This is a genomic window from Paramagnetospirillum kuznetsovii (assembly GCF_003284725.1).
GTDB classification, from domain to species: domain Bacteria; phylum Pseudomonadota; class Alphaproteobacteria; order Rhodospirillales; family Magnetospirillaceae; genus Phaeospirillum; species Phaeospirillum kuznetsovii.
Window position 1 is genome coordinate 55,746 of sequence record NZ_PGTO01000010.1, and the last position, 56,589, is coordinate 112,334.

Below are 56,589 nucleotides of genomic sequence, written 5' to 3' on the forward strand. Positions count from 1 at the left end.
CCCGGCCAGGAGCACATGGTTCTTCAGTACTACCAAAAGAATCAGGAAGCCTTGGAAAATCTGCGCGCTCCCCTTTATGAAGAGAAGGTGATCGATTTCATCATTGAGATGGCCAAGGTCACCGACACGGAAATCTCGGTCGAGGATCTGCGCAAGGATCCGGACGAGGCGCCCGCCGCCGATGCCGCTCCGGCCAAGCCGAAGAAAAAGGCCGCCGCCAAGAAGAAGACCGCCGAATAGGCTGAATTTCGAGGATCCGTCCGCCCCGGTCGAACCGATTTGAATAAGGAAGTACCATGCGAGAGAGAGATCCCATCGACCTCTACATGAATACCTTGGTTCCCATGGTGGTCGAACAGACCAACCGGGGCGAGCGGTCCTACGACATTTATTCGCGACTGTTGAAGGAACGGATCGTCTTTCTGACCGGCCAAGTGTTCGACGAGGTCGCCAGCCTGATCTGCGCTCAGTTCTTGTTCCTGGAATCCGAGAACCCGTCCAAGGACATCGCGTTCTACATCAACTCGCCCGGTGGCGTGGTGACCTCGGGTCTGGCCATCTACGACACCATGCAATACATCCGTCCCAAGGTTTCGACGGTGTGCATCGGGCAGGCGGCGTCCATGGGCTCGCTGCTCATGACCGCGGGCGAGAAGGGCAAGCGCTTCTCGCTGCCCAATTCCCGGATCATGGTGCACCAGCCCTCGGGCGGCGCCCAGGGTCAGGCCACGGATATCGAGATCCAGGCGCGCGAGATTCTGGCGTTGCGGGCCCGACTCAACAATATCTATGTGGAGCACACCGGCCAGCCGCTCGAGGTGATCGAGAAGGTGATGGAGCGCGACAAGTTCATGACCGCCGACGAAGCCAAGGAATTCGGCCTGATCGACGAAGTGGTGAACAAGCGTCCGATTCCCGAAGACGACGAATCCAAGTCCTGATTGGACTGTTCGCGGGCGGCCGGGCACCCTATATATGGGGTGCCCGGCCGTTTGCGTATGGGGCTAGGTCAGTTTTGTCATTGTCTGGCGCTTGCGGCTGTGGCTAACATGGCTTTGCGGATGCGGCCGCTTAGATTCAATGGAGTTTCGATGACAAAGTCCACCAGCGGCGATTCCAAGAACACTCTGTACTGCTCCTTCTGCGGAAAGAGCCAGCATGAGGTGCGGAAGCTTATCGCCGGGCCGACGGTATTCATCTGTGATGAATGCGTCGAGCTGTGCATGGACATCATCCGCGAGGAGCATAAGACCCACTTGGTCCGCTCCCACGACGGGGTGCCGACGCCGAAGGATATCTGCGCCGTCCTGGACGATTACGTGATCGGCCAAGGCCACGCCAAGAAGGTTCTGTCGGTGGCGGTGCATAACCACTACAAGCGCCTGCAGCATGGCGGCAAGAGCAACGAGGTCGAACTCGCCAAGTCCAATATCCTGCTGATCGGCCCCACCGGCTGCGGCAAGACCCTGCTGGCCCAGACCCTGGCGCGCATCCTCGACGTGCCGTTCACCATGGCCGACGCCACCACGCTGACCGAAGCGGGCTATGTGGGCGAGGACGTGGAGAACATCATCCTCAAGCTGTTGCAGTCCGCCGAATATAACGTGGAACGCGCCCAGCGCGGCATCGTCTATATCGACGAAGTGGACAAGATCAGCCGCAAGTCCGACAACCCCTCCATCACCCGCGACGTGTCGGGCGAGGGTGTGCAGCAGGCGCTTTTGAAGATCATGGAAGGCACGGTGGCCTCGGTTCCGCCCCAGGGCGGCCGCAAGCATCCCCAGCAGGAATTCCTGCAAGTGGACACCACCAATATCCTGTTCATCTGCGGCGGCGCCTTTTCCGGGTTGGAAAAGATCATCGGGTCGCGCGGGCGCGGAACCTCCATCGGCTTCGGCGCCGATGTGCGCGGTCCCGACGAGCGCCGAACCGGCGAGATCCTGCGCGAGGTCGAGCCCGAGGATCTGCTGAAATTCGGCCTGATCCCGGAATTCGTCGGCCGCCTGCCGGTCCTGGCAACGTTGGAGGATCTGGACGTCGATGCCTTGATCGACATTCTGTCCAAGCCGAAGAACGCCCTGGTCAAGCAGTACCAGCGCCTGTTCGAAATGGAAGACACCCGCCTCGCCTTTACCGATGACGCGCTGAAATCCATCGCCGAGAAGGCCATCGCGCGGAAGACCGGCGCCCGCGGCCTGCGCTCCATCATGGAAAGCATCCTGCTCGACACCATGTTCGATCTGCCCGGCCTCGAAGCGGTCGACGAGGTGGTGATCAACAAGGAAGTGGTCGAAGGGCGCGCGCAGCCGCTCTACATCTACTCCGAGCGTCGCGAGGATACCGGCGCCAGTGCATAGCGGATCGGGCGGCCCAAAACGCGGGTCGCCCAGTCCGGACTTGACGGCGGCAGAAAGCCCCCCAGCTATTGGTATATGATTTATTGGCGATTCGAGGCGTTCTCGGACCGCAGGCGTAAGCGAGGCAGCATGGTCGAAAACCCGCGTGGCGATATTTTTCCGGTCCTTCCGCTTCGTGACATCGTCGTCTTTCCCCATATGATCGTTCCGCTCTTCGTCGGTCGCGACAAATCGGTCCGCGCCCTGGAAGACGTGATGCGCGAGGACAAGCAGATCCTGCTGGTGGCCCAGAAGAACGCGGCCCAGGACGATCCCACCACCGACGACATCTATACGGTGGGTACGGTGTCCACCGTGCTGCAGCTTCTCAAGCTGCCCGACGGCACCGTCAAGGTGCTGGTGGAAGGCGGCAAGCGCGCCAAGATCACCGGCTTCACCGATAACGACAGCTTCTTCCAGGCCTATGCCGAGGTGGTGGACGAACGCGAGGGCGACCCCCAGGAGCTGGAGGCGCTGTCCCGCTCGGTGGTCAGCCAGTTCGAGCAGTACATCAAGCTGAACAAGAAGATTCCGCCCGAGGTTCTGGTCTCCATCAACCAGATCGAGGATTCCGCCAAGCTGGCCGATACCGTGGCCTCCCATCTGGCGCTGAAGATTTCGGAAAAGCAGGAACTGCTGGAAGTCGAAGTCATCTCCGAGCGGCTGGAGCGCGTCTATTCCTACATGGAGGGCGAGATCGGCGTTCTTCAGGTGGAAAAGAAGATCCGCAACCGCGTCAAGCGGCAGATGGAGAAGACCCAGCGCGAGTATTATCTGAACGAGCAGCTGAAGGCGATCCAGAAGGAACTGGGCGAGACCGAGGACGGCAAGGACGAAGGCGCCGAAATCGAGGAACGCATCGCCAAGACCAAGCTGACCGCCGAGGCGCGTGAAAAGGCCCTGGCCGAGCTCAAGAAGCTGAAATCCATGAGCCCCATGTCGGCCGAAGCCACCGTGGTGCGCAACTATCTCGACTGGATCTTGTCCATTCCGTGGAAGAAGCGCACCAAGGTCAAGAAGGATGTGGGCCTCGCCCAGAAGGTGCTCAATTCCGACCATTACGGCCTGGAGAAGGTCAAGGAGCGCATCCTTGAATATCTGGCCGTACAGATTCGCACCGAGAAGGTGCGCGGCCCCATCCTGTGCCTCGTCGGTCCCCCTGGCGTCGGCAAGACGAGCTTGGGCAAGTCCATCGCCAAGGCTACCGGGCGCAATTTCGTGCGCATGAGCCTGGGCGGCGTCCGTGACGAAGCCGAGGTGCGCGGTCACCGTCGCACCTATATCGGCTCCATGCCGGGCAAGATCGTCCAGGGCATGAAGAAGGCCAAATCGTCCAATCCGCTGTTCCTGCTCGACGAGATCGACAAGCTGGGCGCCGACTGGCGCGGCGATCCCGCCTCGGCCCTGCTGGAAGTGCTGGACCCCGAACAGAACTCGACCTTCAACGACCATTACCTGGAAGTGGATTACGACCTCTCCGACGTGATGTTCGTCACCACCGCCAATACCATGCGCATGCCCCAGCCCCTGCTGGACCGCATGGAGATCATCCGCCTGTCGGGCTATACCGAGGACGAGAAGGTGGAAATCTCCAAGCGCCACCTGCTGCCCAAGGTCATCAAGGCCGCCGGACTCCGGGCGGGCGAATGGTCCATCAGCGACGAGGCCATGCGCCACATCGTGCGCTACTACACCCGCGAGGCGGGCGTGCGCAGCATGGAACGTGAACTGGCCAATCTGGCGCGCAAGGCGGTCAAGGAAATCGTCTCGACCCGCAAGACCAAGGTCAGCGTCACGCCGCGCAATCTGGAAAAATACGCGGGCGTCCACCGCTATCGCTTCGGCGAGGTGGAGGAGACCGATCTGGTCGGCGTCGTCACCGGTTTGGCCTGGACGGAAGTGGGCGGCGAATTGCTGACCATCGAAGCGGTCAGCATGCCGGGCAAGGGCACTTTCGCCCATACCGGCAAGCTGGGCGACGTCATGCAGGAATCCGTGCAGGCGGCCCGCTCCTATGTGCGCTCGCGCTCGGTCAGTCTCGGCATCAAGCCGACGGTGTTCGAGAAGCGCGACATTCACGTTCACGTCCCCGAGGGCGCCACGCCCAAGGATGGCCCCTCGGCCGGTGTCGCCATGTGCACCACCATCGTTTCGGTGCTGACCGGCATTCCGGTCCGCCGCGACGTGGCCATGACCGGCGAGATCACCTTGCGCGGTCGGGTCTTGCCCATCGGAGGACTGAAGGAAAAGCTGCTGGCCGCCTTGCGCGGCGGCATCAAGACGGTGCTGATCCCCAAGGAAAACGAAAAGGATCTGGCCGAAATTCCCGACAATGTGAAAAAGGGAATGACCATCGTCCCCGTCTCCACCGCCGATGAGGTTCTGCAACACGCCCTGGTTCGCATGCCCGTCGCCATCGAGTGGGAAGAGGTTGAAGACAAGGTCGAACCCAAGGTCGCGAAGGACGCCGAGTCCGTCAGCGGGGTCGTCACCCACTGACGCCATGGTTTGTCTTGATGACTGTCGCGGCCGCTCCCCTGGGGGCGGCCGCGATTGTTTGTGCGATGCGGTCGTGTAATGGGTCGGCAGGCGAGCAAATCCGCCAAATTTTTGTGCTATTGACGCTTTCTAATTTCCTGAATTAGACTGCTAGCATCCAATCTGATAGGCGGCGGGACCGGCTATCATTCATGGGAAAACGAAGGGGGCCATCAGTGAACAAGAACGATCTCGTGACGGCAGTGGCGAGCGCCACTGGTCAGTCTAAGTCCGACGCGGCCAAGGCCGTCGACGGCGTCTTCCAGGCGATTACCGCGGCGCTGAAGAGCGGCGACGAAGTCCGCCTCGTCGGCTTCGGCACCTTTGCCGTCGCCGCCCGCGCGGCCTCCGAGGGGCGTAATCCCCGCACCGGCGACAAGATCAAGATTCCGGCTTCCAAGCAGCCGAAGTTCAAGGCCGGCAAGGGCCTTAAGGATTCCGTTCAGTAAACTGACGTCATCCTGAGATGATGAAATGTCGGCGCCGCAAGGCTGCCGACATTTTTGTTTTGTGAAAGCGGGCGGGACGCCCGCGCTCCCGGATGGAATGGAGCGCGGGCGTCCCGCCCGCTTTCCTATCCCGCCCACCTTCCTATCCGGCGATGGCCGCCTCGATCTTATCGATGGCCGCCTGGGCCGCCGAGGCGTCGGGACCGCCTGCCTGGGCCATGTCGGGACGGCCGCCGCCGCCCTTGCCGCCCAGGGCTTCCGAGCCGATGCGGACCAGATCGACGGCGCTATGCCTGGCGGTCAGGTCGTCGGTGACGCAGACCACGATGGAGGCCTTGCCATCGGCGATAGCGACCAGGGCGATGATACCGGACCCGATCTGCTTCTTGATCTCGTCGGCCATGCCCTTCAAGTCCTTGGCGGGAACGCCGTCCAGCACCTTGCCCGCGAAGGTGAGACCCGCCACCGTCTTGGTGGTGGCGCCCTGGCCGCCGCCGGTGGCGAGCTGCTTGCGGGTTTCGGCCAAGTCGCGCTCCAGTTTGCGGCGATCCTCGATCATGGCACTGATGCGGGCGGGGAGGTCGGCGGGGGCGGCCTTCAGCACCTCGGCGGCGCGGGCCAGCAGGTCTTCCTGTCCCTGGGCCCAGGCCAGGAAGGCCGGGCCGGTCACCGCCTCGATACGGCGCACGCCCGCCGCCACGGCGCTTTCGCCGACGATCTTGAAACCGCCGATATCGCCGGTGCGCCGGGCATGGGTGCCGCCGCACAGTTCGGTGGAGAATGCGCCCATGGAGACGACGCGCACTTCCTCGCCGTATTTCTCGCCGAACAGGGCCATGGCGCCAGCCTTGATGGCGTCGTCGGGAGTCATGACCTTGGTGGCCACCTCGGCATTGTGCCAGATCTGGGAATTGACGGCGGCCTCGACCTTGCGGGTCTCCTCGGCGCTCAGCGCCTTGTTGTGGGCGAAGTCGAAGCGCAGGCGCTCGGGTCCGACCTGGCTGCCCTTCTGGGTGACGTGATCGCCCAGCGCGTCGCGTAGCGCCGAATGCAGCAGATGGGTGGCCGAGTGGTGGCCCCTTGTGGCATCGCGCCGGGCGATGTCGATGGCGAAATGGGCATCCTCGCCCACCGCCACCGGGGCGCCTTCCACCGTTCCGAAATGGACGATCAGATCGCCCAGCTTCTTTTGGGTGTCGGTGACGGTGATGACCGCCTTGCCGCCCGCCACCGTGATGATGCCGGTATCGCCCATCTGGCCGCCCGACTCGCCGTAGAAGGGCGTCTGATTGGAGATCACCGCCACGGAATGGCCGGGATGGACGGCTTCGACGCTTTTTCCGTCTTCCACCAGGGCGACGATCTTGCCTTCCGCCTGCTCGGCGTCATAGCCGAGGAATTCCGACGCGCCCAGTTTGTCGCGCAGCTCGAACCACAGGGTCTCGGTGGCGGCGTCGCCCGAGCCGGACCATGCCTTGCGGGCCTCGGCGCGCTGGCGCTCCATGGCACTGGCGAAGCCGTCGGTATCGACGCCCAGCCCCTTGGCCTTGAGCGCGTCCTGGGTCAGGTCCAGCGGGAAGCCGTAGGTGTCGTAGAGCTTGAAGGCGACCTCGCCCGCCAGCTTGGCGCCGCTGCCCATTTTGGCGGTCTCTTCCTCCAGCAGCTTCAGGCCCTTGTCCAGGGTGGCCTTGAAGCGGGTCTCCTCCAGCTTCAGGGTCTCGGTGATCAGGGCGTTGGCGCGGACCAGTTCGGGATAGGCCTCGCCCATCTGGCGCACCAGGGCGGGGAACAGCTTGTAGAGCATGGGATCGGTGCAGCCCATCAGATGGGCGTGGCGCATGGCGCGGCGCATGATGCGGCGCAGAACATAGCCGCGCCCCTCGTTGGACGGCAGCACGCCGTCGGCGATCAGGAAGGAGGCCGAGCGCAGATGGTCGGCCACCACCCGATGCGACACCTTGTGGGGGCCGTCGGGGTCGGTGTTGGAGGCGTCGGCCGAGGCCTCGATCAGCGCGCGCAGCAGGTCGACGTCGTAATTGTCGTGCTTGCCCTGCAGCAGGGCGGCAAGGCGCTCCAACCCCATGCCGGTGTCGATGGAGGGCTTGGGCAGCGGCACGCGGGTGTCCTTGTCCACCTGCTCGAACTGCATGAACACCAGATTCCAGATCTCGATGAAGCGGTCGCCGTCCTGGTCGGGGCTGCCGGGCGGCCCGCCGGGGATCTTGTCGCCGTGATCGTAGAAGATTTCCGAGCACGGGCCGCAGGGGCCGGTATCGCCCATGGCCCAGAAGTTATCCGAGGTGGGAATGCGGATGATGCGGGATTCGGGCAGTCCGGCGATTTTCTTCCAGGCGTCGGCGGCCTGATCGTCGTCGTGATAGACGGTGACCAGCAGGCGGTTCTTGTCGATGCCGAAATCCTTGGTGATCAAGTTCCAGGCCAGCTCGATGGCCAGATCCTTGAAGTAGTCGCCGAACGAGAAATTGCCCAGCATCTCGAAGAAGGTGTGATGCCGCGCCGTATAGCCCACATTGTCGAGATCGTTGTGCTTGCCGCCTGCACGGACGCATTTCTGCGAGGTGGTGGCGCGGACGTAATCGCGCTTCTCGACCCCGGTGAAGACGTTCTTGAACTGCACCATGCCTGCATTGGTGAACATCAAGGTGGGGTCGTTGCGCGGCACCAGCGGACTGGATGCAACCACGGCATGGCCGTTCCTGGCGAAGAAGTCGAGGAACGTGGTGCGGATGTCATTGGCTGTCTGCATGGTGTCCATCGCTGGCAAGAGGCTTGAGACTTAAGGCAAGGCGGTCTTTTTAACCCGTGGGGCTAAGGCCTGTCCAGCGGCGGGGCGGCGTGCTATCGTCGCTTGCATGCATCGGATCATCCTCCTTCCAATCGTCATTCTCGCCTGGATCGCCTCGGCCCAAGCAGCGCCGTTGCGCTGTCCCGAGGATGTAGAGGGCGGCGCCTGCGTCTGGGGCAAGGTGGAAGGCTTCGACGGTGGTGCCGTCCAGATCCGGGGGCTGCACATCGCCCTGGCCGGCGTGGTGGTGCCGACCCGCAAGGATCTGTGCGCCAGCCGTGCCGCCAAGGAGGAGTTCGACTGCGCCCGCCCGGCCCGCAAGCGCATGGCGGAGCTGGTCGCCAAGGGCGTCGCCTGCGAGATCCTCGATGTGGCGTCGGGCCAGCTGTGGGGGCGCTGCCGCACGCCCGACGGCGATATCGGACGTCTGCTGGTCCAATCCGGCGTCGCCCGCGCCGCCAAGGACGGTCCCTATGCCGATTCGCAAAAGCAGGCGGTGCAGGGCAAGAAGGGGCTGTGGGCGGCCGACATGGTGCTGCCCAAGGATTGGGAAACCGCCCGGCGCAAGGCCGAGGACGAGGATTAATTCGCCTTCTTGACCTTCTTGGCCTCGCCGCAGGCCCGGACATTGTCGGGCGACGGTACCTGTTCGACGGCGTAATCCGACATCTGGTGCCGGGTCAGGGTCAGCACCTTGTCGAACATGGGGGCGCGCATCTCGCAATATCCAGGGGTTTCGTGCACCGCCACGGATTCGTGGTTGGTCACCACCGTATTATGGCGATCCAGCGCCGAGTCGCTCTTGAAATAGGCCTTGAGGGTGCGGGCGTTGTCGGCCAGCAAGGCGGCGTGGCGGCGGATATAGTCCTGCCATTTGCCCGGCAGCGAGGGATCGTCGCCCCGGCAATTCAGGGCGGCGACCTGAAGCTGGTAATGGAACTGGCGCAATTGCGCCGCCTGGAACTGTTCCGGGTTGGCGCATTCGGCCGCTGCTTGCGAACTCCACAGCAGAACGGCGCAGACGGCGGTTCGGACCAGATGCACGGACGATCTCCTCACGGGAATGGGGCGTGAGTGTCGGTCAAGCGGGCGCAAACTTCAACGCATGATCGGCCGCAGATGGCCAAGGAATTCGCTGGCCACCCGCACCCAGGAAAAACGGGCGGCATGACGGCGGCATTCGCCGGGGTCGAGGTGGAGCGCCTGCAGGGCCGCCGCCTTGAGATCATGGGACAGTATGCCGACCGGGGCGTCGCCGATCACGTCCAGCGGCCCGGTCACCGGGAAGGCCGCCACCGGCACGCCCGAGGCCAGGGCTTCCAGCATGACGAGGCCGAAGGTGTCGGTCAGGCTGGGGAAGACGAAGACATCGGCCGCCGAGAAGGCGGCAGACAATTGGGCATCGCCGTCGACGATGCGGAAATGGACGTCGGGGAAGCATTTCATCAGACCTGCCCGCGCCGGGCCGTCGCCCACCACCACCTTGGTGCCGGGCAGGTCCAGGCCCAGGAAGGCGGGCAGGTTCTTTTCCACCGCCACTCGGCCCACATACATGAAGATGGGGCGCGGCAGATCGAAGAAGTCCTTGCCCTGGGGGCGGAATGTCTCGGAATCGACGCCGTGAGACCATTCCACCGCGCCGCCGAAGCCGCGCTGGCGCAATTCCCGAAAGACCGAGGGAGAGGGGCACAGGGTCGCGGCCGCCTTGCCGTGAAAGCGGCGCATGACGGCATAGGGCCAGGACAGCGGCACCTTGGTGCGGGCCTGGACGTATTCGGGAAACTTGGTGTGATAGGCGGTGGTGAAGGGCAATTTGTGGCGCAGGCACCACGCCCGTCCGGCCCAGCCCAGCGGCCCCTCGGTGGCGAGGTGGACGGCGTCGGGGCGGAATTCATCCAGCATGGCGGCCAGCTTGGACTTGGGGAACAGGGCCAGGGGGATTTCAGGATAACTGGGGCAGGGGATGGAAGCGAAGGCCGAAGGTTCCATCACCTTGACCGTATGGCCCATGGAATCCAGTCCCGAAATCAGGCTGGAGAGGACTCGAACCACCCCGTTGCGCTGCGGCGTCCAGGCGTCGGTGACCATGGCGATTCGCATCCGTCTCTCCCCTTGTGTTCAGGGAATGGGTAGGACGGTGCGCAATCGCGCTCAAGTGACAGGATGATGAATTATTCCCCGGTCAGCAGCGACACGCCCAGCAAGGCCCGGCGCCGCAGCCACAGGCTGGGGCGATAGCGGGGATCGCCGGTGATCTCCTGCATGGCGTGAAGGATGGACAGGATCTTTTCCGCTCCGACGCGGTCGCCCCAGGCCAGCGGCCCGAACGGATAGCCGAGGCCCAGCGTCACCGCCCGGTCGATGTCGTCGGGGGTGGCGATGCGCTGCTGGGCGATGTCGCAGCCGATATTGACGATGGTGGCGATCACCCGCTGGGCGATGAAACCGGGGCTGTCGCTGATGACGGTGACCGGCTTGCCGTCGGCGCCGAACAGGCCGTGGGCACGCTCGCGCCATTTGGCCTCGGTCAGCGGATTGGTCATGACGGTGCGGTGGCTGTCCAGGCCGAACAGCGGGTCCACCGCCACGGTGCGGCGGGGGTCGAGGCCGAGACGCACGACGGCCGAGGTGCAGTCCTCGCCCAGGGGCGCGACGACGCAGAGGGCGCCTTTGCTGGGACGTTCGCCCGATTCCACCGAATTGCCCAGCTTGGCGGCCAGGGTGGCGACGGCGGCCCAGCCGTCGCCGGGGGCGACCCAGACGGAATCCGGCTTGACCGTTGGGGCGGCGGGGACGGGGGTGACCACCGGCTTGTCGCCGTCATAGACATAGAAGCCGCGTTTGGTCTTGCGGCCCAGCAGACCGGCGGACAGACGCTGGCGGGTGATGGGCGAGGGGCGGAAGCGGGGTTCCTGGTAATACTGGTCGTAGATGCTTTCCATCACCGGATGCGAGACATCCAGAGCGGTCAAGTCCAGCAGTTCGAACGGCCCCATGCGGAATCCGGCGGCGTCGCGCAGCACCCGGTCCACGGCCGCGAAGTCGGCGACACCTTCGCCCACCAGCTTCAAGGCCTCGGTGCCATAGCCGCGACCAGCATGATTGACGATAAAGCCGGGGGTGTCCTTGGCCTTGACCGGGCTATGGCCCATGCGCCGCGCCAGGATTGTCAGCGCCTCGCCCACCCAGGAGTCCGTCAGGACACCGTCGATGACCTCGACCACCTTCATCAGGGGAACGGGATTGAAGAAATGGAAGCCGCCGACCCGGCCGGGCAGGCGGCAGGCCGCCGCGATGGAGGTGACCGATAGCGACGAGGTGTTGGACGCGATCAGGCAGTCGTCGGCGACGATGGCCTCCAACTGCCGCATCAGCGCCTGCTTGGCGTCCAGGGTCTCGATGATGGCTTCCACCACCACATGCGCCCCGGCCAGATCGGCCATGCTGGCGGCCACCTTCAGATTGGCGGTGGCGCTGGCCAGGGCCTCGGGCGCGAGCTTGCCCTTCTCGGCCAGTTTCCCCAGCATCTTGACCACATGGTCGCGGGCCTCGGCCGCCGCGCCGTCGCGGCTATCCACCAGGATGACGGTGCAGCCCGAGGCCGCAGCGATCTGGGCGATGCCGCGCCCCATGGCGCCGGTTCCCACCATGCCGAAGACGAGGTCGGAGCGATTGGCGTCGAGCGTCATGATCTATAGTCCCTCATAGGCGGGTTTGCGTTTTTCCAGGAAGGCCTTCATGCCCTCCTTCTGATCGCGGGACGCGAACAGCATCTGGAAGGCCTTGCGTTCCAGCATCAGGGCGGTTTCCAGCGGAGCGTCCATGCCCGCCAGCATCACTTCCTTGATCTGGGCGATGGCCAGCGGCGGCATGCGCGCGATGGTCTTGGCCATGTCCAGGGCGGCGCTCAGGACGTCGGAATCGGGCACCACCGTGCTGGCCAATCCCATCTGCCCGGCCTCGATGCCGGTGATGGGCTGGGCGGTCATGGCCAGCCACATGGCCTTGTACTTGCCGACGGCGCGCACCAGACGCTGGGTGCCGCCCGCCCCCGGCATGATACCCACCTTCACCTCGGGCTGCGAGAAGCTGGCGTTTTCGCCCGCCACGATGATGTCGGCATGCATGGCCAGCTCGCAGCCGCCGCCCCAGGCATAGCCGTTGACGGCGGCGATGACCGGTTTGGGGCACTGGGCGATGGTGCGCCACAGCAGATGGTTGTTGCGCAGCATCAGCTCGATGGCGCCGATCTCGGCCATGTCCTTGATGTCGGCCCCGGCGGCGAAGGCCTCCGCGTTGCCGGTCAGCACGATGGCGCGGACGGATTTGTCGGTGCCCAACACCCCCATATGCTCGGCCAACTGGCGGCGAACCTCGGCGTTCAGCGCGTTCTTGGCCTCGGGCCGGTTGATGCGCAGCAGCGCCACGCCGTCCAGGGGGTGTTCCAGCAGAACTTCACTCATGGCCGCCTCGTAATTTCGCTGTGCGAAAATGCATTTCACAGAACCGCATTTTTAGCCCATTATTCGAGGCCTGTCATCCGGGGAACGGGAGCGGTCGGTGCCTTCCTTACATTCGTCATCCCCGCGAAAGCGGGGATCCATGCTTGGGGCGAGGGGCGGCGGCGCCATGGATTCCCGCCTGCGCGGGAATGACGACGGTATTGGCGCGCAGCCATGAGCCAAACCCACGACCGCCAATTCGTCATCGCCCTGGCGCGGGGGCTCGACATCCTGCGCTGCTTCCGCGCCTCTGATCCCATGCTGGGCAATCAGGAGATCGCGGCGCGCACCGGCCTGCCCAAGCCGACGGTGTCGCGCCTGACCCATACCCTGACCCGGCTGGGCTATCTGGTCCATGTGGAGCGTTACGCCAAGTACCGTCTGGGCACGGCGGTGATGTCGCTGGGCTATACCGCCCTGGCGGGCATGGATATCCGCGAGGTGGCGCGGCCGCTGATGCAGGAGCTGGCGGATTATTCCGACGTGGCGGTGGCGTTGGGCAGCCATGATCACACCAGCATGATCTATGTGGAGATCTGCCGGGGCAAGGGGGCGCTGACCGTCCGCCTCGGCACCGGCTCGCGCATTCCGGTGGCGGCCACCGCCATGGGGCGCGCCTATCTGGCGGCGGTGGGCGAGAGCGAGCGCGACGTCATCCTGGACGAGGTCCGCCGCCGCTATCCCGGCGAATGGCCAGCCTTGAAGGCGGGGGTGGAGCAGGCGGTGCGCGACATGGCGGAGCGCGGCTTCACCACCTCGCTGTCGGAATGGCAGACCGATGTGCACGCCGTCGGCGCGGTGGTACGCCAGCCGGGAACCGGCCCCATCATGGGTTTGAACTGCGGCGGTGCCGCCTTCCTGTTGCCGCCGGAACGGCTGGAACAGGATCTGGGGCCGCGTCTGGCCAAGCTGGCCTGCGATATCGAGATGGCTTTGGGACGGCGCCACCCTTGACCGTGTCCGGCCTCACCGCTAGGGTTGCGTCGAATTTGTTGACCCCTTTGCATACGGCGGATTCCCATGGGCATGAACGGCGCGCGGAAGCCCAGCTTCCAAAGCCTGATCCTTACTCTCCAGGCCTTCTGGGCCGAGCAGGGCTGCGTCATCCTGCAGCCTTACGACATGGAGGTGGGGGCCGGAACCTTCCATCCCGCCACCACGCTGCGCGCCCTGGGGCCGGATCACTGGAAATGCGCCTATGTGCAGCCGTCTCGCCGCCCCAAGGACGGCCGCTACGGCGAGAATCCCAACCGCTTGCAGCATTACTACCAGTATCAGGTGCTGCTGAAGCCCAGCCCGCAGAATTCCCAGGAGCTTTACCTGGAAAGCCTGAAGCGCCTGGGCATCGACCCGCTGGCCCATGACATCCGCTTCGTCGAGGACGACTGGGAAAGCCCGACGCTGGGCGCCTGGGGCCTGGGCTGGGAAGTGTGGTGCGACGGCATGGAAGTCACCCAGTTCACCTATTTCCAGCAGGTCGGCGGCATCGAATGCGACCCGGTGGCGGTGGAGCTGACCTATGGTCTGGAACGCCTCGCCATGTATATCCAGGGCGTCGAGAACGTCTACGACCTGGACTTCAACGGCGACGGCGTCAAATACGGCGACGTCTTCCTTCAGGCGGAGAAGGAATACTCCGCCCATAATTTCGAGCACGCCAATACCGACATGCTGCTGCAGCACTTCCTCGACGCCGAGAAGGAATGCCAGAACCTGCTGGAAAAGGGCGTGGCGCTGCCCGCCTATGACCAGTGCATCAAGGCCAGCCACCGCTTCAATCTGCTGGACGCGCGCGGCGTCATCTCGGTGACCGAGCGCCAAGCCTATATCGGCCGCGTCCGCGCCCTGGCGAAAGCCTGCTGCGAAGGCTGGCTGGCATCGCGTAGCGGCCCTGCGGCGCAGGCCGCAACTCCTTCCGACAAGAAGGGAGCATAACCATGGCTGAACTGCTCCTGGAAATCCTGTCCGAGGAAATTCCCGCCCGCATGCAGGCCCGCGCCGCCGAGGATCTGCACCGCATGGTCTGCGACGGCCTGGGCAAGAACGGCATCACCTTCGACGCCGCCCGCTCCTATGTGACGCCGCGCCGTCTGGTGCTGGTGATCGAGGGACTGCCGCTGGCCGGTCCCGACGTGTCGGAAGAAAAGCGCGGCCCCCGCGTCGGCTCGCCCGCCCAGGCCATGGAGGGCTTCCTCAAATCCACCGGCATGAGTGTCGATCAACTGGAAAGCCGCGACACCGGCAAGGGCGTGTTCTATTTCGCGGTGATCAACCGCAAGGGCCGCCCCACCGCCGAGGTTCTGAAAGAGGTCGTCGAGGAGGCCATGGCCGGTTTCCCCTGGCCGAAGAGCATGCGCTGGGGCGCCAATCCCCAACGCTGGGTGCGTCCCATCCAATCCATCATCTGCCTGCTGGACGGCGCGGTGGTGCCGGTCTCCTTCGGTCCCGTCACGGCGGGCAACCTGACCTCCGGCCATCGCTTCCTGGCGCCCGAGACCTTCCGGGTCAAGGACTTCGCCGAATACCTTGCCAAGCTGCGTCACGCCAAGGTCATGCTCGATCCCATCGAGCGCCGCCACGCCATCCTGTCCGGTGCGGAAGCCCTTGCGCTGGCCGAGGGGCTGACGCTCAAATCCGACGACGGTCTGCTGGCCGAGGTCACCGGTCTGGTGGAATGGCCGGTTCCCCTGGTGGGCTCCATCGACGACAGCTTCATGGACGTGCCCGCCGAGGTGCTGATCACCTCCATGCGCTCGCACCAGAAGTATTTCTCGCTGCTCAAGGCTGACGGTTCCCTGGCGCCCCGCTTCATCGTGATCTCCAACATGGAGACCACGGACGGCGGCAAGGCGGTGGTGGCGGGCAATCAGCGCGTCCTGCGCGCCCGGCTGTCCGACGCCAAGTTCTTCTGGGACACCGACCGGAAACACAGCTTGCAAAGCCGGTTGGGCAAGCTGGACGAACGGCTGTTCTACGCCAAGCTGGGCACGCTCGCCGACAAGGTGATCCGTATCCAGAATCTGGTGGGGGCGATGCCGTTCCTGTCGCTGGAAAGCAAGACCAACGCCCTGGTGGCCGCCACCCTGTGCAAGGCCGATCTGTCGGCGGAGATGGTGGGCGAGTTCCCCGAGTTGCAAGGCATCATGGGCCGCTATTACGCGCTCAACGACGGCCTGCCCGCCGAGGTGGCCGACGCCATCGCCCAGCATTACTCGCCGCTGGGGCCGAACGATTCCTGCCCCACCGCCCTGGTTTCGGTGGCGGTGGCCCTGGCCGACAAGATCGACAGCTTGGTGGGCTTCTTCGGCATCGACGAGAAGCCGACCGGCTCCAAGGATCCCTTCGCGCTGCGCCGCGCCGCGCTGGGCGTCATCCGCCTGATCGTCGAGAACGGCTTGCGTGTCTCGCTGCTCGCCCTCTTCGCCGAGGGGCATAAGAGCTTTGAGTCGCCGTTGTCGGCGGATGCCGCCTCGGTCGGCGCCGACCTGCTGGCCTTCTTCGCCGATCGTCTCACCGTCGCCCTGAAGGAAAAGGGCGTCCGTCACGACCTGATCAACGCCGTTTTCTCCCTGGGTGGCGAGGACGATCTGGTCCGCCTGCTGGCCCGGGTCGATGCCCTGGACGCCTTCCTCAAATCCGACGACGGCGCCAATCTGCTGGTGGCCTATCGCCGCGCCGCCAATATCGTGCGCATCGAGGAGAAGAAGGACGGAACCACCTTCACGGGCCACGCGGACGTCCAACTGCTGCGCCAGGATGAAGAGAAGGCGCTTGAGCATGCCTTGACCGATGTCGGGCAGTCGGTGAAGAACGCCCTCGCCACCGAGGATTTCGCGTCCGCCATGGCTGCCCTGGCCAAGCTGCGCCGTCCGCTGGACGCTTTCTTCGACAAGGTGACCGTCAATGCCGACGAGGCCTCCTTGCGCGTGAACCGCCTGAGGCTGCTGGCTCACATCGGTTCGACCATGGGGCAACTGGCGGACTTCTCCAGGGTGGAGGGGTGAGCATTCGGATTCTTCGTCATTCCCGCGAAAGCGGGAATCCATGCGTCCGGCGGCACGATTCTTAGCGTTGAGTATCGGCCGGGAGCAAACATGGACCCCCGCCTTCGCGGGGGTGACGAGAGAGAAAAAGGCCGGGGAGCGACACTCGGCCAGACTAGGCATCGGGCCTGGGAAAGAGCATTATTCTTATACTCCGGTGAACTCCTTTTTTGGGTGCGAGGACGACCATGGAAAAGTGGGTCTATAGCTTCGGTGGTGGCAAGGCTGAGGGCCGGGCCGATATGAAGAATCTGTTGGGCGGCAAGGGTGCCAATCTGGCGGAGATGAGTGCCTTGGGCATTCCGGTGCCGCCCGGCTTCACCATCTCCACCGAGGTCTGCACCTACTACTACGCCAATGGCGAATCCTATCCCCCGACGCTCAAGGACGAGGTGATGACGGCGCTGGGGCAGGTGGAGGAGATCATCGGCCTGAAATTCGGCGACGTCGCCAATCCGCTGCTGGTCTCGGTGCGTTCGGGCGCCCGGGCCTCCATGCCCGGCATGATGGACACCATCCTCAATCTGGGTCTCAACGACAAGTCGGTGGAAGGCCTCGCCAAGCGGTCGGGCGACGCCCGCTTCGCCTATGACAGCTATCGCCGCTTCATTCAGATGTATTCCAACGTCGTCCTCGGCGTCGATCACCACAATTTCGAGGAAGTGCTCGAAGAGGTGAAGGAGGACAAGGGCTATCGCCTGGATACCGACCTGTCCGCCGACGACTGGAAGAAGGTGGTCGCCAAGTACAAGGACAAGGTCAAGGAACAGATCGGCAAGCCCTTCCCCCAGGACGTCCACGACCAGTTGTGGGGCGCCGTCGGCGCGGTGTTCGGCTCCTGGATGAACCAGCGCGCCATCACCTATCGCCGCCTGCACGAGATCCCGGAAGCCTGGGGCACCGCCGTCAACATCCAGTCCATGGTGTTCGGCAATATGGGCGAGGACTGCTCCACCGGCGTCTGCTTCACCCGCAATCCGTCCAATGGCGATAACGAGTTCTACGGCGAATTCCTGGTCAATGCCCAGGGCGAGGATGTGGTGGCGGGCATCCGCACGCCGCAGCAACTGACCATTTCCGGCAAGCAGGCGCAAAGCTCGGACCTGCCCGCCATGGAAGAGTGCATGCCCGAGGTGTTCAAGCAGTTGAACGCGGTGCGCCACAAGCTGGAGGCCCATTACAAGGACATGCAGGACATGGAGTTCACGGTTCAGCAGAACCGCCTGTGGATGCTCCAGACCCGCACCGGCAAGCGCACCACCAAGGCGGCATTGAAGATCGCCGTCGACATGGCGCGCGAAGGCGTCATCACCCGCAAGGACGCCATCAAGCGCATCGATCCCGCCTCGCTGGACCAGTTGCTGCATCCGACCCTCGATCCCAAGGCGCCGCGCAAGCTGCTGGCCCGTGGCTTGCCCGCCTCGCCGGGCGCCGCCTCGGGCAAGATCGTGTTCTCCGCCGACGAGGCCGAGGACTGGGTCGTCAATAAGAAGGAAAAGGTGATCCTGGTCCGGGTCGAGACCAGCCCCGAGGATATCGGCGGCATGCATGTCTCGGAAGGCATCCTGACCACCCGTGGCGGCATGACCAGCCACGCCGCCGTGGTGGCGCGCGGCATGGGCACGCCCTGCGTCGCCGGTTGCGGCGAGATCCGCGTCGATTACGCCGCCAAGACCATGAAGGTGATGGGGCAGATCGTGAAGGAAGGCGACGTCATCACCCTGGACGGTTCCACCGGCGAGGTCTTCCTCGGCGCGGTGCCCACCATCCAGCCGGAGATGACCGGCGATTTCGGCACCCTGATGGAATGGGTGGACACCATCCGCACGTTGAAGGTCCGCGCCAATGCCGAGACTCCGCTGGACGCCGCCACGGCGCGCAAGTTCGGGGCGGAAGGTATCGGCCTGTGCCGCACCGAGCACATGTTCTTCGACCCCAAGCGCATCATCGCCATGCGCGAGATGATCCTGGCCGAGAACGAGACGGGACGCCGCGCCGCCCTGGCCAAGCTGCTGCCCTACCAGCGCCAGGACTTCATCGACCTGTTCGAGATCATGCAGGGCATGCCGGTGACCATCCGCCTTTTGGACCCGCCGCTGCACGAATTCCTGCCCCAGACCGAGGAGGACATCGCCGAGGTCGCCAAGGCGGCCGGGGTCGAGCCTTCGGTGGTCACGGCCCGCAGCGCCGCCCTGCACGAGACCAATCCCATGCTGGGCCATCGCGGTTGCCGTCTCGGCATCACCTATCCCGAGATCTATGAGATGCAGGCCCGCGCCATCTTCGAGGCGGCGGTGACCGTCTCGCACGAGACCGGGCGCTCGGTGGTGCCCGAGATCATGATCCCGCTGGTCGGCGCCAGGAAGGAACTGGACCTGATGAAGGCCGCCGTCGACAAGGAAGCGGCCGAGGTCTTCGCCGAGAAGGGCCATTCGGTGCCCTATATGGTCGGCACCATGATCGAATTGCCGCGCGCCGCGTTGCTGGCGGGCGAGATCGCCGAGACGGCCGCCTTCTTCTCGTTCGGCACCAACGACCTGACCCAGACCACCTTCGGCATGAGCCGCGACGATTCCGGCCCCTTCATCGAGGTCTATCGCCAGAAGGGCATCTACGAGCATGATCCCTTCGCCAGCCTGGATCAGGCGGGCGTCGGCGAGTTGATCAAGATCGCCGCCGAGCGCGGCCGCGCCGCCCGGGCCGGTCTCAAACTGGGCATCTGCGGCGAGCATGGCGGCGATCCCGCCTCCATCGGATTTTGCCAGACCGCCGGACTGGACTATGTCTCGTGCTCGCCCTACCGGGTGCCCATCGCCCGGCTGGCCGCCGCCCAGGCGGCGCTCGGGTCGGGCGGTTCGTCGGGAACGGCGTGACGCAACGGTGAAAAGGAGGCTTTGGCCTCCTTTTCTTTTCCCGCCCCCCTTGAGCGACGCGGAAGAAAGTGGCATCTGTTATGGGGCGATACGGACGAAAGTTTGTGTCGTCGTTTTTCAGGGGACCGTACTCATGACCAGCCCGTTCGATGACAGCTTTATCGCCTGGATGTCGGAAAAGACCTTCCTGGTGGTCGAGGACATGGCCTCGTCGCGCATGCTGGAATCCAGTCTGCTGCGGGGGTTGGGTGCCAAGAAGGTCGTCGCGGCGGTGGATGGGGCTGACGCCCTGGCCAAGCTCGACGGCGGTGCCGCGCGGCCCGATATCATTATCTGCGACTGGGTGATGCCCGGCATCGATGGCATGGGCGTGCTCGACGCCGCCAAGAAGCGCCTGCCGGGGGTGAAGGTGATCATGGTGACCGCCAAGACCGACCTTGAGGATGTCAAGACCGCCCATAGCCACGGCGCCGACGGCTACGTGGCAAAGCCGTTCACCCGCGACACCCTGGTCTCGGCGCTGAAGAAAATTCAAGGCGGCTGATTTTATTTTTCGGCTCGGGGAATAAACCGTGCCGCGTTGCTGTTGTCTCCATATGGCCGCTTATCGCCATGCATGGAGGAACCAATGAACATTCGCTCTTTCGCCATTGCCGCCGCCGCCCTTTTGGCCGCATCCGCCGCCGTCGCCGCGCCCGCCATGACCGGGCAGTCCGCCAAGGGGCCGGTGCTCACCGATGCCAAGGGCATGACCCTTTACACCTTCGACAAGGACGCGGGCGGCATGTCCAATTGCGTCGATGCCTGCGCCCAGAATTGGCCGCCGCTGATGGCCGCCTCGGGGGCCATGGCGGAAGGCGACTACAGCGTGATCAAGCGGGCCGATGGCTCCATGCAATGGGCCTATAAGGGCAAGCCGCTCTATCTGTGGAGCAAGGATTCCAAGCCCGGCGATACCACCGGCGACGGCTTCAAGGACATCTGGCATGTCGCCAAGCCGTAATCTTCGCCCATGAGTACGGTGGAGAGCCAGATAGAGGAGCTGATTCCGGCGTTGCGGCGCTATGCCCGGGCCTTGACCGGGAATATCAGCGTCGCCGACGACCTGGTTCAGGATTGCCTGGAGCGCTCGCTGTCGCGTCTCGCCCTGTGGCGGCGCGGCAGCGACCTGCGGGCTTGGCTCTTCACCATCATGCGCAATATCCGGGTCAATGACCTGACCCGACAGCGGACGCGGCCCGACATGACCGCCTCCGACGAGGATTTGGACCGACAATCCGCCGCGCCGACCCAGGGTGATCGCATGGTGGTGCGCGACCTCGCCTCGGCCTTGGAGCAACTGGTGCCGGAACAGCGCGAGGTGGTGCTTCTGGTCGGGCTGGAAGGTATGAGTTATGCCGAGGTCGCCGAGGTCACGGGTGTTCCGCTGGGAACGGTGATGTCGCGGCTGAAACGGGGTCGTGACCGGTTGAGTCACCTGATGAACGGCTCGGAGCCCGCCATCAGGCGTGTGAAATGACGAGGACGAGATGAACGGGCGCGTGAGCGAGGACGATCTGCATGCCTATCTGGACGGCCAATTGGAGCCGGAGCGGGTCGCCGCCGTGGAGGCTTGGTTGGCCTCCGACCCCATCGATGCCGAGCGGGTTCGTCAATGGGCCGAGCAGAAAGACGGCCTGCATCGGCTGTTCGACCGGGTGCTCGACGAGCCGGTTCCACCCCGTCTGACCATCGCCGCCATCACCGCCCGCCGGAGATGGGCAGGGCGGTCTTTGCCGCGGCTGGCGGCCGCCTTGGCGCTGGTGATGCTGGGCGCTGTCGGCGGTTGGTGGCTGCGCGACGAGCAGGGGCTTGCGGGGACCGGCGGCGCGGTGGCCATGGTGGGCGACGCCTTGTCGGCGCATGTGGTCTTCGCCTCGGAAGTCCGCCATCCGGTCGAAGTTGCGGTGTCCGAGCGGGCCCATCTGGTGGGTTGGCTGTCCAAGCGTCTGGGCGCCGAATTGAAGGTTCCCGACCTTTCTCCCTCCGGCTACGCGCTGATTGGTGGGCGTCTGCTGCCCGCCAGCACGGGACCGGCGGCGCAGTTCATGTATGAGAGCAAGACCGGCCTGCGGCTGACCCTTTATCTGCGGCGCGGCGACGGCGGTGCCACCGCCTTCCGCTTCGCCAACCAGAACGGCGTCGAGGCCTTTTACTGGATGGACGGGCCTTTTGGGTATGCCATCGTGGCCGACTTGCCGCGAGATCAGCTGATGCCGCTCGCGAAGGCGGTCTATCTCCAACTGGAAAAGTGACGCAGAGTTGGCGGTATCGCCGCCAACTTGTCTTTATCCGTAACAAGAATGCGCTGGCCCCAAGGCGGCGGAGGCCCCAACATTGCCTTGCAACGGGGGCGGGGCGATGACAGGATTTGTTGTCCCAGTCTTCGAAGAAACGGATCAACCGTTCGAACCGATTGATTGGGCGGGGGATGGGCCTTGAGGGGCGCATCGGAAGGCAGGGGGGTGCAATTCATCCGAATTGACCAATATTGGTTCGTAAGCGTTCAGCGCGTTCTGCTCGAAGAATGGCCGCCAGCAGCGATGCTGGCCGCCGCCAGGGAGGTTTTCGATGTCCGTGACTGCCGATAGCCCGTATTTGCACGATCTTGATCGCAACGACGCCAATTTCGTTCCGCTGACTCCGTCCAGCCTTATCAAGCGCGCCGCCCGGATTTTCCCTGACTATCCTTCCGTCATTCACGGCGACGTGAAATTCACTTGGGGCCAGACCTATACGCGCTGCCGCCGTCTTGCCTCGGCGCTGACCAAGCGCGGCATCGGCCTCAATGATTCGGTCTCGGTGATCGCTTCGAACATTCCGGCCATGTATGAATGCCATTTCGGCGTGCCCATGATCGGCGCCGTGCTCAACACCATCAATATCCGCCTGGACGCCGCCGCCGTGGCCTTCATCCTGGATCACGCCGAAGCCAAGTTCCTGCTGGTGTCGGGCGACTTCCTCGAACTGGCCAGGCAGTCGCTTGCCCTGTCCAAGGTCCAGCCGCCCATGATCGTCATCGACGAGGAAGGCTGCGATCCCAATTCCGCATACGAACGCTTCCTGGCCGAGGGCGATCCCGAATTCGAATGGAAGCCGCCGGCCGACGAGTGGCAGGCCATCTCGCTGTCTTATACCTCGGGCACCACCGGCAATCCCAAGGGCGTGGTGACGCATCATCGCGGCGCCTATCTCAACGCCCTGTGCAACGCCCTGCAATGGGACATGGGGCCGCATCCGCGCTATCTGTGGACGCTGCCCATGTTCCACTGCAACGGCTGGTGCTTCCCCTGGACGCTGGCCGCCGTGGCGGGCGTCAGCATCTGCTTGCGCCGGGTTTCCGCGAAAGGCATCTACGACGCCATCGCCGATCACGGGGCCAACCATCTGTGCGCCGCGCCGACGGTGCTGACCTTCATCATCAACGCCAAGAAGGACGAAGTGCGCGACAAGCCGCATCTGGTCAAGGTGATGACCGCCGGTGCCGCGCCGCCCGCCGCCATCATCGCCGCCATGACGGAAAAGGGCTTCGCCATCGAGCACGTCTACGGCCTGACCGAGGTTTACGGCCCAGCCGCCAGCTGCGTCTGGAAGGACGAGTGGAACGACCTGCCGCTGACCGAGCGGGCGCGCCTGAAGGCCCGCCAGGGCGTGCCCTATCCGGTGGAAGAGGATGTCCAGGTGCTGGATCCCAACACCATGGAAGCGGTGCCGTGGGACGGCGAGACCATGGGCGAGATCATGTTCCGCGGCAATGTGGTGATGAAGGGCTACTTCAAGAACCCCGCCGCCACCAAGGAAGCCTTCGCGGGTGGCTGGTTCCACAGCGGCGATCTCGGCGTCATGCATCCCGACGGCTATATCCAGCTCAAGGACCGCTCCAAGGACATCATCATTTCCGGCGGCGAGAACATCTCGTCGGTGGAGGTGGAAGAGGTGCTCTACCGCCATCCCGCCGTTCTGGAAGCCGCCGTGGTGTCGCGGCCCGACGAGAAATGGGGCGAGACGCCCTGCGCCTTCGTCACGGTACGCGACGGCGTCACGGTGACCGAACAGGACATCATCGCGTTCTGCCACGAGCATCTGGCCAAGTTCAAATGCCCACGGACGGTGGTGTTCACCTCCCTGCCCAAGACCTCGACCGGCAAGATCCAGAAGTTCCAGCTTCGGAAGGCCGCCGAGGAAATGAATCAGCGCAAGGGTTAGCAAAGCCAGGGGGCAAGCGCGTATGAGCGGCGACAACATCATCGAGACCAAGGGACTGACGAAGGAGTTCAAGGGCTTCATCGCCGTCTCCGACGTGGATTTGAAGGTCAAGCGGCATACCATTCACGCCCTGATCGGCCCCAATGGGGCGGGCAAGACCACCTGCTTCAACCTGTTGACCAAGTTCCTGACTCCCAGTGCCGGTCAGATCCTGTTCAACGGCAAGGACATCACCCAGGCCAAGCCCGCCGCCATTGCCCGCCAGGGCATGGTGCGCTCGTTCCAGATCTCGGCGGTGTTCGGCCATCTGACGGTATTGGAAAATGTCCGGGTCGCCTTGCAGCGGGTGGAGGGAACCTCCTTTCACTTCTGGCGCTCGGACGAATGCCTCAACAGCCTGAATGCCAAGGCGGAAGAACTGATCGAGGCGGTCGGCGTCGCCGAATATCGCGACACCCCGGCGGGCGAGCTGTCCTATGGCCGCAAGCGGGCGCTGGAAATCGCCACCACCCTGGCGCTGGACCCGGAGATGCTGCTGCTGGACGAGCCCATGGCGGGCATGGGCACCGAGGACATCAAGCGCACCGCCGAGCTGATCAAGCGGGTGTCGGCCAACCGCACCATCTTGATGGTGGAGCACAATCTCTCGGTGGTGGCCGATCTGTCGGACACCATCACGGTGCTGAAACTGGGCCGCGTCCTGGCCGAAGGCAGTTACGCCGAGATTTCCAAAAATCCCGAGGTCGTCGAAGCCTATATGGGGTCCGGACATGCCTGAGCCTGAAATCCTGCTGTCGGTCAAGGATCTGCACGCCCATTACGGCGAGTCCCATGTGCTGCACGGCATGAACTTCGACGTTCCCAAGGGGCAGGTGGTGACCCTGCTGGGCCGCAACGGCGTCGGCAAGACCACCACCATGCGCTCCATCATGGGCATCGTCGGCAAGCGGGCGGGCTCCATCCGCTACAATGGCGCCGAGACCATCGGGCTGGCCTCCAACAAGATCGCCCGGCTCGGCGTCGCCTATTGCCCGGAGGAACGCGGCATCTTCTCGTCGCTGTCGGTGCGCGAAAACATGGTGCTGCCGCCGGTCATCAAGCCGGGCGGCATGCCGCTGGAAGAGGTCTATCAATTGTTTCCCCGCCTGCTGGAACGCGCCAACAGCCAGGGAACCAAACTGTCGGGCGGCGAGCAGCAGATGCTGGCCATCGCCCGCATCCTGCGGACCGGCGCCGAAATGCTGCTGCTGGACGAGCCCACCGAGGGCCTGGCCCCGGTCATCGTCCAGCATATCGGCGACATCATCAGGGAATTGAGGAAGAGGGGCTTCACCATCTTGCTGGTGGAGCAGAATTTCCATTTCGCGGCCACCGTCGCCGACCGTCACTACGTGGTCGAACACGGGCAGGTGATCGACATGATCCCCAACGAAGAATTGGCCTCGAACATGGACAAGTTGAAATCCTATCTCGGCGTATGAAACACACTTGGGAGGACTAGGCAGATGATTATGAAACGGTTGCTGCTCAGTGCCGCGGCGCTGGCGCTTTCCACCGGACTGGCCCATGCCCAGTTCACCGACGGCAAGGTCAAGATCGGCGTGCTGACCGATCTGTCGGGCACCTATTCCGATCTGGCGGGCCAGGGCGCCATCGTCGCCGCCCAAATGGCCATCGAGGATTTCGGCGGCAAGATCAACGGCCAGCCCATCGAGCTGATCTCCGCCGATCACCAGAACAAGGCCGACATCGCGTCCGGCATCGCCCGCAAGTGGTATGAGAACGAAGGCGTCGACGCCATCGCCGAACTGGTGACCACCGCGGCCGCCGTGGCGGTGCGCGAGGTCGCCCGAGAGAAGGGCAAGATCGACCTCAATTCCGGCGCGGCCTCCACGCCGCTGACCAACGACAAATGCTCGCCCACCGGCTTCCACTGGACCTATGACACCTACGCCATGGCCGTCGGCACCGGCGACGCGGTGGTGAAAAGCGGTGGCAAGACCTGGTTCTTCCTGACCGCCGACTACGCCTTCGGCCACAACCTTCAGGCCCAGACCGAGCGGGTGGTGCTGGCCAATGGCGGCACCGTCAAGGGCTCGGTGAAGCATCCCTTCCCGAACGCCGACTTCTCGTCCTTCCTGCTGCAGGCCCAGGCCTCGGGGGCTCAGATCATCGGTCTGGCCAATGCGGGCGCCGACACCATCAACGCCATCAAGCAGGCCAAGGAATTCGGCATCGTCGCAGGCGGCCAGAAGCTGGCCGGTCTGCTGGTCTTCATCACCGATGTCAACTCGCTGGGCCTCGACATCGCCCAGGGCATGGTGCTGACCACCGGCTTTTACTGGGACATGGATGACGGCACCCGCGCCTTCTCCAAGCGCTTCGCCGAGCGCATGAAGGGCAAGATGCCCTCCATGGTGCAGGCGGGCGTTTATTCCCAGGTCACCCACTACCTGAAGGCCGCCGCCGCCGCCAAGACCGACGAAGGCATCAAGGTCGCCGACAAGATGCGTGAACTGCCCATTCAGGATTTCTTCGCCAAGAACGGCAAGATCCGCGCCGACGGCCGTATGGTCCACGACATGTATCTGGCCCAGGTCAAGGCGCCGTCCGAGTCCAAGGGGCCTTGGGATTACTACAAGGTCTTGCGCACCATTCCGGGCGACGAGGCGTTCCAGCCTCTGTCCATGAGCACCTGCCCGCTGGTGAAGAAGTAAGGGGACGGAGGGGACGCCGGACACTCCGGCGTCCCGCCGCTCAAAGGGATACGAAGACATGATGACCATTTTCGGCATACCGACCCAAGCCCTGTTCGGGCAATTGCTGCTGGGCCTCATCAACGGCGCCTTCTACGCCATGCTGAGCCTGGGACTGGCGCTGATCTTCGGCCTTCTCAACATCATCAATTTCAGCCACGGCGCCCTTTACATGATGGGCGCCTTCGTGGCCTGGCTGTTTCTCAACCTGCTGGGGGTGGGCTACTGGTGGTCGCTGCTGCTGGCGCCCATCGTGGTCGCCGCGTTCGGTATCCTGATCGAGCGCACCATGTTGAGCCGCCTCTACAAGCTGGACCACCTTTACGGATTGCTGCTGACCTTCGGCCTGGCCCTGATCATCGAAGGGGCGTTCCGTCAGCTCTACGGCATTTCCGGCATGCCCTACGCGGTGCCCCCCGAACTGGCGGGCGGCTGGAATCTCGGATTCATGTATCTGCCCATCTATCGCGGCTGGGTGGTGGTGGCCTCGCTGATTCTGTGCCTGGGCTCGTGGCTGCTGATCGAAAAGACCAAGCTCGGCGCCTATCTGCGCGCCGGGACCGAGAACGCCACCCTGGTACAGGCCTTCGGCATCAACGTGCCCATGATGGTGACCCTGACCTATGGTTTCGGCGTCGCCCTGGCCGCCATCGCCGGTGTGCTGGCGGCGCCCATCTATTCGGTCAATCCGCTGATGGGATCCAACCTGATCATCGTGGTCTTCGCGGTGGTGGTGATCGGCGGCATGGGCTCCATCCTGGGCGCCATCATCACCGGCTTCATGCTGGGGCTGGTGGAGGGCCTGACCAAGGTGTTCTACCCGGAAGCCGCCAGCACCGTGATCTTCGTGGTGATGTCCATCGTGCTGATGATCAAGCCGGCCGGCCTGTTCGGAAAGGGAAACTGACGCCATGACCTCGGCAAACCCCGCCATCGCCCAATCCGGCGGCCTGACGCCCCAGCGCATCCTGGTGTTCGGCCTGCTGGCGCTGGGCCTGATCGCCCCGTTCGGCGTCTATCCCATCTTCCTGATGAAGGGCTTCTGCTTCGCCCTGTTCGCCGCCGCCTTCAACCTGCTGCTGGGCTATGTGGGGCTGCTGTCCTTCGGCCACGCCATGTTCTTCGGCTTTTCCGCCTATGTGACCGCCCATGCCGCCAAGGAATGGGGGCTGACGCCGGAAATCGCCATCCTGCTGGGCGTCGCCACGGCAACGGTGCTGGGCGCGGTCACCGGTTGGCTGGCCATCCGCCGCTCGGGCATTTATTTCGCCATGGTGACCCTGGCCTTTTCGCAGATGATGTATTTCGTCGCGGTCCAGGCCCCCTTCACCCATGGCGAGGACGGCATCCAGGGCGTGCCGCGCGGCCATCTGCTGGGCTTGATCGACCTTAACGACACCCTGACCATGTATTACTTCGTCTTCGCGGTGCTGGTGGCGTCGCTGCTGTTCCTCCACCGCATCGTCAATTCGCCGTTCGGCCAGGTGCTGAAAGCCATCCGCGACAACGAGCCGCGCGCCATCAGCCTGGGCTACGAGGTGGATCGTTACAAGCTGCTGGCCTTCACCCTGTCGGCGGCGCTGGCCGGGCTGGCGGGGTCGGTCAAGTCGTTGGTGTTCCAGCTTGCCTCGCTCACCGACGTGCACTGGCATGCCTCGGGCGAGGTGGTGCTGATGACCCTGCTGGGCGGGGTGGGAACGGTGTTCGGCCCCAGCGCCGGAGCCTTCCTGGTGGTCGCCATCCAGGATTACTTCTCGGGCATCGGGTCGTGGGTGACCATCATCCAGGGCGCCATCTTCGTGGTCTGCGTGCTGCTGTTCCGCAGCGGCATCGTCGGCGTCATGGCGCCCATGCTGAAGCGGCGGGGGATTCAGGCCTAGTCAAATATTTTGCTGCGGTGCAACATTGGGCTTGCGTTCTCGGGTGAGGGGCGTATAACAGCATCATGTTGCAGCGCAGCAAAATGCTGTGGAACCCAAACCAAAGGACGTCCGCTATGTCGACCGCCGCTTTCGAACAGATCACCGCCGCCACCAAGGCCAATGCCGAAGCCCTGACCCAGAGCGGCAACGCCGCCATCGCCGGTTTCCAGGAGCTGGCCAAGGCCTATCAGGCTCTGGCCACCAAGAACGCCGAGAAGCTGACCTCCTCCATCCAGGCGCTGGCCACCGTGAAGTCGCCGGAAGAGTTCGTCTCCCTGCAGCAGAAGCTGGTCAAGGAAGCCGTCGACGCCGCCGTCGCCGACAGCACCAAGATCGCCGAGCTGACCACCTCGGTTTTCAACGCCGCTTTCGAGCCGGTGAAGAAGCAGGTCGAGGCCGTGCAGAAGTCCGTGAAGAAGTAATCAGGCACCCCGCCCCGCAAGGGGCGCCGCCAAGATTGAAGCCGCATCCCGCCGGGATGCGGCTTTTTTCATGTCCGGCGTTGGGAGGCCGGGGCGATCAAGCGGAACTTCGAATTGAGTGCCGTGGCATGGTAACTCAACGCTGGATGAAGGGGCACTGGAGGCCGCCATCCAGGCCATCGAGGAATTCATCACGGAGCGTGATCTACACCCGACGTCGCCCCAAAAGGCAGCATTAGTTGCAGCCCTATACTCATTATATATCGATCAGGAGAGTAAAGAGGTTGTGGCAACGCCTGGATACGTTGCACAGTTGTTCCGTCTTGTCTCAAGGGGGCGGTGACGGATGGACGGCAAGGATCAGAAAGCGAAAATCAGCCATATGCGCCGTATTCTTGCCGAAGTGGCCGGATTGAATGACAACAGGCCATCCAGGACGGTGATTCGTCTACAGAAGGCAGCGCCGTCATTTTATCCGAATCGGGCGGCAGCCAATACCATCACCGACCTCCGCTCCGCCCTGGATCTGGAGCTGAAGGATCTGTCGGAGGCCGACCGCATCAGTTTCTGGATGCGAGTGCAGGAGGTCTACCCCGGGTGCGGCGTCGATTTTCTCGACGTGGAGCAGCTGCGGGCCGTGCTGGCCAGGCTGGACCGCTTCACGAGGTCGGAGCCGTGCGTTCATATCCGGGAGTTCCGGACATGAACTGGCGTTTCTTGGCGCTGGCCGCCGCCCTGCACCCCTCCTTTGCCCTGGGACAGGACATTTCTCCCCTGCAGGGCGACCTGTCAGCCTTGTGCGGCGCCAAGGCCGTCGTCTCAGGCGAGGGCGCGACGCGCAGCGCTTATGTCGAGTGCCGCAGCCGAATGCAGGGCGTGCACGTCATTGGCCCAGGCGCCGAACCCGTCGCCGTCGAAGCCACGGTCGATCTGAGGCCCAAGAATACCGGTGACAGCCATGTCTTCATGGTCAAGGTCATGCGCAACCTGCTTGACGATAAGGATTGGCCAGAGGGGCAGTGCTTCATTGAAAGCTGCCTGAAAAAGCTCTACGTCCCGGAAGCCAAGGAACGTCGATTCGGCGCCTATTCAATGCGGCTTGAACGGACGTCCGACGTCATGATGACCATGATCATCGCCAAAGGCGCGAAGGCGTATCATCCCGCTCTTGACCCTTGGAAGTGACTTTAAAACCAAGTGTCCAGGAGCCAATTTTTTGCGGTCAATGCAAAACCTACCGCCGCCACCGCTCCACCTCGGAACACTAGGCATCCCGCCACATCCCAATCTATCCCGGATAGTCCCAGTTCCCTTCAGAACCTAGTGTCCCCTTACACCCGGCTTCCCCGCAACGAAACAAGGCCTTAGCGGTTGCCCGCTAAGGCCTTGAAAAACTTGGTGGGTGCACAAGGACTCGAACCTTGGGCCCGCTGATTAAGAGTCAGCTGCTCTACCAACTGAGCTATGCACCCATAAGATCCGCGAGGCGTTGGTACCCCTGGCGGAGGGCGGCTTTATATGTCGATACGGGGCATGGCGCAAGGGGAAAATGCAAAGGCTTTCCAACCGGATCGCGGCCCCTTTGCAAAGGGTCGCGGCGGGGGTAAAACCACGGGCAGAAATACACCCGCGAACAGGGGATCGAGGACATGACCGAGAGCACCAAATACCTGCTGTCCGAGGACCGGCTTCCCAAGGCTTGGTACAATCTCAACGCCGATCTGCCGGTGCCCGCGCCGCCGCCGCTGCATCCCGGCACCGGCCAGCCCATCGGTCCCGATGACCTTGCCCCCATCTTCCCCATGGCGGTCATCGCCCAGGAGGTCAGCAGCGAGCGCTGGGTGGAGATCCCCGAGCCGGTGCGCGAGGTCTATCGTCTGTGGCGGCCGTCGCCGCTGGTCCGCGCCCGCCGCCTGGAAAAGGCGTTGGATACCCCCGCCAGGATCTATTTCAAATACGAGGGCGTCAGCCCGGCGGGCAGCCACAAGCCCAATACCTCGGTGCCCCAGGCCTTCTACAACAAGCAAGAAGGCGTCAAGCGCATCGCCACCGAGACCGGGGCGGGCCAGTGGGGATCGTCCATGGCCTTCGCCGGATCGCTGTTCGGCCTGGAAGTGGAGGTCTTCATGGTCAAGATCTCCTTTGAGCAAAAGCCCTATCGCCGCGCCCTGATGGAGACCTATGGCGCCAAGTGCATCGCCAGCCCGTCGCCGCTGACCCATGCCGGGCGCGCCATCTTGGAGAAGGATCCCAATTCCAACGGCTCGCTGGGCATCGCCATCTCCGAGGCGGTGGAGGTGGCGGCGTCGCGCGACGACACCAAATACGCCCTGGGCAGCGTGCTCAACCATGTCTGCCTGCACCAGACGGTGATCGGCGAGGAAGCCATGCTGCAGATGGAGATGGCAGGCGATACCCCCGACATCGTCATCGCCTGCACCGGCGGCGGCTCCAACTTCGCCGGTCTGGCCTTCCCCTATATCCGCGAGAAGCTGAAGGGCCAGAAGGTCCGCGTCATCGGCGTCGAGCCCGCTTCCTGCCCGACCCTGACCAAGGGCCTCTACGCCTACGACTTCGGCGATACCGGCAAGCTGACCCCGCTGGTCAAGATGCACACCCTGGGCGCCACCTTCATGCCGCCGGGCTCGCATGCCGGAGGGCTTCGCTATCACGGCATGGCCCCCATGGTCAGCCATGTGAAGGAACAGGGGCTGATGGAGGCCCGCGCCTATCACCAGACCGAGTGCTTCGCGGCCGCCGTGCTGTTCGCCCGCGCCGAGGGCATCGTGCCCGCGCCGGAATCCTCGCACGCGATCAAGGCGGCGGTGGACGAGGCTTTGCGCTGCAAGGAAGAGGGCAAGGCCGAGACCATCCTGTTCAATCTGTCGGGCCACGGTCATTTCGACATGCAGGCCTATACCGACTATTTCTCGGGCAAGCTGAAGGACACACTCTACAGTCAGGCCGACCTGGACGCCGCCTTGGCCGAATTGCCCAAGGTGGGGTGAGGAGGGGAGCGGGCGGGACGCCCGCGCTCCAAGCACGTCGGCGCCTGAGGGACATATATGGAGCGACGCGACTGGCGCATTGCGCGCCCGCCGCTCGTGCGGCGAAAGCCAAGAGAGCGGAGCGAACGCCCGGCGCCTGAGGGACATATAGAGGAGCGAAGCGACTAGCCCGTTGAGGGCGCGCGCCCCATGGCGCGAAAGCCAAGCGAACGGAGTGAGCGCCCGGCGACTGAGGGACATAAAAAAAGGGCCGGCGGGAGGGTATCCGCCGGCCCAGTTTGGCTCCTTCGTCAGCCAAGGACGGACCGGCGGTCCTCCATGATCCGGCGAAGGATCGGGGTTAGGATCAATTCCATGGCAAGCCCCATCTTGCCGCCGGGCACCACGATGGTGTTGCGGCGGCTCATCCAGGAATCCTTCAGCATCTGCAGCAGGAAGGGAAAGTCGACCCGGAAGCGGTCGGGTTTGCGAAAGCGGATCACCACCAGGCTTTCATCGGCGGTGGGGATGTCGCGGGCGATGATGGGGTCCGAGGTATCGACGATGGGAACGCGCTGGAAGTTGATGTCGGTCAGCTTGAACTGCGGCACCACGTAGTGAACATAGTCGTGCATGCGGCGCAGGATGGTCTCCATGACCGCTTCCTCGGAATAGCCGCGTTCCGATGTGTCGCGATGGATCTTCTGGATCCACTCCAGATTGATCACCGGCACCACGCCGATCTTGAGGTCGGCATGCTGGGCCACATTGGTGGTCTTGGTGGAGACGCAGCCGTGCAGGCCTTCGTAGAACAGGCAGTCGGTATCCTCGGGGATTTCCTCCCAGGGGGTGAACTCGCCCGACTTGACGCCGAGATGGGCCAGTTCGGCCGCCTCGTCGTCGTTATGGACGTAGAGGCGGCGCCGTCCGCGTCCGGTATCGCCATAGGTTCCGAACAGTTCCTCCAACTCGCCGAACAGATTGGCCTCGGGGCCGAAATGGCTGAAGGTGCGGCTGCCCTTCTTTTCCGCCTCGGCCAGGGCCTTCTTCATGTCCACCCGGTTATAGCGGTGGAAGCTGTCGCCCTCGACGATGGCGGGCTTGATGCCTTCGCGCCGGAACATGTGTTCGAAGGCTTCCTTGACGGTGCTGGTTCCGGCGCCGCTTGAGCCGGTCACCGCGATGATGGGATGTTTTCTCGACATATTGGTGCTCCCCCAGAATCCCTCGACTCAGCCGATGCGCAATTTCTCGCGCCAGCCCGGATAGATGCGGTCGGCATCGGCGGCGAAGGATTCGAACGCCCCCTTCAATTCGGGATGCGACTTGGCGTAATCCACCAGATCGACGCCCTCGATCCAGGCCTGATGGGCCTGACGCAGGCTCATGGCGCCCGCCACGGCGCCGTCCTTGTGGCCGAAGGCGCCGCCACCCGAGGTCTGGATGACGTTGGAATGGCCGAGATTGGTGAAGAAGCCCGGCAGCCGCAGCGCATTCATGCCCCCCGAGATGATGGGCGTGCACGACTTCATGCCGCACCAGTCCTGGGTATAGTACGGCCCCTCGGCCACGTCGCGTTCCAGCATATAGGCCACCATCTTCTCGGTGGGGTCGCCCTCCATCTTGCCATAGCCCATGGTGCCGGTGTGAATGCCGCTGGCGCCGAGCAGCCGGGCCATCTTCATATGCACAAGCACGGTATAGCCGCGCTTGGACTGGTTGGAGGTCACGGCGCCGTGACCGGCGCGGTGATAGTGGAGGAACTGGGCCGGGAAGTTGCGCCGACAGGTGGTCACCGCCGTCGGACCGGCGACATAGCCGTCCACCAGGAAGGCGACGTGGCTGGCGTTCTCGGCGAAGGTCTCCAGGATGTAGTGGCCGCGCGCCAGCATCTCGGCGGGATCGTCGGCGGTGATATTGGCCGAGAACAGCTTGGCCTGTCCGGTCTCGTCCTGAGCCCGCTTCATGGCGTCGGCCACCAGCCGGATGGTCTCCTTCAAGGGCGCGAAGACCTGATTGCCCTGGGGCTCGTCGTTCTTGATGAAATCGCCGCCCAGCCAGAACTGATAGCAGGCGTCGGCGAAGGGTTGAGGGCGCAGGCCCAGCTTCGGCTTGATGATGGTGCCCACCACCATGCCGCCATCGGTCTGGGGGCGGCCCAGGGCGCGCCACATCTCGGCGATATTGGTCGCCGGTCCGTCGAACAGTTGGAGAAATTTGGGCGGCACGTAGAAATCCACCATCTTGGCGTATTCCACGTCGCTCATGCCCTGGTTGTTGCCGATGGTCAGCGTCAGGAAGGACGCGATCATGGCGCGGCCGTCGATGATGTTGCGGTCGAACAGATCCACCGGATAGGCGATCTTCATCAGTTCGCGCTGCTCGTCGATCTCGTAGACCAGGGCATCGACGCCGCGGGTGAAGTCGTCGGTGGTGCAGACCTCAACATTGGTGCCGGTGGAGGATTCGGCGGCGAAGTGGGCGGCGGTTGCCAGATAGGCGTGCCCGCTCTTGGGCTTCATGCGGTAGGCGCACAGCACATGGGTGCCGCCCTCGATCAGGGCCGCTTCCTTGAGGCCGAGATTGGCATAGCGCTTTGATTGATCCATGTCGGATGATCTCCCTGGGTCTTTTTTCGTTGCCCCCACTCTGGCGTCATCGCGAGGGGAGGAGAACACCCATGCGGGGAGTGTGGAAAAATGACATGGGTGGGGAAAAAGCCATCCCTATGGGCGGCGAAAGGGTGGGGGGCTGCGCTTCAGCCTTCTTTTGTCACCGTGACACCGGCTTCGCTGAACATGGTTGCGGCGGTGTCGAACTCCTCGACCGGCATGGAGGTGGTGCCGCTGGCCACCGTGACGGCGGTGACGCCCGCCTGGATCAGCGAACGGGCGCAGCGCGAACAAGGATAGTGGGTGACGAAGACCTGGCATCCCTTGAGGCTGACGCCGACCCGGGCGGCATGGGCCACCAGGTTCTCCTCGGCATGGGAGGTCCAGAGGTATTTGGCGGGGCGTTCCATGCGCTCGGGCCGGTCCTCGACGCCGCGCGGCAGGCCGTTATAGCCGGTGGCGCGGATTTCGCCGTCGGGGCCGACGGCGACGGCGCCCACCTTGGTGGAGGGATCCTTGGACTTGGCCGCCGCGTGCTTGGCGAAGCCCATGAAGTAGTCCTGCCAGTTCATGTCCACCCTCCCGTCTTTGGTCATCCACTCAGGAGCAGAGCACTAGCGACAGCGGCCAGCTTCGTCAATAGGCCAAGGGGGTCGGATTTGGGACGCGGCAGCTGCATGTTTCCTGCATAGCTTTTTTGGGCTATTCCTCATGGAGGCATTGCCTGGCAGGCAGTTAAGAATCCCACGGAGAAATGACGATGCGCCGACTTTTGACCGTACTTCTCGCCCTTCTTGCCGTCCTGTTCACGGCCGAGGCCGAAGCCAAGACGTACAAGGTCGGGGTGTTGGTCCCATTGACCGGCCCATCCGCCGATAAGGGAATTCCGCTCAAGAACGCCGCCGAGCTGTTCGCGGAGCAATTCAATACCGGCGCCGATGCCAGCGGCAATAAGATTGAACTCGTCGTCCGCGATGATTTCGACGATCCGGAAAAAGCAAAGGCCGCCGCCGCCGAATTGGTCAAGGACGAGTCCCTGATCGCCGTGATCGGCCACTACTATCCTGGCGTCGCCCTGGCCACCGGCAAAATCTTCGCCGATGCCAAGATCCCGTTCCTGTCGCCCAATGTCAGCAGCCCGGCGGCCTTTTCCGGCAATAAGTGGATGTTCGCCATGAACATGCCGGACAGCGTTCAAGGCGCTTTCCTGGCCACCTATATCAAGGAAGTCCTCAAGAAGGACAACGTGCTGGTGATCCACAATACCGACCCGTTCGGCACGGCGCTGCGCGATGCCTTTCTCGACAAGGCGGCCCGCCTGGGCCTCAAGGTCTTGAAGACGCAGCCGGTGGAGGTTGGGCCGGTGCAGAAGGGTTGGGTTGCCGCGACCTTGCCCGATGCCGCCGAGAACCAGCGATTCGGCATCGTCGCCGCGCTGACCCACAGCGAGTCCGGCCTGTCCTTCCTGCCCCAACTGCGCGATCATGGCATCAAGGTTCCGGTCATGGCGCCAAACACGTGGTCGAACCCGAAATTCCTCACCGAGGTGGACGAGAAATACACGGCGGATGTCTATCTCGCCTCTGCCTTCCTGTGGGAAATCGCCAATCAGAAGGCCTCCGCCTTCGCCAGTACCTATGCCAAGCGGTTCGGGGGACGGCCCTCGGTCGCCGCCGCCATGTCCTACGATGCGGTCAATCTGGTCAGCAACGCCATCAAGGCGGCGGATTCAAGTGGCGCGACCCGGTCTTCCGTCCGCGATTACATCGCCGGGATCGAGTGGCACGGCTTCGTCGAGGGGGTGACCGGCAATCTGTTCTTCAAGAACGGCCGCGACATGACCGCTGAATACGTCGCCAAATATCTGCGCGAGGCCAAGGGGGTGACGGAACCCCCGCGTCCGCTTGGCGAGACGGCGGTCCAGTCCGCTTATCGGGATGTCTATGTCTCGGTGATGAAGGATGGCCGTTTCAAGACCGCCTCGGTGCAACTGCTGATTCCGCACGAGGAATACGTGCTCAAGGAATTGGCCGAGCGTATCGGCAAGGGGCAGGTCACCCTGGTGGACGGCACGCCCTATCATGTCGTCGATGTGGTCTCGGTCGGCGTCGACGTGATCCGCATCAATGATGTCAGCATCAAGGACATGCAGTGGGATGTGGACGTCTTCATGTGGTTCAAATGGGCCGGCGGCCGCCTTGACGCCAAGGATATCGAGAAGATCGGCGCCATCAACGCGGTCAAGGAGCAATCCTCCCTGTTCAAGGAGGATCTCTCGCATTCGACCAAGTACCGCGCCTATCGCAAGCGTCTGACCCTGACCGCGCCCTACGATCTGTCGAACTTCCCGTTCGATTCGCAGGTCTTGCCGCTCGAGATCGCCCATATCAACAAGAACTCGACCCATGTGATGCTCGTTCCCGACACCCGTCATATGGAAACGGTGCCGGTGAAGGATATCAAGCCGCAGGAGTGGATTTACACGGGCCGGAGCGTGTTTTCGGATCTTTATCGCTACGATTCGACGTTCGGTGATCCCGATTACCGTCTGGGGACGGGCTACAAGAGCCCGGTCTATTTCTCGACGGTCAATCTGGATATCAACATCCATAGAATGTTGAAGCCTTACCTCTTCACCTTCTTCCTGCCCCTGCTCATCATCCTGGGCATCATCCTGATCATTCTGTGGGTTCCGCTCGACCAGTTCGCTCCCCGCATCAATGCCACGATCTCCGGCTTGATCGGTGTGCTGGTCTACCACATGTCCCAGAAGAACTCGTTTCCCAAGGTCGGCTATACCATGGTCGCCGACTATTACTTCCTGGTGGCCTATGCCTTCGTGGTGTCGATGATCTTCGCCATCATCCTCATCCAGACCATGATGTCCAAGGGGAAGAAGGACGAGGCGAAGGTCTGGAACCGCAGACTCAGTCTGGGGGCCATGCTTACTGCGGTGACGATCTACCTCACCATGACGTTTGTTTCGATGTATGGGGCTTAGAGTTTTTCGCACTTAAGCTGAATCGGAAAGTCGAAGAACTCTCAAGCCCGAGCGGCGCTTGAGTCCTGAAAAAGCGAAGCTTTTTCGTTCAGACAGAATCCTGGAGTGCATCAGCTTGAAGCTGATGCACTCTAGCCCCTACACCGCCTTGGAGTGGCGCTGTTCGCCCGCTTTCAGATAACGGTCGAAGGCGGCGCAGACGGCGCGCACCAGGGTGCGGCCGTCATGGGTGACGGTGATGCGGTTGCCGTCGAGGCTGACCATGCCGTCGGCCTGCAAGGGCTTCAGGCTGTCCAGTTCGGCGGCGAAGTCGGCGGGAACGCCGTGGCGGGCGGCCACGGCGTCCAGGTCGATTTCCAGATCGCACATCAGCCGTTCGATGATTTCGCGGCGCAGGCGGTCGTCGTCGCTGATGGCGACACCGCGCGAGGTGGCCAGTCGGCCTTCGGCGATGGTGCGCTGATAGGCGTGGACCTCGCCTTCGTTGACCACATAGCCCTGGGGCAGGGAACCGATCCCCGAGGCGCCGAAGCCGATCAGGGTCGAGGCGGAATCGGTGGTGTAGCCCTGGAAGTTGCGGTGCAGTTTCTTGGCGTTCAGGGCCACGGCCATGGCGTCATCGGGGGCGGCGAAATGGTCGAGCCCGATCTGCACATAGCCATGGGTCTCGGTCAGCAGCTTGCAGCCCTTCTCGTATTGCTGCCAGCGGGTCTCGGTATCGGGCAGGGTCTCGTCGGGGATCAGGCGCATGTGCTTCTTCATCCACGGCACATGGGCATAGCCGAACAGGGCGACCCGTCGCGGCGTGAAGCCGCGAATGGCGGTGTCGATGGTTTCCAGCAGTCCGTCCACCGTCTGATGCGGCAGGCCGTAGACCAGATCGATATTGACCTCGGGCACGCCGTATTGGCGCAGCCAGCCCACCACTCGGTCCGTGACCTCGTAGGGCTGGATGCGGTTGATGGCCTGCTGCACCTTGGGGTCGAGATCCTGCACCCCGATGGAGGCCCGCGTCACCCCTGCTCCGGCCATGGCCTTGACATAGGCCTCGTCGGCGGTGCGGGGGTCCAGTTCCACCGCCACCTCGGCGCCGTCCTTCAGCAGGAAGCGGCTTTTCAGCAGGTCGATGGTGCGCACGAAATCGTCGGATTTCAGGATGGTCGGGCTGCCGCCGCCGAAATGGATGTGGCGCGCCGTCATGCGCCGGGGCAGGGCTTCGGCCACCAGTTCGATCTCGCGCCACAGGGCGTCCATATAGGCGGCGACCGGGCCGTATTTCTTGGTGATCTTGGTATGGCAGCCGCAGAACCAGCACATCTCGGCGCAAAAGGCGATGTGGAGGTAGAGCGACAGTTCCAGATTCGGGTCCATCTCGGCCAGCCAGCCGCCATAGGCCTCGCCGGTCACGCCGGGATGGAAATGCGGCGCGGTGGGGTACGAGGTGTAGCGGGGGACGCGAAGGTCGTATTTGGCCGCGAGATCGGGGCGCATGGGATATATCCTGGTGAAGCCGGGCTGGAACCCTACTCCCGAGTGCGAGCCGTTGGCAATAACCAGGGGAGCAAAGGAGCCCGGATCATCTCCGGGCTCCTCGCCATCGTCACATCAGAACCGGACGGTACCCCGCATCCAAAGGGTGCGGCCGGGTTCGTTCACCCGCCTTGTATCCTGATAGGCGGCAAGATTGCTCATGCCGGTCAGGGTGCCGGTCTTGCTCACATGCTCGGCATAGTTCTTGTCGAAGATGTTGTCGATGCCGCCGGTCACGGTGATGGCGTCGTGGGGCCGCCAACCGGCATTGGCCGACAGGACGGCGAAGCCGCTGGTGCGGCCGATATCCTGGCCGATCACGTTACCCCAACCCACTTGAACCTGTTCCTGGCTGGACACGGCGCGCAGCAACAGGCCGCCCAGGAATGTGCCATCGTCGTATTTGACCGCCCAGGTGGTGTTCAACGGCGGCGTCTGGGCCAGCGCCCGGCCATCGGTCAGATTCTCGCCGCGAACGAAAGCGGCGGTGGCCTCGGCTGTCCAATTGGTCAGGAAGGAATAGGCCAGTTCAGCTTCGACGCCCCTGGTCTGCGCTTCGATGTTCTTGGACCAGCCCGATGAGACAAGGATGTAGTTGCTGGTCCGGGTGGCGAAGGCCGAAACCGAACCACTCCAATCCGCACTCTTGAACAGCGCCCCCACATCCACTTGATTGGTTCGCTCCGACTGGATGGAGAACGAGGCGGTGGATTTCGAGCGTTCCCAGTAATCGGGGGCGCGCTGCACATGGCCGAGACTGGCGAAGGTAGTCACCGGCAGGCCCAGGTCGATGTCATGCTCGAAACGGCCGAAACCGGAATGCAGATCGCGGGTGTCGCTGAGATTGGGCCAGGCATTGTGCTTGACCGCCTCGATATGGGTGAGGCGATAACCGCCGATGACGCGGCTTGCCTGGGTGATGTCCTGGCGCACTTCGCCGAAGGCGGCGACGGTGTCGAAGGTCATGTCGGCAAGGCGGTTCTTATCGTTGATGTTTTGGCCCGCGGTATATTGGGCGGCGGTCAGGGCGCGCGACGAATGCTTGTCCTGATTGTAGTCGATGCCGGTCGTCACCAGGGTGCTGTCGGTGGGGGTGAGTTCCAGGCGCGCCTTGCCGCCCACCATCAGGTGATCCACATTGCTGGCGCCCATGCCCACATAGGGCCGCATGGTATAGCCGTCCATCAGATGATCGACGTAATTGTAGTAGCCGATGACCTGCGCTTTCGAGATCAAGGGCGTCAACTGGGTCTTGGTGACGCCCAGCTTGACGCTGTCGCGGTCGAAGCGGACACCGTCCATGCCGCCGCCCGCATAGGCCGCCTGGGCCTGGCTGTGGTCGAGGGTGGCCTCGACGCGGGTGGTGTCGTCGGGGGTCCAGCCCAGCATGGCGGTGCCGCTGGCCCGCCAGTAGTTGGAATGGACCAGGTCGCCGACGCCGCTGCGATAGTCGTCGCTGGACGAGTGATTGCCCATCATGCGGATATAGCCGGTCTTGGCGCCGCTGGTCAGGTCCAGGGTCTCGTCGTTACGGTTGAACGAGCCGTACAGGCCGGTGGCATTGGCCCGGAATCCCAGCTCGGAGAAACGCTTGGTGTCTCGGTCCACCAGGACGGTGCCCAGCGCGGTGCCGCCATGGACGACGCTCTGCGGCCCTTTCAGAACCGTCAGCTTGTCGAACGAGCCGGGGAAGATATAGGCGGTGGGCGGATCCATGCGATTGGGGCAGCCGCCCAGCAGCGGGGTGCCGTCCAGCAGGACGTTGAGGCGCGATCCGCCCTGGCCGCGCAGCAGCGGCTCGCCGTCGATGCCGCCCTGGCGGACGACGGAGAAGCCGGGAATGTTCTTCAAGTAACCGGCCCCGTCGGCCGGCGGGACCGGCTGGCGCGGATTGCGCGGATCGGTCTCGATCACCATGGGCTCGTTCATCCGGGGGGCGGTGATGATGACTTCACCGAAATCCCGCGCCGACGGGTCGCTTTGGGACACCGGGGCCTCCTCGGCCTTGGCGCCCAGGGGGGTGAGAAGAATGGACATGCCCGTCAGCAGGGCATGGACGGAGGTAGATCCTTTTAGTCGTGCAAGCATGTTGATTCCCCTGTCGGCACGCCGTGGCATGGCGTGCCGCTGGCCGTGATCCGCCTTGGATCAGGGCCGAGTCATGACGAAGCGACGCTTCGGGCCAAGGCCATGGGCGTCTCGATTCGGTCGTCTTGGGCTCAGGAAAGGGGAGGGGCTCGGGCGCGATTGTGGCCGGGAGCGGTCCCGGGCGAAAAGTCCGTCTGGGTCGGGGAATAGGCGATCCGGACCGACGGCGTGGTGGGCGGGGACAAGCCGGGAATGGGCGGGGCCAATTCCACGGTCTGGCCCACATGGCAATAGACGCAGCAATTATGGACGGGCGTCGGCGCGTCGCTTTCCGCCGCCTTGCTTTCACCTGGGCGGGGCGTATGGCAGATGTCGCCGCCGAAAACCGGATCACCGGCAAGGGCACGCGCCCCGGCCATGACATCGCCGATGGATCCCAGGCACAAGGCGACCGCCAGCAGCGCCGCCGCCGCCGTCCGCCAAATCCTGCCCGGTATCATACGGCCCATCACGGTGTTCCATCCATATCGTGCGCAACCTAGGCCGGTGCGGCCCTCCCCACGGTGACCATCGTCAATTAGGGGAGTCGTCACAGACGTCTTACTCGAAAGTATGAGGTGTTTCACTCTCGACTTAGGTCTAGGCTTGATCTCCATCATGGAGACTGGGTACGGATATGCTCAGACTGCCACGATGAACAAGTTCAGCGCATATCTCACGGCTTTGCTGCTGAGCGTTTTGCTGGCGGTCGGGACGGCGCGGGCCGATCCTATCGGCGGGCCGTTCACCCTGGCCGGTCCCGAGAACCGCGTGGTCAGCGACAGTGATTTTCGCGGCCGGTGGATGCTGGTCTATTTCGGCTATACGTCGTGTCCCGATGCCTGCCCCACCGATCTTCAGCGCATGACGGAGGCGCTGGATGCCCTTGGGCCACTGGCCGAGCGTATTCAGCCGCTTCTCATCACCCTCGATCCCGCCCGCGATACCCCGGCACGGCTGGCCGAGTATGTGACGATGTTCCATCCGCGCCTGATGGGACTGTCCGGTTCGACGGACCAGATCGACGAGGTCGCCAAGCGCTTCCGCGCCCGTTTCGTCCGCCATCCGCCCGATAAGGACGGCAATTACGCGGTGGACCATACCACCATCATTTATCTGGTCGGACCCCATGGCGGCTTCGTGGAGTGGTACAAGTCGGGGGTTCCCGTGGCCGACATGGCCCAGGCCATCCGCCGCCAGATGTTTCGCTAGGGCCAATCGATATTCAGGGAATTCGGCCGATTTCAGCTTGAAACGTCTGTCTGGCAGGAATTTTAGCCACAGATGAACACAGATACACACAGATGAATTGAGAGATTTCCATATCTGTGCCCCGCGTAGCGAGTATCTGTGTGCATCTGTGGCCCATTTTCCTTCTATCCATTTGATTATCGATTGTTTTAATCCCCCTTGATGGGCGAGCGGCTGAATGGGTTGTTCTGGCTGACCAGCTTATCCAGCAGTATCAGCACCTGCCGCCGCTCCTCGGGGGCGAGGGGATAGAGAATCCGCTCTTGGGTACGCAGCACCGCCGGGGTGATGGCATCCAGAAGCTGGCGGCCCTGCTCGGTGATGTAAAGCTCGCGGGTGCGGCGATCCGCTTGGCCGACGCGGCGGTCGATCAGTCCCTTGGCCTCCAGCCGCTCCACCACGCCGCCGATGGTGGTGCGGTCAAAGGCGATGGCGCCCGATAGGCCGATCTGATCGAGGCCCGGACGGGCGCAGATGGCGTCCAATGCCGCGAACTGCACCGGCGTCAGGTCGAATTGACGAGACTCGTCCAGGAAAATGCCCACGGCGATCTGGTGCAGCCTGCGGATCAGATGTCCGGGAAGCTGGTCCAGCGCGAGGGGTGGGCTGTGGGTCTCGTCCATTGCGGAGCGGCCTGTCAATAGCACAATGGTCGAGCATGCGGGAGGGGGCAACCGGGCGTCAAGCGAACCTCCGAAAATATAATTGACAGTATGCTGATTAATTTGATAACCCTGGATTGTCTCTAAAGAACGACAAGAGGGCGTCCCCATGGGTAGCAAGGCCAAGCGCAAGGTGATTATTGCCGGTGGCGGCATCGGCGGTTTGTCGGCGGCTCTCGGGCTGGCCAACAAGGGCTGTTCGGTGACGGTGCTGGAGCAATCGGAAAAGTTCGGCGAAATCGGCGCCGGTATCCAGATCGGCCCCAATGCCTTCCACGCCATGGACTATCTGGGCGTCGGCGATGCCGGGCGCGCCAAGGCGGTCTATATCGACAAGTTGGTGATGATGGACGGGCTGTCGGGCGACCAGATCGCCCAGATCCCGGTGGACGAGCCGTTCCGCAAGCGCTTCGGCAATCCCTATGCGGTGATCCACCGCGCCGATCTGCACGGCGTGTTCCTGGACGGCTGCGTCAAGCATCCCGACATCACCCTGATCAACACCGAGCGGGCGGTCGCCTATGAAAACACCGCGTCTGGGGCCAAGGTCATCACCGAGAAGGGCAGCGTCTACGAGGGCGATGCCGTCATCGGCTGCGACGGGGTTCGCTCGAAGCTCCGCGAACAGCTGACCGGCGGCGACGCCCTGCGCCTGTCGGGTCACGTGGCGTACCGCGCCGTGCTGCCCATCGACAAGATGCCGGAAGACCTGCGCTGGAACGCCGCCACCCTATGGGCCGGGCCGAAGTGCCACATGGTCCATTATCCGTTGCAGGGCTGGAAGACCTTCAATCTGGTGGCCACCTTCGTCACCGATATCGAGAACGTGGGAACCAACGAACCGGGCCACCGCGACGAGGTTCTGTCCCGGTTCGGCGACATCGTGCCGCGTGCCCGCAAGCTTTTGGAGGTGCCCACCGAATGGCGGCGCTGGGTGCTGGGCGACCGCGAGCCCATCGAGAACTGGTCCGACGGCAACGTCACCCTGCTGGGCGACGCCGCCCATCCGACCCATCAGTATTTCGCCCAGGGCGCCTGCATGGCCATGGAGGACGCGGTTTGCCTCGCCGATCGGGTCGAGAAATTCGACGGTGACTTCAAGTCGGCCTTCATCGCCTATCAGGACGAGCGGATCATCCGCGCTTACCGGGTGGTGTTGTCGTCGCGGCAATTGGGGCTGCTCTATCATGCCCAGGGCGTCGAGCGTAAGATCCGCAACGCGGTGCTTGGCGCCAAAAGCCCGAACGACTTCTACAACAGCCTGGAATGGCTGTATGGCGGCACCGGATTGGGAGGCTGATCCCCATGAAGCTTTATGGATTTTTCCGCTCGTCGGCGGCCTATCGGGTCCGCATCGCCCTCGGCCTCAAGAGCATCGCCGTGGATCACGCTTTCGTCCATCTGCGTCGGAAGGATCAGCAGGCGCCCGGCTATGTGGAGATCAATCCCCAGGCGCTGGTGCCCACCCTGATCACCGATTCCGGCCAGCCCCTGACCCAGTCCCTGGCCATCATGGAGTATCTCGACGAGATTCAGCCCAGTCCGGCCCTTCTGCCCAAAAGCCCGGAAGATCGCGCCTGGGTCCGTTCCCTGGCCTTGGCGGTGGCCTGTGACATCCATCCGCTCAACAATACGCGGGTACTCGGCTACCTGAAGGAGGGCATGGGCCTGGACCAGGCCGCCGCCGACCGTTGGTACGCCCATTGGATCGCGGTGGGCCTGCAGGGGCTGGAAGCCATGCTGGCCAAGGATTCCCGCGTCGGACCCTATTGCTGCGGCGACCAAGTGACCCTGGCCGATATCTGCCTGGTGCCGCAATTGTTCAACGCCGAGCGCATGAACTGCCCCACCGAGGCCTATCCCACCATTCGCCGCATCGCCGCCGCTCTCCGGGCCTTGCCAGCCTTCCAGGCGGCCGAGCCCGGCCGCCAGCCCGACGCCGAGTAGGAGAGACACCATGAGTTCACTGGGAACCCTGGCCGATCTTCCGGTCGAGTACGTGGAGGGTCTGACGGCGCGCAATCTGGTGCCGCTGTGGCCCAGCCTGCGCTCGGTCCTGCCCTACGGCATCCCGGCGCGGCGCACCAAGCCGGTGGTGTGGCGCTATGGCGAGATCCGTCCCAACCTTTTGAAGGCGGGCGAGCTGACCCCCATTCACAAGGCGGAGCGCCGGGTGCTGGTCCTGGCCAATCCCGGCCTGGGGCTGGAGAACATGCAGGCGACGCCCTCCATCTATATCGGCATGCAGCTGATCCTGCCGGGCGAGACCGCGCCCAACCACCGCCACAGCCCCAGCGCGGTGCGCTTCGTGGTGGAGGGCGAGGGGGGCTTCACCGCCGTGGACGGCGAACGGCTGCCCATGGAAAAGGGCGACCTGATCCTGACGCCGTCGGGCCTGTGGCACGAGCACGGCCATACCGGCAAGGGGCCGGTGGTGTGGCTGGACGCCCTGGACCTTCCGGCGGTCTACGCGCTGGAAGCCTCGTACTGCATCGAGGGCCAGTCGCAGACCGTGCGCAACGAGCCGGATTCATCGCAGACCCGCTATCGCCGCGCCGGATTGCTGCCCTATACCGCGCTGGGCAAGGGCCGCTCGCCCTATCCGCTGCTGCGCTTCCCCTGGCGCGACGTGCGCGAGTCGCTGGAGGCGCTGGCCGGAGTCACTCCGCGCGACGAGATGGTCCACCTCGCCTATGTCAATCCCGAGACCGGCCAGGAATGCTTGCCGATCCTGGGCTTCTCCGCGATCATGCTGCGGCCCGGCGAGACGGTCCGGCCGACAAGGCGCTCCGCCTCGGCGGTGATCCATGCCGTATCGGGCAGCGGCCAGACCGAGATCGACGGCGTCACCCTGACCTGGGACGAAAGCGACACCATGGCGGTTCCCACCCACGCCAAAGTCACCATCACCAATGCCAGCGCCAAGGCGCCGGCCTTCCTGTTCATGGTCGACGACGCGCCCATGCAGCGCAAGCTCGGCTATTACGAAGACTTCGCCTGAAGGAGGCCCCCGACGTGAGCATGATCTTCACCCCGCCCGAAACCGTCTCGGCCCCCATCGACGGCAGCGATGACCGCTTCCCCATCCGCCGCATCTTCTGCGTCGGCCGCAATTACGAGGCCCATGCCAAGGAAATGGGCGTGGTGGCCGACCGCGAGGCGCCCTTCTACTTCATGAAGGGCAATTACGCCTATTGCCCGTCGGGCGCCACCATCGCCTATCCGCCGGGCACCGCCAATTATCACCACGAAATGGAACTGGTGGTGGCCATCGGCAAGGGCGGATTCCGCATCGCCGCCGACAAGGCCCTGGATCATGTCTACGGATATGCCTGCGGTCTCGACATGACGCGGCGCGACCTGCAGACCCAGGCCCGCGAAAAGCAGCGCCCCTGGGATCTGGGCAAGGATTTCGAGGATTCGGCGGTGCTGAGCCCCATCGTTCCCTCCAGCCGCATCGGCCATCCGGCCAAGGCCGCCATCGCTCTCACCGTCAACGGCGCCACCAAGCAGTCGTCCAGCACGGCGGAGCTGATCCACCCGGTTCCGGCCCTGATCGCCCATCTGTCGCAGTACTATCACCTGCAGCCGGGCGACCTGATCTATACCGGTACGCCCGAAGGCGTCGGACCGGTCAAGCCGGGCGACAGGATCGAAGGCGTCATCGAAGGCGTCGGCACCATCGCCCTGACCATCGGTCCGGCGGAATAAGAAACAGGCCCCGGGACTATCGCCCGGGGCCTGTTTGCTTCAGCGCCGGGACCGGATTTCCCTGGCGCTCAGGGCTTCGTCGTCGTCGCTGCCATAGCCGTCGTAATGGATGAAGCAGCGGCCGTCGCGCAGCGGGTCCAGCACCACGGCCGGGTACCACGCACCTTCCGACAAGGCTTCGATCTGGGCGCCGGGCACGCAGGCCGACGCCGCCTCGACTTTCCTCGGCGCGCCCGAGGTCGCGGATTCGGGCGGATTCGCCCAGGACGGCGTTCCCGCCGATGGCTGGGCAAGAACCGGCAAGGCGGTCATCGCGACCATGGCGAGCGCTAGGGGTAGTCTGCAATGAGGCATTTCCGGTCTCCATCGGTAAGGGATCGCATGCTGACTGCGAAGCATGGCGAATTCATGGCGCAATAGGGCAGCATGCCCCGTTCCGCCGCTTGCCGAAACCCGAAAACGACCATGCGACCGCATGGGAATGCGACGCCGGAAGCGGTGCCGACCTCATGGAAATTAGATCTCCCATAAATGTTAATGAAATCCCTTCCATTTACATGCGGGACTGTGCATGTGGGTTGGTGTAAACTTAAGTATAGCTAACCATATCCCAAAAATAATAGACACAGATTCAATGCATCTTTGCCTTAATCCATTGCACAATGTGTTGGATTGTTGCGTTGCAACCATATGAATTGACATGACTGCAGCAACCAAACATATATTGACCCCTTGTTAAGCAATGGCGAGGGTGGTCTATGACGTGGCTCGACAACAAGAAGATCGGAATAAAGATCGGATTGATCGTGCTGACCGCCTTTCTGGGCATGGGCATTATCTCTTTCGGGGCACTCAGCCTTCTCGACGATGAGATTTTGTCGGCGCGCAAGACCAAGGTCCAGGATCTGGTCCTGACCGCCGCCAGCATCCTGGGCTCCTATGAATCCGAGGCCAAGGCCGGTCGTATGGGCGAGGACGAGGCGAAGGCGGCGGCGCTGCGCGACATCAAGGCGCTGCGCTACGGCGACAATGACTATTTCTGGGTGCATGACCTGAACGGCAAGATGGTGATGCATCCCATGAAGCCGGACCTTGACGGCACCGACGTCACCGCCATCAAGGACGCCTCGGGGCAACCGCTGTTCGTGCGCATGAACGATGTGGTGAAGGCGCAGGCGGCGGGCTTCCACACCTATACCTGGCCCAAGCCGGGATCGGATAAGGCGGTTTCCAAGATCTCGTATGTCAAGGGCTTCGCCCCTTGGGGGTGGGTGGTCGGAACCGGCCTCTACATCGACGATCTGAACGCCGTTTTCTGGTCACGGGCGCTGTTGTTCGGTCTGGGCGTCGTCTTGGTGGCCGGGTCCATGTTGCTTTTGTCCATGTTGGTGGCGCGCCGCATCACCAGGCCCCTGGCCGTCTTGTCGGACACCATGACGCAATTGTCCAAGAAAGAGTTTCATATCGAGGTTCCCGCCACCCATCGGCTCGATGAATTGGGCGACATGGCGCGGACCGTGGAAATCTTCAAGGAGGGGCTGATTGTCGCCGAGGAACTGGCGGAACAGCAGCGTCAGGCGGATTGGACCAAGGACAGGCGGGCGCAGGTGGTCGACAACCTGCTTAAATCCTTCAACGAGGAAGTGACCGAGGCGCTGTCAGGCATGGTCGAGACCGCGACCCAATTGGAAACCACCTCGGAAAGCCTGTCCGCGACCGCCCAAAGTGCGTCCAGTCAAGCAACCGCCGTGGCATCCGCAATTGAAGAGACGGCGGTCAATATGCGCACCGCCGCCGGTTCGGCCGAGCAACTGGCGACCTCTGGCGAGCTGATCAGCCGCCGGGTCAGTGAATCGGTCGAGATATCCGAAAACGCGTCCAATGAAGCCAGCCGGACGACCGCCTTGGTGAACAGCCTTGCCGCTGCGGTGGGCAAGATCGGCGATGTGGTCGGCCTGATCGCCGACATCGCCGCCCAGACCAATCTGCTGGCGCTCAACGCGACGATCGAGGCCGCGCGCGCCGGAGATGCGGGCAAGGGATTCGCGGTGGTGGCGGGCGAGGTGAAAAGCCTCGCCACCCAGACCGCCCGTGCCACCGACGAGATCGGCAGCCAGATCGCGACGGTGCAAAAGGTCACGGCCGATGCGGTGACCGCCATTTCGTCCATTGCGAAGGTCATCGAACGAATCGGCGAGACGGCGTCGGGGATTGCCCAGGCCGTGCACGAGCAGGACATGGCCACCGGCGAAATCGCGTCCAATGTTCAGCAGGTGGCCCAGGCCACCTCCGAGGTCAGTTCCAATATCCTTGGTGTCAATCAAGCCGCCGAACAGACTGGCGAGGCGGCGGCGCATGTCCTGGGGACCGCCCAGGACGTTACCGGCCGCGCCAATCGCCTGCGCGAGCGTGTCGACACCTTCCTTACCAGCATTCGCGCTTCCTGAGACGGTTTGAGACATGACAAACATCACCTACGGCATCAAGACCACGGCTACGGGCACTGAAATCAATCTCATTGGCCGATTGACCTTTACCGAAGCATCGGTGTTCTCCGCGATTTTGGGCGAACTGGCGTCGTCCAACAAGGAGCGGTGGGACTTTCACGTCGGCCAACTGGACTTCATCGATTCCACCGGTATGAGTCTGTTCGTCCATATCTACGACGCCGCCGCCGCGGACAAGACCAAGGTCGTCATCCACGGTGCCGCGGGCATGGTCCGCGCCGCTCTGGAGCGTGCGGCCTTCCACACACTGTTCGAGTTGAAGTGACAAACGGCAGGGCGGGGACGATCGTTCACTCTGCGGATGGATTGCGCAGTCAGACCATCGTTGACCGTCTCGCCGCCACGCCACTTCTTTGCACCGAAGGCGGCGGTCTGGTCGCGCTGTTCGATGATGCCGCCGCCGGTTCCCTGGGCGCCATTCTTGACGGAAGCGTGGTGGCCGCCATCGATCTGGGCTGTGCCCGGCCGCTGGTGGGCTTGCGATCGTGTCGGGCTGATCTCCTTGTCCGCGTTGCCACCGCGACCCTTCTGCATCACGACGTGGCGGGCCCCATCAGCCAGGCCCTGTGTCGACGCCAGCCAAGGCTGGCGGTTCACCAGGCGGAACTATGCACCGCCTTGCAAGAGGCGGTGGGCAATGCGGTGCTGCATGGCAATCTGGAAGTCGGGAGTGGGCTGCGAGCCAAAGCCGCCGATCTGGGAGCCTTTGCCGATTTGATGGCACGGCGGGGCGCCGACCCGGTCCACGCGTCGCGGCCGGTCACCATTATCGCCCGTTGGCGCGGCGAAAGCCTGATTCTTTCCGTGGAGGACGAAGGGCCGGGCTTTCACGCGGCCTCGACCAATCCCGCCGCAAGCGTCACCGCCCCCAGCGGACGAGGACTCGCCGAGATCAGGGCGGCCTGCCGTCGTCTGTCTCATTCCCGAGGCGGGCGCCGCGTCACCATGAGATTCTCCCCCTAGGACCGTACACCCGTCGCTCGGATCGCGGGCCGCTTCAAGCCTCTGAGACCGGCTCGATGCTGGCCCGCACCAGGAAACGCCTGTCCTGCCACTGATCCATCCAGTGCAGGGTGGCGCCCAGCGGAGTCACCTCCATGATGCCCCAGAAGGAGTGGTGGCAGCCGCGATTGAATGGCGGCAGTGCCGGATGGGTGTTGATGGTTCCCCACCGGATGGATCCCAGAAACGCCGGATCGACTTCGCGCATGCAGGAATATCCGCCGGTTGGAACGGTAAGCGGAGCCTTGCATGCGGACTCCGTGGCCGCCGGAAAGGCGATGAATTCCAGCCATTGCCCTGGGTGCCAACCACTGCTAAACCTCCGCGACCCGATGGAGGACTGGCGATGTTGACGCGGATCTATGATTGGATGATGGCCAAGGCGGCGGACCGGCGCGCCATCTGGTGGCTTGCGGCGGTCTCATTCATCGAAAGCTCGTTCTTCCCCATCCCGCCCGACGTCATGCTGATTCCCATGGTCATCGCGGCGCCGACCCAGTGGCTGCGCGTCGCGCTGGTCTGCACGATCTCCTCGGTTGTCGGCGGCTATCTCGGCTACGCCATCGGCTATTTCGCCATGGACAGCATCGGCGCCGCCATTCTGGGAGCCTTCCACCTTCAGGACAAGTTCCTGGCCTTGAAGCCGATCATCGACGAATGGGGCGTGTGGTTCATCATCATCAAGGGGATGACGCCCATTCCCTACAAGCTGGTGACCATTACGGCGGGCGCCTTCGACTTCGACCTGATGAAGTTCACCTTTGCATCCATCCTGGCCCGTGGCATGCGGTTCTTCATGGTGGCGGCGCTGTTGTGGAAGTTCGGCCCGCCCATCCGCGATTTCGTGGAAACCCGGTTGAAGCTGGTGACCACGGTGTTCGTGGTGGTGCTGGTGGGCGGCTTTTTCGTGGTGAAGCTGCTTTGAGGCGCGAATAAAAGCCCTTTCGCGGCCCCCCGCTAGCGCATGAACCTGGGCCGAGGGGCGGGTTTGCGCCCCACCACTTCGCCCCACAGGTCGTAGTCCTCGGCCGCTTCCACCTTGACCTCGACCACGTCGCCGGGAGACAGATCGGTTTCGCCGTTGATATAGACCTCGCCGTCCACCTCGGGGCTGTCGGATTTGGTGCGGCCGATGGCGCCTTCCTCGTCCACTTCGTCGATGATCACGTCCACCACCGTGCCCACCTTGGCGCTTGCCCGTGCATCGGCGATCTGGCGGGCGGCTTCCATGAAGCGCTGGTGGCGCTCCTCCTTGACGTCCTCGTCCACGTGATCGGCAAGGGTATTGGCCTGGGCGCCCCGGACATTCTCGTATTTGAAGCAGCCGACCCGGTCCAGCTGGGCTTCGTCCAGCCAATCCAGCAGGGATTCGAAGTCGTCCTCGGTCTCGCCGGGGAAGCCGACGATGAAGGTGGAGCGGATGGCCAGATCGGGGCAGGTCTCGCGCCAAGACCTAATCCGCCCCAACACCTTTTCCTGGTTGGCCGGGCGCCGCATGGCCTTCAAGACATTGGGGCTGGCGTGCTGGAAGGGGATGTCCAGATAGGGCAGGATCTTGCCCTCGGCCATCAGGGGAATGACCTCGTCCACATGGGGATAGGGGTAGACGTAGTGCAGGCGGATCCAAATGCCCAGATCGCCCAGCGCCGAGGCCAGGTCGGTCAGGTGGGTGCGTAGCGGGCGGCCGCGCCACTGGCCCTCGGCGTGGCGCAGATCCAGGCCGTAGGCGCTGGTATCCTGGGAGATCACCAGCAGTTCGCGCACGCCCGCCTCGGCAAGGCGCTCGGCCTCGCCCAGCACCTCGGCGATGGGGCGCGAGGCCAGCGGGCCGCGGATGTCGGGAATGATGCAGAACGAGCAGCTGTTGTGGCAGCCCTCGGAAATCTTCAGATAGGCGTAGTGGCTGGGCGTCAGATGCAGGCCTTCCGGCGGCACCAGCGACTGCTTGGGGTCGTGCTGGGGCGGCACCACGCCGTGCACCGCCTCGACCACCGCCTGATACTGATGCGGCCCGGTCACCGACAGCACCGAGGGGTGGAGCGCGCGGATGGTCTTCTCGTCGCCGCCCATGCAGCCGGTGACGATGACCTTGCCGTTCTCCGCCAAAGCCTCGCCGATGGCCTCCAAGGATTCGGCGCGGGCGGAATCCAGGAAGCCGCAGGTATTGACGATCACCACATCGGCGCCGTCATAGCTGTCGGAGATGTCGTAGCCCTCGGCCCGAAGGCGGGTCAGGATGCGCTCGGAATCCACCAGCGCCTTGGCGCAGCCGAGGCTGACGATACCGACCTTGGGAACTGACGTGGTCATGGCAAGTCCTGATGGCATGAGCGGGAGCGCGTGACTTAGCGGAAATGGGCGTCCGAACGCAAGGAGTTCGCGGCAGGGGCCGACCACAGGCTCTGCAGGGTCATTCGTTTCTTAACAGTCATCCGCAAAGAATGCACAATGGAGCAAGAAAACGGGAGTTCCATGCTCGATCTTGCCGCCGCCCTGTCCAGCGCCATGGCGCTGGTGACCTCACTCGATCCGCAGATGCTCGTCATCGTGCGGCTTTCGGTGCTGGTGTCCGGCTCCGCCGTGCTGCTGGCGGCGGTCATCGGCTTGCCATTGGGGGCGCTGCTGGCCTTGTCCGATTTTCCCGGGCGCGGGGCGCTGGTGGTGGCCATCAACGCCTGCATGGGATTGCCGCCGGTGGTGGTGGGCCTTGTCGTCTATCTGCTGCTGTCGCGGGCTGGGCCGCTGGGAGAGTTCGGGCTGCTGTTCACGCCCTCGGCCATGGTGGCGGCGCAGACGGTCCTGGTGCTGCCCATCGTGGCCGCGCTGTCGCGCCAGGTGGTGGCCGATCTGTGGGAGGAATACGGCGAGCAACTGCGTTCGCTGGGGGCGTCGCGTCCGGCGGTGGTCGCCACCTTGCTGTGGGACGGCCGCTTCAGCCTGCTGACCGCCATTCTGGCGGGCTTCGGTCGCGCTTCCGCCGAGGTGGGGGCGGTGATGATCGTCGGCGGCAACATCAACGGCGTGACGCGCACCATGACCACCGCCATCGCCCTGGAGACCAGCAAGGGCGATCTGGCGCTGGCGCTGGGGTTGGGGATCATCCTGATCGGATTGGTGACGGCGGTGAATGCCGCGGTCTTCCTGCTGGGCCACGTCGCCCGTCGGAGGATGGGGTGAACCGGGAGACCGACAGCATACTGCCGCTTGAACTGGACGGGGTCGGATATGCCGTGCAGGGACGTCGTCTGCTTCAGGGGGTAAGTCTACGGCTGGAAGCGGGAACGCGCACCATCGTGCTTGGGCCCAACGGCGCGGGAAAGAGCCTGTTGCTGCGGCTGTGCCACGGCTTGCTGGAGCCGACCGAGGGACTTTTGCGTTGGGGCGGTGCTTCCGGTCTGGCCGAACAGGCGTTGCGCCGCCGCCAGGCCATGGTGTTCCAGCGGCCGGTGTTATTGCGCCGTTCCGCCTTCGCCAACGTCACCTATGTGTTGGGGCTGCTGGGCATGCCCTTGGTGGCGCGCGCCGAAGCGGCCATGGCGGCGCTGGACCGCTTCGGCCTGGCCGATCTGGCGGCGCGACCGGCCAGGGTGCTGTCGGGCGGCGAGCAACAGCGCCTGGCCCTGGCGCGGGCCTGGGCCATGGAACCCGATATTCTGTTCCTGGACGAGCCGACCTCGGCCTTGGACCCATCCTCGACCCTGGCGGTGGAGATGGCCATTCACGACTTCCATGTCGCGGGCGTCAAGATCGTCATGACGACCCATGATCTCGGTCAGGCGCGGCGGCTGGCCGACGAAGTGATTTTCCTGTCGCGGGGGCAACTGATCGAGGCGTCCCCCGCCGCAACCTTCTTCAAAGGGCCTGTCAGCGGGCAGGCCAGGGCTTTCCTTGCGGGAGAATTGGTATGCTGAAACGGATCATGATTGTCGCGGCCATGCTGTTCTGCGCGGCGCCGCAGGTGAGTGCCCAGGAGCGCTTCATTACCCTGGCTTCCACCACCTCCACCGACCAGTCGGGGCTGTTCGGCCATCTGCTGCCCATGTTCAGGGCGGAGACGGGCATTTGGGTGCGAGTGGTGGCGGTGGGAACCGGCCAAGCCCTCAAACTGGGCGAGCGCGGCGACGCCGACGCCCTGTTGGTGCATGACCGGGCGGGCGAGGACAAATTCGTCGCCGAGGGATTCGGCATCGATCGCCGCGACGTCATGTATAACGACTTCGTGGTGGTGGGGCCAAAGGCCGACCCGGCCGGAGTCAAGGGCGCCCCTTCGGTGGCCGAGGCCTTCAAGCGCATCGCCGCCACCAAGGCGCCCTTCGCCTCGCGCGGCGATGATTCGGGGACGCATCGTTCGGAACTGCGCATCTGGAAGTCGGCGGGGGTCGATGTGAAGGCCGCCGGTTCCGGCTGGTATCGTGAACTCGGCTCGGGCATGGGGCCGACGCTGAACACCGCCGCCGGGATGAATGCCTACGCCTTGGCCGATCGCGGCACCTGGGCGGGCTTCAAGAACCGCCAGTCCCTGGTGATCGTGTCCGAGGGCGACAGGTCGCTGTTCAATCCCTATGGCAGTATTCTGGTCAATCCGGCCCGCCATGCCGGCATCAAGGCGGCGGATGCGGTCGTCTGGCATCGCTGGCTGACCGGACCGAAGGGCCAAGCGGCCATCGCGGGCTTCAAGATCGACGGTGAGCAGTTGTTCTTTCCCGATTCCAAATAGCAGGCCTATTGAATCCGCTTGAGAAGCACCTGGATGTTGGGGTGGTGGTCGAACGCGTCCATGGTCCACCCCACATCCTTGATGCGGTACCATTTGCCGGTGCGGGTCTTAATGGCCTGGCCGACCTTGGGGAACATGTCGGATTCGAAGTAGCGGTTAAGCTCACTCTTGTCGAAGCTTTCGTGGATTACGTACCGCATGATGCACCCGCCAAATACCTAGAATTAAGTCATAGCTATACTGTAGTTATGTTTTGTGAATCATTCAGTGATCGCCTTAACATAACAATTTTATCGAAATTTTTATTTTGTTTGTTCGCATTCATCGCCCGACAGATGTCAGCATCGGGGGCAGGGTGTTGGCAAAAAAAGCTCTATCGGGTTGTTGAAGAATATCCGGGCAAGTGTCACCTTGAATCGGAAGGACGGACATGTCCTTGGCCAAGTTTGAACGGAAGACGGCTTCGGGTCGGCTTTCGGAACCTCGACGGTCAGGAGAATGCGCATGCAGCAACCCGCTTTCTTCCTCAAGACCTACGATGAAGCCATGGATCTCATGGTCGAGGCCCGTAATTACATGCGCTATGTGGAACGCCGCGAGCGTGTCAGGGTCGGGGCCATGGCCGGGCTGCGCATGAGCTGCGAGGCTCTGCGGGTAACCTCGAGACTGACCCAGGTCATGGCGTGGCTGCTGATGCAGCGGGCGGTTCATCAGGGCGAACTGAGCGCCGAGGCGGCGCTGGAAGAGCATTACCGCCTGTCGGGTGGCGGGGTCTGCCTGGACGAGAGTCACAGCGGCGACGCCGCTCTACCCCGGGGACTGCGCAGCTTGATGGATCGCAGTTTCCGGCTTTACGTGCGGGTGGCGCGATTGGAGGAAATGCTTGTGCGGCGCGTGCTGCACTGAAACCCCTACCAGGGCACTTCCCAAAGCTGGAAGGGATCGCGAAAGCCTTTGAGGGAATGCATGCCGGCATTGCCCCAGGGAATGGGCTTCGAGCCCGCCAAATCCTTGACCACCTGGGTGCATAGGGTCTGATCCGACAAGGTGGCGGCGCAGACGCGGGCGGCCAACTGGACGGTGGAACCGAACAGGTCGTCCTCTTCCTGGATCGGCTCGCCGGAATTCAGTCCGATGCGCAGATGTAGCGGCAGATTGGGCTGCTTCTCGTTATGGGTCGCCACCTGGCGCTGAATCTGGATGGTTGCGTCCACCGCGTTGGCCGCCGAGGCGAAGGAGGCCATGATCCCATCGCCGGTATGCTTGACCTCGTGACCGGCGAACTGGGTCAGCGCCGTTCGCACGATGGCGTTGTGCTTGCGCACGATCTCCTGGGCGGCCACGTCGCCGCGCGCCTGGGTCAGGTCGGTGGAGCCGACCATGTCGGTGAACATCACCGTCATGATGGAGGACTTCTTCTCGCTGGTCGGCTTGTTCCAGTCCTTCAGCGAGGTCTGGAGCGTGATCTGCGGTGTCATTTCGTCACCGGCGGTCCAAGACTCCATGGCCGACTTGCCCGCCAGGATCATG

The 56,589-nt window shown here is 63.6% G+C and carries 55 protein-coding genes and 1 tRNA gene (2 of these 56 running past the window's edge); 38 read left to right on the forward strand and 18 right to left on the reverse strand.

The genetic code is table 11. The features are described from left to right. From tig to CU669_RS13340, 5 genes are all read left to right on the forward strand, one after another. On the forward strand, nt 1–240 hold the end of the coding sequence (gene tig, locus CU669_RS13320; RefSeq protein ID WP_112145486.1) for a trigger factor. The gene continues 1,146 nt to the left of window position 1, outside the view; only the last 240 of its 1,386 coding nucleotides appear in the window; its start codon lies off the left edge, out of view; it ends in the stop codon at nt 238–240. 56 nt (nt 241–296) lie between these two features. Then, entirely contained in the window at nt 297–941 is a 645-nt protein-coding gene (gene clpP, locus CU669_RS13325) for an ATP-dependent Clp endopeptidase proteolytic subunit ClpP (RefSeq protein WP_112145488.1), read from the forward strand. A 150-nt stretch (nt 942–1,091) separates the two neighbouring features. Beyond that, nucleotides 1,092–2,357: an ATP-dependent Clp protease ATP-binding subunit ClpX gene (clpX, locus tag CU669_RS13330; RefSeq protein ID WP_112145490.1), complete on the forward strand. Its 1,266-nt coding sequence runs from the start codon at nt 1,092–1,094 to the stop codon at nt 2,355–2,357. 129 nt (nt 2,358–2,486) lie between these two features. After that, the gene (gene lon, locus CU669_RS13335) at nt 2,487–4,895 is read left to right on the forward strand and encodes an endopeptidase La (protein WP_112145643.1); all 2,409 of its coding nucleotides are present in this window, start codon (nt 2,487–2,489) and stop codon (nt 4,893–4,895) included. A 215-nt stretch (nt 4,896–5,110) separates the two neighbouring features. Continuing rightward, nucleotides 5,111–5,383, forward strand: coding sequence for an HU family DNA-binding protein (locus CU669_RS13340; protein ID WP_112145492.1), 273 nt, complete (start codon nt 5,111–5,113; stop codon nt 5,381–5,383). Nucleotides 5,384–5,525: 142 nt separating this feature from the next. On the opposite strand, the gene alaS is transcribed toward CU669_RS13340, so the two are convergent. Further along, nucleotides 5,526–8,150, reverse strand: a complete 2,625-nt coding sequence (gene alaS, locus CU669_RS13345; protein ID WP_112145645.1) for an alanine--tRNA ligase — start codon at nt 8,148–8,150, stop codon at nt 5,526–5,528. Nucleotides 8,151–8,256: 106 nt separating this feature from the next. Here alaS and CU669_RS13350 point away from each other — a divergent pair, with 106 nt between their 5' ends. After that, nucleotides 8,257–8,775: a thermonuclease family protein gene (locus CU669_RS13350; RefSeq protein WP_239988715.1), complete on the forward strand. Its 519-nt coding sequence runs from the start codon at nt 8,257–8,259 to the stop codon at nt 8,773–8,775. Here the strand turns inward: CU669_RS13350 and CU669_RS13355 are convergent. The 4 genes from CU669_RS13355 to CU669_RS13370 form a co-directional block, all read right to left on the reverse strand. Beyond that, nucleotides 8,772–9,233 carry a heme utilization protein gene (locus tag CU669_RS13355; RefSeq protein ID WP_112145494.1) on the reverse strand — a complete coding sequence of 154 codons (462 nt, stop codon included), beginning with the start codon at nt 9,231–9,233 and terminating at the stop codon, nt 8,772–8,774. The two genes, CU669_RS13350 and CU669_RS13355, sit on opposite strands and share 4 nt — an antisense overlap. Before the next feature lie 54 nt (nt 9,234–9,287). Then, nucleotides 9,288–10,289, reverse strand: coding sequence for a glycosyltransferase family 4 protein (locus tag CU669_RS13360; protein ID WP_112145496.1), 1,002 nt, complete (start codon nt 10,287–10,289; stop codon nt 9,288–9,290). A 71-nt stretch (nt 10,290–10,360) separates the two neighbouring features. After that, complete coding sequence (locus tag CU669_RS13365) at nt 10,361–11,878, reverse strand: 3-hydroxyacyl-CoA dehydrogenase (protein WP_112145498.1); 1,518 nt, start codon at nt 11,876–11,878, stop codon at nt 10,361–10,363. A gap of 3 nt (nt 11,879–11,881) precedes the next feature. Then, nucleotides 11,882–12,652, reverse strand: coding sequence for an enoyl-CoA hydratase (locus CU669_RS13370; protein WP_112145500.1), 771 nt, complete (start codon nt 12,650–12,652; stop codon nt 11,882–11,884). 213 nt (nt 12,653–12,865) lie between these two features. Between CU669_RS13370 and CU669_RS13375 the strand changes: the two genes are divergently transcribed. The 17 genes from CU669_RS13375 to CU669_RS13455 all read left to right on the forward strand — a co-directional run bounded on the left by CU669_RS13375 (nt 12,866) and on the right by CU669_RS13455 (nt 30,137). Further along, on the forward strand, nt 12,866–13,645 hold the full coding sequence (locus CU669_RS13375; RefSeq protein ID WP_112145502.1) for an IclR family transcriptional regulator: 780 nt from the start codon (nt 12,866–12,868) through the stop codon (nt 13,643–13,645). 66 nt (nt 13,646–13,711) lie between these two features. Beyond that, a complete protein-coding gene (locus tag CU669_RS13380; RefSeq protein WP_192884617.1) occupies nt 13,712–14,626 on the forward strand; it encodes a glycine--tRNA ligase subunit alpha in 915 nt (304 codons plus the stop codon). Between the two features lie 2 nt (nt 14,627–14,628). Beyond that, nucleotides 14,629–16,695: a glycine--tRNA ligase subunit beta gene (glyS, locus tag CU669_RS13385; protein ID WP_112145504.1), complete on the forward strand. Its 2,067-nt coding sequence runs from the start codon at nt 14,629–14,631 to the stop codon at nt 16,693–16,695. A 227-nt stretch (nt 16,696–16,922) separates the two neighbouring features. Continuing rightward, the gene (gene ppdK / locus CU669_RS13390; protein WP_112145506.1) at nt 16,923–19,607 is read left to right on the forward strand and encodes a pyruvate, phosphate dikinase; all 2,685 of its coding nucleotides are present in this window, start codon (nt 16,923–16,925) and stop codon (nt 19,605–19,607) included. Between the two features lie 133 nt (nt 19,608–19,740). Further along, on the forward strand, nt 19,741–20,151 hold the full coding sequence (locus CU669_RS13395; RefSeq protein ID WP_112145508.1) for a response regulator: 411 nt from the start codon (nt 19,741–19,743) through the stop codon (nt 20,149–20,151). An 84-nt stretch (nt 20,152–20,235) separates the two neighbouring features. Continuing rightward, nucleotides 20,236–20,610, forward strand: a complete 375-nt coding sequence (locus tag CU669_RS13400; RefSeq protein ID WP_112145510.1) for a COG4315 family predicted lipoprotein — start codon at nt 20,236–20,238, stop codon at nt 20,608–20,610. An 18-nt stretch (nt 20,611–20,628) separates the two neighbouring features. Beyond that, nucleotides 20,629–21,126, forward strand: a complete 498-nt coding sequence (locus tag CU669_RS13405) for a sigma-70 family RNA polymerase sigma factor (protein ID WP_239988716.1) — start codon at nt 20,629–20,631, stop codon at nt 21,124–21,126. Between the two features lie 10 nt (nt 21,127–21,136). Continuing rightward, complete coding sequence (locus CU669_RS13410) at nt 21,137–21,901, forward strand: anti-sigma factor family protein (RefSeq protein WP_112145514.1); 765 nt, start codon at nt 21,137–21,139, stop codon at nt 21,899–21,901. Nucleotides 21,902–22,217: 316 nt separating this feature from the next. Beyond that, nucleotides 22,218–23,852: an acyl-CoA synthetase gene (locus CU669_RS13415; RefSeq protein WP_112145516.1), complete on the forward strand. Its 1,635-nt coding sequence runs from the start codon at nt 22,218–22,220 to the stop codon at nt 23,850–23,852. A 22-nt stretch (nt 23,853–23,874) separates the two neighbouring features. Beyond that, nucleotides 23,875–24,630, forward strand: a complete 756-nt coding sequence (locus CU669_RS13420) for an ABC transporter ATP-binding protein (RefSeq protein ID WP_112145518.1) — start codon at nt 23,875–23,877, stop codon at nt 24,628–24,630. Next, complete coding sequence (locus tag CU669_RS13425; protein ID WP_112145520.1) at nt 24,623–25,333, forward strand: ABC transporter ATP-binding protein; 711 nt, start codon at nt 24,623–24,625, stop codon at nt 25,331–25,333. Before CU669_RS13420 ends, CU669_RS13425 begins: the two co-directional genes overlap by 8 nt. Nucleotides 25,334–25,357: 24 nt before the next feature. Next, the gene (locus CU669_RS13430) at nt 25,358–26,569 is read left to right on the forward strand and encodes an ABC transporter substrate-binding protein (protein WP_112145522.1); all 1,212 of its coding nucleotides are present in this window, start codon (nt 25,358–25,360) and stop codon (nt 26,567–26,569) included. A 58-nt stretch (nt 26,570–26,627) separates the two neighbouring features. Then, entirely contained in the window at nt 26,628–27,515 is an 888-nt protein-coding gene (locus CU669_RS13435) for a branched-chain amino acid ABC transporter permease (RefSeq protein ID WP_112145524.1), read from the forward strand. A gap of 4 nt (nt 27,516–27,519) precedes the next feature. Further along, entirely contained in the window at nt 27,520–28,488 is a 969-nt protein-coding gene (locus CU669_RS13440; RefSeq protein ID WP_112145526.1) for a branched-chain amino acid ABC transporter permease, read from the forward strand. Nucleotides 28,489–28,604: 116 nt separating this feature from the next. Next, a complete protein-coding gene (locus CU669_RS13445; protein WP_161539664.1) occupies nt 28,605–28,952 on the forward strand; it encodes a phasin family protein in 348 nt (115 codons plus the stop codon). A gap of 346 nt (nt 28,953–29,298) precedes the next feature. Beyond that, a complete protein-coding gene (locus CU669_RS13450; RefSeq protein ID WP_112145530.1) occupies nt 29,299–29,658 on the forward strand; it encodes a hypothetical protein in 360 nt (119 codons plus the stop codon). Then, nucleotides 29,655–30,137: a hypothetical protein gene (locus CU669_RS13455; RefSeq protein WP_112145532.1), complete on the forward strand. Its 483-nt coding sequence runs from the start codon at nt 29,655–29,657 to the stop codon at nt 30,135–30,137. The genes CU669_RS13450 and CU669_RS13455 overlap by 4 nt, the downstream gene beginning before the upstream one ends. A gap of 211 nt (nt 30,138–30,348) precedes the next feature. Here the strand turns inward: CU669_RS13455 and CU669_RS13460 are convergent. Next, nucleotides 30,349–30,424: transfer RNA gene (locus CU669_RS13460), tRNA-Lys, on the reverse strand. A gap of 177 nt (nt 30,425–30,601) precedes the next feature. On the opposite strand from CU669_RS13460, the gene CU669_RS13465 reads away from it, so the two are divergent. Further along, nucleotides 30,602–31,960 (forward strand): TrpB-like pyridoxal phosphate-dependent enzyme, encoded by a 1,359-nt coding sequence (locus CU669_RS13465; RefSeq protein ID WP_112145534.1) that lies wholly within the window; start codon nt 30,602–30,604, stop codon nt 31,958–31,960. A 290-nt stretch (nt 31,961–32,250) separates the two neighbouring features. Here CU669_RS13465 and CU669_RS13470 read toward each other — a convergent pair whose 3' ends face one another. The 3 genes from CU669_RS13470 to CU669_RS13480 all read right to left on the reverse strand — a co-directional run bounded on the left by CU669_RS13470 (nt 32,251) and on the right by CU669_RS13480 (nt 35,123). Beyond that, on the reverse strand, nt 32,251–33,144 hold the full coding sequence (locus CU669_RS13470; protein ID WP_112145536.1) for a phosphoribulokinase: 894 nt from the start codon (nt 33,142–33,144) through the stop codon (nt 32,251–32,253). A gap of 27 nt (nt 33,145–33,171) precedes the next feature. Next, on the reverse strand, nt 33,172–34,548 hold the full coding sequence (locus CU669_RS13475; protein WP_112145538.1) for a ribulose-bisphosphate carboxylase: 1,377 nt from the start codon (nt 34,546–34,548) through the stop codon (nt 33,172–33,174). 149 nt (nt 34,549–34,697) lie between these two features. Further along, nucleotides 34,698–35,123, reverse strand: a complete 426-nt coding sequence (locus CU669_RS13480; RefSeq protein WP_112145540.1) for a deoxycytidylate deaminase — start codon at nt 35,121–35,123, stop codon at nt 34,698–34,700. A gap of 188 nt (nt 35,124–35,311) precedes the next feature. Here CU669_RS13480 and CU669_RS13485 point away from each other — a divergent pair, with 188 nt between their 5' ends. After that, on the forward strand, nt 35,312–37,552 hold the full coding sequence (locus tag CU669_RS13485) for an ABC transporter substrate-binding protein (protein ID WP_161539665.1): 2,241 nt from the start codon (nt 35,312–35,314) through the stop codon (nt 37,550–37,552). A gap of 138 nt (nt 37,553–37,690) precedes the next feature. On the opposite strand, the gene hemN is transcribed toward CU669_RS13485, so the two are convergent. From hemN to CU669_RS13500, 3 genes are all read right to left on the reverse strand, one after another. Then, nucleotides 37,691–39,043, reverse strand: a complete 1,353-nt coding sequence (gene hemN, locus CU669_RS13490) for an oxygen-independent coproporphyrinogen III oxidase (RefSeq protein ID WP_112145544.1) — start codon at nt 39,041–39,043, stop codon at nt 37,691–37,693. Between the two features lie 114 nt (nt 39,044–39,157). Beyond that, nucleotides 39,158–41,119: a TonB-dependent copper receptor gene (locus CU669_RS13495; protein ID WP_161539666.1), complete on the reverse strand. Its 1,962-nt coding sequence runs from the start codon at nt 41,117–41,119 to the stop codon at nt 39,158–39,160. A gap of 182 nt (nt 41,120–41,301) precedes the next feature. Further along, entirely contained in the window at nt 41,302–41,679 is a 378-nt protein-coding gene (locus CU669_RS13500; protein WP_112145548.1) for a DUF2946 family protein, read from the reverse strand. 184 nt (nt 41,680–41,863) lie between these two features. On the opposite strand from CU669_RS13500, the gene CU669_RS13505 reads away from it, so the two are divergent. Continuing rightward, a complete protein-coding gene (locus tag CU669_RS13505) occupies nt 41,864–42,421 on the forward strand; it encodes an SCO family protein (protein ID WP_161539667.1) in 558 nt (185 codons plus the stop codon). 188 nt (nt 42,422–42,609) lie between these two features. Here CU669_RS13505 and CU669_RS13510 read toward each other — a convergent pair whose 3' ends face one another. Continuing rightward, nucleotides 42,610–43,083: a MarR family winged helix-turn-helix transcriptional regulator gene (locus CU669_RS13510; RefSeq protein ID WP_112145552.1), complete on the reverse strand. Its 474-nt coding sequence runs from the start codon at nt 43,081–43,083 to the stop codon at nt 42,610–42,612. A gap of 148 nt (nt 43,084–43,231) precedes the next feature. Here CU669_RS13510 and CU669_RS13515 point away from each other — a divergent pair, with 148 nt between their 5' ends. Genes CU669_RS13515 through CU669_RS13530 form a run of 4 tightly spaced genes read left to right on the forward strand, consistent with a single transcriptional unit; the run spans nt 43,232 to nt 46,833 of the window. Continuing rightward, complete coding sequence (locus CU669_RS13515) at nt 43,232–44,422, forward strand: 3-hydroxybenzoate 6-monooxygenase (RefSeq protein WP_112145554.1); 1,191 nt, start codon at nt 43,232–43,234, stop codon at nt 44,420–44,422. Between the two features lie 5 nt (nt 44,423–44,427). Then, complete coding sequence (maiA, locus tag CU669_RS13520; protein WP_112145556.1) at nt 44,428–45,069, forward strand: maleylacetoacetate isomerase; 642 nt, start codon at nt 44,428–44,430, stop codon at nt 45,067–45,069. A gap of 10 nt (nt 45,070–45,079) precedes the next feature. Further along, the gene (locus tag CU669_RS13525; protein ID WP_112145558.1) at nt 45,080–46,123 is read left to right on the forward strand and encodes a cupin domain-containing protein; all 1,044 of its coding nucleotides are present in this window, start codon (nt 45,080–45,082) and stop codon (nt 46,121–46,123) included. 20 nt (nt 46,124–46,143) lie between these two features. Then, nucleotides 46,144–46,833, forward strand: a complete 690-nt coding sequence (locus CU669_RS13530; protein WP_112145560.1) for a fumarylacetoacetate hydrolase family protein — start codon at nt 46,144–46,146, stop codon at nt 46,831–46,833. A gap of 39 nt (nt 46,834–46,872) precedes the next feature. Here the strand turns inward: CU669_RS13530 and CU669_RS13535 are convergent, their stop codons facing one another. Next, a complete protein-coding gene (locus tag CU669_RS13535; protein ID WP_112145562.1) occupies nt 46,873–47,154 on the reverse strand; it encodes a hypothetical protein in 282 nt (93 codons plus the stop codon). 437 nt (nt 47,155–47,591) lie between these two features. On the opposite strand from CU669_RS13535, the gene CU669_RS13540 reads away from it, so the two are divergent. Genes CU669_RS13540 through CU669_RS13550 form a run of 3 tightly spaced genes read left to right on the forward strand, consistent with a single transcriptional unit; the run spans nt 47,592 to nt 50,303 of the window. Further along, on the forward strand, nt 47,592–49,280 hold the full coding sequence (locus CU669_RS13540; protein WP_112145564.1) for a methyl-accepting chemotaxis protein: 1,689 nt from the start codon (nt 47,592–47,594) through the stop codon (nt 49,278–49,280). Nucleotides 49,281–49,293: 13 nt separating this feature from the next. After that, entirely contained in the window at nt 49,294–49,605 is a 312-nt protein-coding gene (locus CU669_RS13545) for an STAS domain-containing protein (RefSeq protein ID WP_112145566.1), read from the forward strand. 41 nt (nt 49,606–49,646) lie between these two features. Continuing rightward, nucleotides 49,647–50,303, forward strand: coding sequence for an ATP-binding protein (locus tag CU669_RS13550; RefSeq protein ID WP_161539668.1), 657 nt, complete (start codon nt 49,647–49,649; stop codon nt 50,301–50,303). Nucleotides 50,304–50,337: 34 nt separating this feature from the next. Here CU669_RS13550 and CU669_RS13555 read toward each other — a convergent pair whose 3' ends face one another. Next, nucleotides 50,338–50,550 (reverse strand): hypothetical protein, encoded by a 213-nt coding sequence (locus CU669_RS13555; protein WP_112145571.1) that lies wholly within the window; start codon nt 50,548–50,550, stop codon nt 50,338–50,340. A 138-nt stretch (nt 50,551–50,688) separates the two neighbouring features. Between CU669_RS13555 and CU669_RS13560 the strand changes: the two genes are divergently transcribed. Next, nucleotides 50,689–51,267: a YqaA family protein gene (locus tag CU669_RS13560; RefSeq protein WP_112145574.1), complete on the forward strand. Its 579-nt coding sequence runs from the start codon at nt 50,689–50,691 to the stop codon at nt 51,265–51,267. A gap of 32 nt (nt 51,268–51,299) precedes the next feature. Here CU669_RS13560 and rimO read toward each other — a convergent pair whose 3' ends face one another. Then, complete coding sequence (rimO, locus tag CU669_RS13565; RefSeq protein WP_112145576.1) at nt 51,300–52,652, reverse strand: 30S ribosomal protein S12 methylthiotransferase RimO; 1,353 nt, start codon at nt 52,650–52,652, stop codon at nt 51,300–51,302. Between the two features lie 162 nt (nt 52,653–52,814). Here rimO and CU669_RS13570 point away from each other — a divergent pair, with 162 nt between their 5' ends. The 3 genes from CU669_RS13570 to CU669_RS13580 are packed head-to-tail and all read left to right on the forward strand — an operon-like array spanning nt 52,815 to nt 55,059. Then, complete coding sequence (locus CU669_RS13570) at nt 52,815–53,519, forward strand: ABC transporter permease (RefSeq protein ID WP_112145578.1); 705 nt, start codon at nt 52,815–52,817, stop codon at nt 53,517–53,519. Further along, a complete protein-coding gene (locus tag CU669_RS13575) occupies nt 53,516–54,253 on the forward strand; it encodes an ATP-binding cassette domain-containing protein (RefSeq protein WP_112145580.1) in 738 nt (245 codons plus the stop codon). Before CU669_RS13570 ends, CU669_RS13575 begins: the two co-directional genes overlap by 4 nt. Next, nucleotides 54,247–55,059 (forward strand): substrate-binding domain-containing protein, encoded by an 813-nt coding sequence (locus CU669_RS13580; RefSeq protein ID WP_112145582.1) that lies wholly within the window; start codon nt 54,247–54,249, stop codon nt 55,057–55,059. The genes CU669_RS13575 and CU669_RS13580 overlap by 7 nt, the downstream gene beginning before the upstream one ends. A gap of 5 nt (nt 55,060–55,064) precedes the next feature. On the opposite strand, the gene CU669_RS13585 is transcribed toward CU669_RS13580, so the two are convergent. After that, nucleotides 55,065–55,259 (reverse strand): hypothetical protein, encoded by a 195-nt coding sequence (locus CU669_RS13585; RefSeq protein WP_112145584.1) that lies wholly within the window; start codon nt 55,257–55,259, stop codon nt 55,065–55,067. 304 nt (nt 55,260–55,563) lie between these two features. On the opposite strand from CU669_RS13585, the gene CU669_RS13590 reads away from it, so the two are divergent. Next, nucleotides 55,564–55,965, forward strand: coding sequence for a DUF1465 family protein (locus CU669_RS13590; protein ID WP_112145649.1), 402 nt, complete (start codon nt 55,564–55,566; stop codon nt 55,963–55,965). A 5-nt stretch (nt 55,966–55,970) separates the two neighbouring features. Here the strand turns inward: CU669_RS13590 and CU669_RS13595 are convergent, their stop codons facing one another. Further along, nucleotides 55,971–56,589: the 3' end of an adenylate/guanylate cyclase domain-containing protein gene (locus CU669_RS13595; RefSeq protein WP_112145586.1), read on the reverse strand. The gene runs 1,166 nt beyond the window's last position; only the last 619 of its 1,785 coding nucleotides appear in the window; the start codon falls outside the window, past its right edge; it ends in the stop codon at nt 55,971–55,973.

Coding starts and splice junctions, on each gene's coding strand:
- clpP (WP_112145488.1), top strand. CDS start 297: ATGCGAGAGAGAGATCCCATCGACCTCTACATGAATACCTTGGTTCCC.
- clpX (WP_112145490.1), top strand. CDS start 1,092: ATGACAAAGTCCACCAGCGGCGATTCCAAGAACACTCTGTACTGCTCC.
- lon (WP_112145643.1), top strand. CDS start 2,487: ATGGTCGAAAACCCGCGTGGCGATATTTTTCCGGTCCTTCCGCTTCGT.
- alaS (WP_112145645.1), bottom strand. CDS start 8,150: ATGCAGACAGCCAATGACATCCGCACCACGTTCCTCGACTTCTTCGCC.
- CU669_RS13350 (WP_239988715.1), top strand. CDS start 8,257: ATGCATCGGATCATCCTCCTTCCAATCGTCATTCTCGCCTGGATCGCC.
- CU669_RS13360 (WP_112145496.1), bottom strand. CDS start 10,289: ATGCGAATCGCCATGGTCACCGACGCCTGGACGCCGCAGCGCAACGGG.
- CU669_RS13365 (WP_112145498.1), bottom strand. CDS start 11,878: ATGACGCTCGACGCCAATCGCTCCGACCTCGTCTTCGGCATGGTGGGA.
- CU669_RS13370 (WP_112145500.1), bottom strand. CDS start 12,652: ATGAGTGAAGTTCTGCTGGAACACCCCCTGGACGGCGTGGCGCTGCTG.
- CU669_RS13375 (WP_112145502.1), top strand. CDS start 12,866: ATGAGCCAAACCCACGACCGCCAATTCGTCATCGCCCTGGCGCGGGGG.
- CU669_RS13380 (WP_192884617.1), top strand. CDS start 13,712: ATGGGCATGAACGGCGCGCGGAAGCCCAGCTTCCAAAGCCTGATCCTT.
- glyS (WP_112145504.1), top strand. CDS start 14,629: ATGGCTGAACTGCTCCTGGAAATCCTGTCCGAGGAAATTCCCGCCCGC.
- ppdK (WP_112145506.1), top strand. CDS start 16,923: ATGGAAAAGTGGGTCTATAGCTTCGGTGGTGGCAAGGCTGAGGGCCGG.
- CU669_RS13395 (WP_112145508.1), top strand. CDS start 19,741: ATGACCAGCCCGTTCGATGACAGCTTTATCGCCTGGATGTCGGAAAAG.
- CU669_RS13400 (WP_112145510.1), top strand. CDS start 20,236: ATGAACATTCGCTCTTTCGCCATTGCCGCCGCCGCCCTTTTGGCCGCA.
- CU669_RS13410 (WP_112145514.1), top strand. CDS start 21,137: ATGAACGGGCGCGTGAGCGAGGACGATCTGCATGCCTATCTGGACGGC.
- CU669_RS13415 (WP_112145516.1), top strand. CDS start 22,218: ATGTCCGTGACTGCCGATAGCCCGTATTTGCACGATCTTGATCGCAAC.
- CU669_RS13420 (WP_112145518.1), top strand. CDS start 23,875: ATGAGCGGCGACAACATCATCGAGACCAAGGGACTGACGAAGGAGTTC.
- CU669_RS13425 (WP_112145520.1), top strand. CDS start 24,623: ATGCCTGAGCCTGAAATCCTGCTGTCGGTCAAGGATCTGCACGCCCAT.
- CU669_RS13430 (WP_112145522.1), top strand. CDS start 25,358: ATGATTATGAAACGGTTGCTGCTCAGTGCCGCGGCGCTGGCGCTTTCC.
- CU669_RS13435 (WP_112145524.1), top strand. CDS start 26,628: ATGATGACCATTTTCGGCATACCGACCCAAGCCCTGTTCGGGCAATTG.
- CU669_RS13440 (WP_112145526.1), top strand. CDS start 27,520: ATGACCTCGGCAAACCCCGCCATCGCCCAATCCGGCGGCCTGACGCCC.
- CU669_RS13445 (WP_161539664.1), top strand. CDS start 28,605: ATGTCGACCGCCGCTTTCGAACAGATCACCGCCGCCACCAAGGCCAAT.
- CU669_RS13450 (WP_112145530.1), top strand. CDS start 29,299: ATGGACGGCAAGGATCAGAAAGCGAAAATCAGCCATATGCGCCGTATT.
- CU669_RS13455 (WP_112145532.1), top strand. CDS start 29,655: ATGAACTGGCGTTTCTTGGCGCTGGCCGCCGCCCTGCACCCCTCCTTT.
- CU669_RS13465 (WP_112145534.1), top strand. CDS start 30,602: ATGACCGAGAGCACCAAATACCTGCTGTCCGAGGACCGGCTTCCCAAG.
- CU669_RS13470 (WP_112145536.1), bottom strand. CDS start 33,144: ATGTCGAGAAAACATCCCATCATCGCGGTGACCGGCTCAAGCGGCGCC.
- CU669_RS13475 (WP_112145538.1), bottom strand. CDS start 34,548: ATGGATCAATCAAAGCGCTATGCCAATCTCGGCCTCAAGGAAGCGGCC.
- CU669_RS13480 (WP_112145540.1), bottom strand. CDS start 35,123: ATGAACTGGCAGGACTACTTCATGGGCTTCGCCAAGCACGCGGCGGCC.
- CU669_RS13485 (WP_161539665.1), top strand. CDS start 35,312: ATGCGCCGACTTTTGACCGTACTTCTCGCCCTTCTTGCCGTCCTGTTC.
- hemN (WP_112145544.1), bottom strand. CDS start 39,043: ATGCGCCCCGATCTCGCGGCCAAATACGACCTTCGCGTCCCCCGCTAC.
- CU669_RS13495 (WP_161539666.1), bottom strand. CDS start 41,119: ATGTCCATTCTTCTCACCCCCCTGGGCGCCAAGGCCGAGGAGGCCCCG.
- CU669_RS13500 (WP_112145548.1), bottom strand. CDS start 41,679: ATGGGCCGTATGATACCGGGCAGGATTTGGCGGACGGCGGCGGCGGCG.
- CU669_RS13505 (WP_161539667.1), top strand. CDS start 41,864: ATGAACAAGTTCAGCGCATATCTCACGGCTTTGCTGCTGAGCGTTTTG.
- CU669_RS13510 (WP_112145552.1), bottom strand. CDS start 43,083: ATGGACGAGACCCACAGCCCACCCCTCGCGCTGGACCAGCTTCCCGGA.
- CU669_RS13515 (WP_112145554.1), top strand. CDS start 43,232: ATGGGTAGCAAGGCCAAGCGCAAGGTGATTATTGCCGGTGGCGGCATC.
- maiA (WP_112145556.1), top strand. CDS start 44,428: ATGAAGCTTTATGGATTTTTCCGCTCGTCGGCGGCCTATCGGGTCCGC.
- CU669_RS13525 (WP_112145558.1), top strand. CDS start 45,080: ATGAGTTCACTGGGAACCCTGGCCGATCTTCCGGTCGAGTACGTGGAG.
- CU669_RS13530 (WP_112145560.1), top strand. CDS start 46,144: ATGATCTTCACCCCGCCCGAAACCGTCTCGGCCCCCATCGACGGCAGC.
- CU669_RS13535 (WP_112145562.1), bottom strand. CDS start 47,154: ATGGTCGCGATGACCGCCTTGCCGGTTCTTGCCCAGCCATCGGCGGGA.
- CU669_RS13540 (WP_112145564.1), top strand. CDS start 47,592: ATGACGTGGCTCGACAACAAGAAGATCGGAATAAAGATCGGATTGATC.
- CU669_RS13545 (WP_112145566.1), top strand. CDS start 49,294: ATGACAAACATCACCTACGGCATCAAGACCACGGCTACGGGCACTGAA.
- CU669_RS13555 (WP_112145571.1), bottom strand. CDS start 50,550: ATGCGCGAAGTCGATCCGGCGTTTCTGGGATCCATCCGGTGGGGAACC.
- CU669_RS13560 (WP_112145574.1), top strand. CDS start 50,689: ATGTTGACGCGGATCTATGATTGGATGATGGCCAAGGCGGCGGACCGG.
- rimO (WP_112145576.1), bottom strand. CDS start 52,652: ATGACCACGTCAGTTCCCAAGGTCGGTATCGTCAGCCTCGGCTGCGCC.
- CU669_RS13570 (WP_112145578.1), top strand. CDS start 52,815: ATGCTCGATCTTGCCGCCGCCCTGTCCAGCGCCATGGCGCTGGTGACC.
- CU669_RS13580 (WP_112145582.1), top strand. CDS start 54,247: ATGCTGAAACGGATCATGATTGTCGCGGCCATGCTGTTCTGCGCGGCG.
- CU669_RS13585 (WP_112145584.1), bottom strand. CDS start 55,259: ATGCGGTACGTAATCCACGAAAGCTTCGACAAGAGTGAGCTTAACCGC.
- CU669_RS13590 (WP_112145649.1), top strand. CDS start 55,564: ATGCAGCAACCCGCTTTCTTCCTCAAGACCTACGATGAAGCCATGGAT.